Source organism: Nostoc sp. C96, from assembly GCF_059384975.1.
The window spans coordinates 6,279,557-6,335,885 of the sequence record NZ_CM182020.1 but is presented as its reverse complement, the minus strand read 5'-3'; the positions used below and the strand labels follow the sequence as shown (position 1 = coordinate 6,335,885).

Genomic DNA, 56,329 nt, shown 5'->3' with positions numbered 1-56,329 from the left:
TACTTCTAGAATCGCTATGAGCTTTTTCTGGGAATTGCCAAGCCAAAACCTGACGGTTGTAGTTGATGATTGGAGATTGAACACGGTTAAGGTGTTCGAGTTGCTGTACAAGTTCCCGCAGTTGGTCTATTACCTGTGGGCGGTGCATTAAAAATTGGCGTGGGTTTAATTCACCAGTTTCTAAATAATTTTCCTGGTCTAAACCATAAGCAGCCATCGCCAGCGCGTCAGCTGCATCTGATTTATTCGGCAGGTTTTTACCACCACGATAGCGGCGTAATTCGATGTGACCAACCCAGAGAATTTTAACTCCTAAAGTTTCAAGAATCCTTGACCATAACCTAGAGTAATGATTTCCTGTCGGTTCTAAAATGGCAACATCGGGCTGATGAGTCTTGATGTAATTAACAAAATCATACGCTGATTTTTGATTGCTTTTAGGTTTAGGACTAGAGTAAAAACTAGGAAATAAATTGTTAGATTTATTTCTATTTTTCTGCCAATAGTTCTTTAAACCTCCTATGGGGTATTGTGATAAAATATGACAAGTGATGCTTGATTTACTAACATCAACCCCCAAGGTTGTAATCGATTTAATTGTCATGGTTCCGCGAATAAATTGGAGTTTATTTGGCTTCCGTATTGGCACTACGGATAAGTTAAAAGACCCAGATTTGACGCTCGAATCCTCCTAACACCCCACAGATTAGGGGCGCGATTCACTCTTAACGCTGGGTTTATAACCCAGTAGTTATTAGGAAAGGTGCGCTTGAAAATGCCAACACACCCAAAGGTGTGCGATTCATCTTTAACTCCCCACTTCCTAACAACTTGGGGCGGAATTGATTTGGACTCAACCCGCGACGCTGGCAGTGATGCCAGCGTTTCGGCTACTGAGTCAAGTAGCCATCATCAGGCGGTTATTGCTGTCGTAAAAAGTTCAAGCCACCAGTAGTAATTTCTAATCTTTTAATATCGTCTAGCTCATAATCAGTCATGCTAACTATGAGATAAGCTTGTTGCTGAAAAATTATATTGATGTGGCGGATAAACATATCTGGATAACCAAAAGCCCCAGGAATAATTTGTTCACGAACTACTAAAGTTTGTTCTCCAGGTTGAAAACTAGGACTAGAAAAACCGTGTTTATCTTCATGGTTTAAATCGTGATAAACGATAAATTTGATATCACTCATAAACTTCATCGTCCTCGTAATCTTCTTCACCCCAGTCAATAATTGAATAGGTGTTATTAGGGTTAGTGTTGTTGAGAATATCGACCATTGCCCGTCCGGTTAGTACATCAAGAATTGAGTAATTAGAAAGTTGTTGCTCAACTTGGAGGCTCTGAAAAGCTTGTTCTAGTTCAGGTGTTCTTAACCTGGGGTCAATGTCCTCAATGCTGTTGATTGCTGGCGGTTCCTCATCGCCGTAAATCCATCGCTCATACTGGTCATCGGCAAAATCGGCCCAAGCTTTTCGACCTTCGGGCGTTCCGGGTGGTGGTGCGGTTTCGAGAAAATCAGCGAGTTCTTTAGCACGGGCGAAACCTTCCTCCCAGCACTGCATGGATTCAACCCAAACCTCACTCATAGCAAAGCCGTTACGTTCAGCAGCTTCAGCGGCAACTTCATTCACATCAGCATTCCTGGCGCTGGCGATGAGTCGGGCAATGGATTGAATTTGAATACTACTAAGTCTTTCTAAATCCACAATCCACAGGGCAATTTGTTCTTTGTTTGGCCCGGTTGGTCGTTCCATTGGGAACGGGTCACGCATGGGAATCATGCCATCGGGGAACAGTTCTAAGATTGGTTCGTAAGGATTTCCGGGTTTGAGTTTTACCCAGGTGTCATGTTTGGTCATCATGTTGTCCTCTTGCAGCAGCTTCTTGCCAAGCTTGGGCGATTGCGTCTACGTCTTCGGGAAATTGGAAATTTTGAATGTTGCCATTTGACCAAGTGATTCTGGCGATGCCTTCATCAATTTCTAGTTGACGAACTAGGGCTAAATTTAGCCAGCCACCAGACGGTAAGTGACAGCTGTATATTGTTGGCACAGAAATGATCATGGTAAATTTGGTGTGGTACAAATCGCGATCGCAGCGGCTTCATTCTCCTCACTGCGATCGCATCAAAAATGGGCGTTAGAAACCACCAAGGGAAGCATCACTATCCGGCTCTATCCCGGTCAAATTATCTTGTTGATTTTTAAGTTCTCCCAGCTTCTCTTCAAGGTAGGAAATTTCTTGCCTGAGATTACTGGCCTTCGTCTCTAATGTCCTGATTCGGGCAACAAGTCCAATTTCTTGTTCTTCACGGATTTTGCGCTCGACCGTTTCCATAACACGCGAGATGGACTCTTCTACGTCATCCCCCTCTATCACTTCCGCAAACAGTTGCAATTTCTTGTTTTCGTAATTTCCCAGGTTGAGAACTCGCTCGTATGTAATGCTTTTGATTTCCATAGCAATGTGATATTTTTTACTTGTCAAGAAGTGGCAATTTCAATCAAAGGCGATTCGCATTTCCTGAGTGCAATCGCCTTTTGCAATGGCGGCTATCCTTTAACCTCAACAAGTTGATCAAAAACCACCTCAAAATTCCCGCTAGGGGATAGCTGGCGCAGAATAGTCATATAAGCATCGGCATCAGAACGGGTACGAAATCTGGCAACGCAGATATTACCCGATAAGCGACAGTTGAAAATTGCCCACGGTCTAATCTCAGTACGGTAGCTCATATATTTTTCCTAAAAAAGCCAGCACAAACTAAACACAAACGCTTGTGCTGGTGTGAACGGAACGATTTACAAAAGCTGATTATCAAGGAATCGCCAGTGAGGTATAACACTGGCGAACAGTGGAAAACCTATAATTTTCGGTTACTTGTATGTGAGTTTTGCGTCTAAAAATACCTCCAACTAAAGGACATGACTGTATAGGTGCAACTGTGAAGTGTGAAGCACCAAAGAATTTCTGTGTGAATTGTGAGTTTTAGGTTGTTTCCGCTGCGGTGGCAATTCGCCTAGTGCTGCGGTGGTGGCTCCTGATTTTGCCCTCACGGGCATTAAGCAAGGGTGAGGGGGGAGCGATTTGTTTTGTTCATATCTAACTTTTTCAATTTATAATGTATGAATATAACTGTCAAGCCTGTTAGTAGTTTTGTTCACACAAAACCATTTTGTTCATACAATAGAGAGAAATATGTTATGGAAACCAAGCATGGTAAGACCAAACGAACTGAAAAATCCTTACAGAGTGACTTTTTGGGCGGACAAGGAGGAGTGGGACAAACTGGAGCCAATAGCGAAGCAAATGGATACAACTCGTTCCCAGATTATGAGGGATGCGTTGCGTGCCAAAATTGGATTAGCCAGTTCTTCGCAGAAGGACACCCAAACTTTGCTAAAGTCTTAGAGCGTCTTCTGGAGATTGAGCAGCAACACCTGGAATATGTGGACGCACATCAAGGGAGACTGAAGGCGCGGTTAGAAGAATCAATTGAAACTAAGAAAAAATTTGTTGATAACGTAGCTGCTCTTAGGACTGAGATACAAGCAATTATGAGCCAAGAGCAAGAAGATTAAACCGTCTTTGCCTATGAGGTGAGGACGGTTTTTTAATGCGATCGCGTTGGTGCTGTTTTCTGTGTGCGATCGCAGTTGACTAATGACTAACGACTAATGACCAATGACCAAATGTAAACACTTACGCAGACGCGGCAACGCCAAACTCTGTGATAATCCACCCGTTTTCGAGCTAAGGTGTTCAACCTGCCCTTACAATCCTCACCGGGAATTTGGGACAAACGTAGACTACGACGAAGAAGATGGACTGTGCCACCTTGACCACACCTCACCGAAAGACTACGAACCAGAACCAATTTGGTGGACTTGGTAAAACACCCATCAATTTTTAAAAACTAAAAACCACCCCGCGCGGAGTGGCTTGTTTCTACCTAAAAGAATTATGCCAGGAAATACCAAATTACAAAACTCCCAGTGGACGGAGCAACACGACGCATTCTGCCTAGAAAATAAAATTGTCCCCGCGGCCAAACTTCTGTGGCAGTGGCTAGTACGCCAGGGAATCGCTGAAGAAACAGAACCAGACTTAGCCGAATTCAACGAATGGGTAACTAAACACCGGGGCAAAGGTTACACCAGACCAACCCTCAAAAATGCCCTAGCCCAACTTATTGAACTGCGAGTAGTGCAGCTAGTCAAACAATTTACGTGGCGAATTGTCCGAATAGTTACAAGACCTCTGGAATGGCTCAAGCCGAAAAAAAATTATCAAAACCGTCAAGAAAATTTCACTTCACAACCCTCAAACCCGCAATCAGTCGAAGACGAGGTTAACAGCAGCAGCAATTCTTCTACTAGTGCAGCCGCGAAAGGGGAGATACTCGCAGTTTGTTCTGAGGCAGGTATTTTTTATCACCCAGAGAAACCCGCCAAAATCTTTAATTACTCCCTTGATGATGTACTGGCCGCCATTGGCGTTTACAAAATCCGCAGCGCCGCGGAGCAAATATTTAATCCTCCAGGCTGGTTAATCAACTGCTTGGAGTGGCGTTACTGGGAAGCTTGGGGTGAGTTATGAATCAGCTAACTCTGTTCAACCTGGAAGCGTTTACCAACTACGACGAAACTCAAGAACCACCAGACCCAGACGATTACCAAACACTCGAACAATATGAATATGCCTGGAAGCAATGGCAGAACAAATATCCTGAATTGCTCAAGTATGTAAATGCAATGTCTCCGTGTGAAAGTGTTGGGGAGCAAGTAACCAGCATCACTGAAGAAAGTGCGAATACTAATAACTTAGTCAAATTTCATACAAAAAAATCTGCTCCCCAACACGATAACCACTGGGTAGAAAAATACTGGGTTGAGCGTTCTGGTAATAAATATTGGTATTACCGCTATATGTGGATGGAGGGGAGAAAATTACACCGCCGCTACATTGGTTCGGTCAGTTCACCAGCTGCACGCGATCGCAAATTGGCCATCGAGGAGGCCATAGCTGATGGTCAAACCCCTGCGGAGATTGAAAAACTCATTCGCTCCTGGCGCTAAGTCTCCTATATTCCTAGTGTCAAGCATTCTCAATAAGGTAGTTTGGGCGATCGCCATTTTTCAAGAAGCTGCTGTCCATGCTGAAAGTATTGATTTTTCGTTGCTTCATCCATGAAAAGTGTTTAAAAGCAAAAATTTTATTGCTAGTAGATAGCATTAAGTCTCAATGAAAAATGCGTTCGCCCTTGGCGTTGGCGAAGCCATCGCATGAACACGGTAAAGAGCGATCGCAAAAAATGAATATTTCAGCTTGATTGTAGAGGATAAAAAATGCGATCGCCTTGAAGTGGTGCGATCGCACAGTTAGATGTTACTCAGTAGAGTTATTTAGCTGCTATTGTGTCACGGAAGCATTGACTGTGGGTAAAGTTCATCAACTTCATCCCAGGCCATGTTGGCCATCTCCTCTAGTGCTTTGGCTAAATCATGAGGATGCCAGTCTGCGAGAACAGCCCGAACATACAATTCTTCGATTTTTTTGAATAGTTCACGGTTCATAGTGTGGCGATCGCTCCTTTGATTTGGTCAGCGTCAATATCGATGTAACGTTCCAAAGCCTTAAAATCACGGTGTCCCGTAATTTTCTTAATCGTGTAAGGACTTGTACCGTTACGATGCAGCTTGGTGATAAACGTCCGGCGGGTTGAGTGAGTGCTGATACCCTTAGCCGCAAAACCAGCTTTTTCACAGGCACGCTGCAAAATGTCATAGGCATTACGCCAAGTCACACACTTTTGGCCGTCCCGGCTGGGGAACAGCCACAAGCTATCACCCGGCTTGTAACTAGCAAGTGATTCAGCTAAAACCGGATGTACAGGAACTTGGCGAGTTTCTCTACTGCCATCAGGCCGACGCTTGCGAGTTGACGAACGAAAAGTAATAGCTTCTCGTGGTGAACCATCAGCGTTATAAACATCACTCACCCGAAGTTGAACAATTGCCCCCCAACGTTCCCCGGTGTACCATGCCAAATCTAAAAGCAGTTTATATTTCTGAGTTTTTAACTGTCGTCGTAACTTAGAATATTCAGCGTCAGTCAGAATAGATGCTTGCCCACACCTATTATTTTTCATTGTAAAATCTCCTCTTTTCATATTCCGGTTTAGCCAAGGTGATAAGTTAAATCGGAATATTTTGTTTTTTAGCTAATAGCTAAAAGTAAGCCAATACTATCCATAGCAATAGTTTCACGTCCTCAGCGCAACTACCGCTTTTACATAAAACTGGAAGATACGCCCAATTGATAATTGTCATATTGTCAGCCCAGTAAAACCAAAATTACTTTTCTGGGAACAATCAAATATGACCTTAAAAAAACATCATGGCGATATCTACTATCAATGAAGCCAAACCAATTGTTCTGAAGTTAGATGTTAATAGTAATTCCAATGTTTACCCTATTTTTACTGACAATGATTTCAGCGTTGATACCGGAACAGTTATCAGTGAAAATATCTTTGTAAAAAACCTCAAGGCTTATGTCAAAATTAGCAGCCTACCAGAAGCTAATTTACCAGACATCACGCTAGAGGATAGCAATACGCAAGCTTTGTACAAATCACTAAATACAGAGTGGAGTTCAGCCAGAAAGCAATTAGATTTATTAGTATCGGAAGATTCTATTAATTGGTATCCAGTAGGGTCAATCAGCTTATTAAATCCTGCGGGGTATCCTTACAGGGTGTACAACATTATGGACTTGTATACTCAAAATTTAGCCATTGAATTAGGTAAGAACGGCAGATTAGGAGTACAGCTAAAAGATGCAGGATGGGGGCTGCTTCAATCTGGCGACACTGTAACGATTCATGGGAGCTATATTAAAGAAATTTGTATTGACGACAATCCCACACCAATCAATAATTCTGTTCCTTTTAATAAAACTGTAAACAATGAAGTTTGCATCGTGCTTGATGCAAACCCAAACAGAAAAAATGTAATCATTTCTAATGAATCAGACATCAACATTTATTTGGACTTAGGAACATTACCATTTATAGGCAGAGGAATTGTATTAAAACCTTACGGAATTTTTCAATATTCAACCCAAGAAATTAATTACAAAGGTGTAATTACTGCAATTTCAAGTTCAAATTCAGTTGTTTCTGGAATTGAATTATTTTAAATATGAATGATGAAGCTGATTTTAAAATGCCTTATCGCATTGTAGGTAAAACTGATTTAGAAGTAATGCGCGATAAATATCAACGCTTACACAATGACTCTTATGGTTTGATTGTGAGATTTACCAATGGTTCGCCAACAGAAACAACCGCGACAGCGTAGACCCCCAGAGAATGACGGCTGGCAACCGCCACAGGAAGCAGATTCGCCATTACCAGGAGTATTCCCGGTAGGCGGCGGTTTTTACGCTACTCCTGGCGGCGCGGTTAGTCCATTTGATTGCGGTCGCTGGCCGGATAGTCCGTTTTGTGGTGGTAATCCTTTCACAAGAGATTTTGTAGATTTTGGATTATCAAAAGTGCAGGATGAGTGCAATATTGGTATTCAATTTGCACCATCACTAGGTTTTATAAAACTACCAATTTATCAATTTATTTACAGATTTCCTGGTGAATGTCGTTTACCGCCACAGCTACCACCACATAATCCAAATTTAGATAATTACGAGGATCAGTCTATCGTTGAGCCTGGGCTTTATATTACTTATAAATCTTTGCAATATGGTTATAACGATGGCGTTATTAGCAATTTTTCTTTGCCAATTGGATTGGTGGAAGAAGTCTATCAAGTTGATGTTATCAATATTCAATATCCCATTCAAACTGATATTTATTTAGATACAAATGTTATTGCTAATTGTTCCATAACATTTAATTTTCAATATAGCTTTAAAATGAATGTTGCATACGCTCAAGGTGTATGGAGCATCCCTATAATTGAAAACCACATCAACAATCTAGATGGAACACTGCCAAGCGATTATGAAGATAAAACGGCAGAATTTAGCGCTAATGCTTCAGGAAGCTTTAAAGTTTATTACGCGGTTGGTGCTTCCGTTTATCCGCGTATAGAAGTAGAAAGTAGTAGCAATTATTTTGCTGCTATGGCATCTCAATATATTAATCAATACGCCAGAATCATTAATACTGAAGATGATTTAATTTTAGAAAGTAAAAGGAATACGATTAAAACAGAGTATTCTTTTTTTAGTTATGATAGCTCCATATTTCCTGTAGAAGTGCCATCTTATTTTGAAGGTAGGCAAATTTCAATTGATGGCTACTCTGAAGATTTTTCTGGCATTTCTTACTATGGAAGTGGGTATTCTATAGAAGTAGATGAATATCAAACTAGTGCCAAAAAACTAGAAAATTACGACCCACCACCGCCGCCGCCGAAAGATTGTGAATGTATGTGTCAATGCAACAATGATTCTAATAATGACCAACTGCTAAGATTGATATTAAAAAGAATTGGCCCGTTACCCGCTTCTGTGCCAAATAGTTTAGTTAAGAAAAATAGTGGGACACGACAAATAGACAGTCTAGCTCAATATATTGCTTACTCTGTTATTCAAACCAATGCTCAATTTGGGCAATTTCCACAAGAGATAAAAATTAAAGATGCAGACCTTACTCAACAGGGTGATCAACAGCAAACGGTCACGATACCAAATCTAGCTGAAGCAGTTGCTGAAATAGTAGGGTTGTTATTAGTATTGCGAAGCGAATCAGCCGCTAATTTAGTGGCAACTGTAAATGCCATGATTGAAGCGGGAAGTGCTAAACAATCAGCTATTTTGGCTAGGGATTATGGGGCTGCTAATGCAGAATTTCTCGGATACAAAGGTAAACAGATTGAGCGTCAAATACCGTTTACTTTTGTTCCTGGGGAGTCTCAACTAGATAAAATGCTCAAGCCTGGGGAAGTTAAAGTTAAAGGCTGGGATAATGACGACAAGAACGACCTAAATGATTTAATTGCACCAATATTAGAAATGGCTGCTATGTACAGGGCTGCTAATTTTCGGAATATTGGCACAAGTAGCCCATTAACCAAAATCAAAGACATTCTTGAAGGTGCGGTAAAACTTTCAAGTGCGGTTGATACTTTGGCTAAAACTCCGCCACCGCCAAACCCAAACAACCCAGACGCGCCACCGCCACCACCTAAAAAGAGTGACTGGGACGAATTCGTAGAAAGTGCCGAATCAGGGTTTATCGCTAAACCGGGGATAACTGATAATTTGCATCCTTATAGTCGCCCTCTAAATCAAAGACCAAAAATTCGAGAAATTGGTGCAGATACAAGTGAAAGTACTTAATTTACACATCAGCTTTTGTAATTGCATTCTCACCCCAATCTTCACGTAGTAGCCAAAGTCTTTCGTTAAATATTTGTTGGCGCACTTGTACCTCGGTATATCCCAATTCTTGCATCAAGCGTTTGATAAGTCTGTATTGGGGTACGTAGCGATACGGTTGTTTGACACCATAATTCTTTTTTCGCCAACGTCTACGCATAGTGCGCTTGCTCGTCGTACAGAGCAATGGATAAATAATTAATTCCATCGTTGATAATCGCTTTTTGAAGCGTTTTTTTCTTGCTAATTAAAGTGTCGTCTTTTTTTAGACCCCTAGGGGTCTAAATGCCGTTTTTGAAAATTAATTGTTAAATCATAACTGCTAATTAAACTTTCATAGGTTAGTTAAAAGTGCCTATTGTGACTTAGATTTTTCTAGTCTCTGTCTATGTGTTCTTGCTGTTGCTACTAGCAAACAGAGGCGAATAACGTTGATTAAACAAACAGAGATTCAGTTATTTATGTCTTCTTATACTCGTGGTAAAAAACGGTCAAACCTCGTTTTTGTAACCATTAACGACTTGATGTACTTTGGTTTTAAACCAAAAGATTTAGCTTCCCTTCCAGGTGTCACAGCAGCAGATGTAACAGCTTTAGGTCACGTACAGCCAAACGCCGTTGCAGCTGGGAGACTGAAAATAATTGGTGCTAAAGCACCTAATCCCCCTAGAGTTTTGAAAAAAACTGGGGCTGCGGCTGGACAACAGCAATCTGTTAGCACGTTCTGTGGATATAACAATATTGGATTGGCTCAAGCAGCAGGCTGGACTCTATCAAAAAGTCGCACAGGCGTAAGTTTACGCGCTCCAAATTCACCCAGGCAAAGCTTAACGGCAATTGCTGAATTAAGCGATGGTAGTTTGTATTGCTTCCCCATGAATAAAACCGATTTCGAGTCTTACGGTGCTGCGTTGGGTTTGAAGAACTCGACAACTATCACTACTGATGCTGAACGTAACAAGCTTGTAAGTGGTGCTTCAATTCCTTACCCTGGACGTGCTGCAATACTGTTACCTAATGGGTCTACATTCTCCAGTTTCTTTTCTACTGACAGTCAAGGTGACGCATCTGAAGCAGGCTATGACATTCTGTCTGAGGAGAAGATTTTAGCTAGTGCGCCAGCTAACAACGGCTAATGATGCTGCCAATTGAAACTAAATCTGGGTTAATTCTGCCTGGACATCCTTGGTTTTACAACTATCTGCATGGAACCCTCCCGATCGGCTGGCAAGATTTCGCGGATCGTAATCCTGATTTTGCGTTTGTAGCCCGTGCTGGGAGTGGCATTTTAGAAGTTGTGACCGAGGATGAACTAGAAGAATACTGTGAGGGTGGGGAGTACGACCAGTTAATAGAGGAACGCAGCAACGATGACGACTATTTCGGATGATATTGGCGTTTGGAATAACCTTGGCACAGTGGAAGCTATCAAAAAGCAGTGGATTAAATTCCCTGTAACTGCCACTGGCGCAAACGCCACCATCCGAGCATCGTTTATTTGTAACGATTGGACTAAACTTTCTAGCTACGTTCTCATTCGTCCCCGTTACAAGACTGCAAACAGTGACCAAACTGGGAATGCTATAAGGGTCTACCCTTCTCCTACTTCCGTGATTTTTGAAGCACCCATTCCCCAAGACTTCCAAGAGCGTTCAGTTTACTTTCGAGATTTTGAAGTTTACAAAACCAGTCGCCGTCGTGCCCGTTATATCGGCGTGACTCCAGATGCCAATTTGCAAGTCAAATTGGAGGAATTATGGGGTTAGCAGACATTGTTGAATCGGCTTTAGAATCTCGACAAACTCGCTCTTCTATTGGGGAAAGAGTTTTCAAGAACTCATTTGAGGATAAACAGCAAGACGATAACGGCAACATTTTAGGTTGGCTTTGGAATGCTGGCAGTAGATTAGTTGGTTTTTTAATTGCAAATGTTGGCGGTCTAATTAGTTTTACCCTTACGGGCTTGTGGAGCCTGTTTACTAGTACACTCCAGTTCATTTGGACTTTCGACTGGAATATGTCTGACAAGACAATTGACCAGCAAATTCAGCAATCCTGGGATGCTTTGGGCGGAATGCTGGGTGGAACTTTGGGAAATTTAATTGGTTATTTGGGGTGCGGAGTTCTACCAGGAGCTACCATCATGGCATTCAACGAGCCTTTAGGGGCTTACGTTTTAGAAAATGTAGTAGAAGAATTGGCTGAAGAATTTCTGTCTAATTTGGCTAACTTAGTGCGGTACACCTTCATTAGTGGAGTTCAATCACTACTACTTTGGGGTTTTAAAAATCTTCGCAAGTTTGTTAAATCAAACGTTGGTTTAGTTAACCGACTGTTTGGTGACAAAGCGGCTAAAGCAGTTAAGGCTTGGGGTGCAGAGAACAGTAAACCCTGGTCGTTTGCAATCGCAATGGATAATGCTGTTGAATCTATCCCCAATACTTTCTTACGAAATTTTGTAGAGGAATTTTTGGAGGAAGCCTGGGACGGTTGCGTAGAGGCTGGTTATGTTGTCGCCAACTCTGTTGAGTCTTACCTAGCAGCTGAAAAACTCAAGCAACAGCAGCTACCCCCAATGGGTAAAACAAAATACGTTGAGATTCAGCCAGACCGCAGCATTGACGACCAAAGGATTATTCTGGCAGGCCCACAAGAAGCACTCAAGCCGGTGATTGTGCAAACGCTGACCAATTACCAGTTGATGGAGTACAAGGATATTGGAACTTTCGTGGGTTCTCCTGTAGATGAATATCTGCGGGCTAAACCCCGAAGCCTAACGCTGATTGTGCAATTTTTCAGTGTTAAAACTCCACCCTGGACAAAACGAAATGGGCAAGACCGACTCGTTAGCGGAACCTATGTAGTACCTGAAATCGACCCTGCCAAGCTTGATTGGGAACGCATAAAATTAGCCTGTGGCGGTGCTAATGGCTACATGTATGGGCGATATCGAGCGTTTACCGTACTGGACAACGGGCGAGGTATGGCCTGTTTCGGGCAAACCGGAGATGAAGCGGAAGATAGACTACGCGCACTCGCCGCACTGGGCAAAGGAAATATCACCAAAAAACCCACAATTTCTGAAGACAGAACCGAGGATGTTAGCGGGACTTACATCAAGCAGCCAGGGAGAATTTACCCCGCTTATTTCACGATCATGAATCAATACCGTGTTCCTGGTGCATCTGGTTCCGGTATACCTATCAACGGTAAAAGGTACATCCGTAAGGATGAACGGATAGATTTGTGGACTGAAACCAAACCAATTAATTTTGAGGAAATTATTTTAGAACTCCTCAAAAAACCCGGTGCAGACAACTCACCCAATTAATAGAGAAAAATGGAAATTATTTTACCTCAATTCAATATTGAAGAAGCCATCAATTCAGCGTGGCAAGCGAATCAAGCCAAAGCTGAAATTATTAATAGTGACAGACAGAAAGCTGAGGAAACGGCTATTAATGCTTTGACCGGGCAATTTCAAAAAGAACTTGATACTTATTTGGATAGTGGTGTTCAGTCGTCATTGAAAGTCAAAATTGTTCCACCAACAGAAATATCAATTTTTGGAGTTTATGCTACTTTCGATTATTTATCTAGAACAATCAAGCTTAAACGTGATAGCCAAAATTGGGACATTAGTATTGATGAAAAAAGCATGGTTATACCTCCAGACTTATTGAGACAAACTTTGCTTTTAGAACTAGGAAAGCTCAAGAACGAAGTTTGAGTTAACAAAAAATATAGAAGATAGGAGTGTATTTCATAAATGCCTTTATCTAATCCCTCAGTTGTAACGGTAAGCACACCAACTAGTAGTACCTCTACACCAAGTAGCGTTAACTCATCTGCTACTAGTATTACAATCTTGGCTTCTAACAGTAGTAGAAAAGGTGGCACAATTTGGAATAAAAGCACTGCTAATCTTTATATAGAATTTGGTGCGACTGCTTCAACAAGTGCATTTGTAGCGATATTGGCCGCTGGCGGCTATTACGAAATTCCATTTAACTACACTGGCGCAATTTCTGGTATTTGGGATGCTGTCAACGGTAACGCCTTAGTACGAGAACTAACATAATATGCCTTTAACTAACCCCAGCACTACAGCACTACAAAAAGATAATAACCTGAGTGACTTGGCTGATGCTGCTATTGCTTGGGCTAATCTAGGCGCGAGTCAATCATTAGGAGCTAATGCTGGGTGGATAAAATTACCCAATGGGCTAATCTTGCAGTGGCAAACATATACAGCCCCAAGTCAGGCATTCAATAGCGGGACTTCCTACACATTTAATGTTACTTTTCCAATAGCGTTTAATACTGTGTATCACGTTGTTGGATGCTTGCAAGCTGGGTCAAACAATAGCGCTAATGGTGTTCAATTTGAGGGGTTAACTAACACCAAAGTAACAGCGAGAATCTTAATGAATACTACCAATACAACAATTGCTAGTTTTAGAGTTTTTGCTATAGGAATTTGATATGTCTTATTTTGTGAATTTTGATTCCAATAATAAAATTGATGGCTTTTTTAATGATGCCATCAATAGCTTGATTCCTAATACTGCTATTCAAATTAGTGATGAGAAATGGCAGGAGTTAAGCTCAAATCCTGAAAAATATAGATTACAGGATGGGCAGATTATTTTAGTATCTGAAATTCTGCAAGCTGAACCCATTCCCCTAATTAATTGGGCGGAATTTAATAGAAGTATGCAGAGTAATGCTGCTTATAATCAGTTCATTTCTGATGCAGTTGATAAAGACGCTGTACGTAGACTTGAAACTTTAGCGATTACTTTAGGTGTTACTAATCGCCAAGATTTCAATCTTGATGATTTGAAATTGCTGTGGAATGTTGTTTTACAGTCGATTCCTACAGAAAGTTTACCTTTGGCATCTGCTGTTAGCGAATGGAATCAAATGGCTAATCAATCCTTTATGCCTTTTGAATTTATGCCTGATGGCTCCATGACAAGCCGAGTACCACCAGAATAAGTATGAAAATTGATATTAATAATGCTTTGACTGTTTTTTCTCTCTTGTTTATGTTGTTTGGCGCTGTTTATCGGCTTGCTCAGGTTGAGTCTAATATCAACGCCAGGATTACAAGAGTTGAGACAAATGTTTTATCTGCGGTTGACCAGCTTAAGGACAGCGTTAATGGACGGCTGTACACGATTGAGAAAAATCTTGATGTTCACCTAACTGAGTACACTGCCAAAAAGGAACACTACGACTACCGAATACATACTTTCGATACGCAATTAGAACATAAATTTAATCGCCTTAGGGGGCTGATCAAGCAGCTTTCCGGGTTTCTCAGCAGAGAATCTGGCTTTGTTCTTAGGGATGATGAGTACTAATCACTCTCTGGGGATTCACTCTCTGGGGATTCATCTTATGACTACGGATGCGATCGCCCATATTATCCCTAGAGGTATTGTGATGTGACTTATTCTTAAAACCCCTCTCCAAACCTCTCACGCCAGTTGCTACAACAGGGGGAACCCTCCGAAGTTTGCTCAACGGGGGAAACCCCCGCACGCAACTTCTCCCCGCACCGGGAGAGAGGCTTTGAGTATTACTCTCCTTTCCTGGTAGGTATGGGATTGGGGATTAGGTTTGAAAGAAAGTCGCACGCCGCAGGTGAAGTATTTACAGCAGAATTGAGGAGTCAGAATTCAGAATTCACACATAATAATAAACACTCTACTAGGACTTACGCACTGTACAAAATAACTATCTTGTGCATTAACGTAAATACGTTGTTTCAGGCTCTTATCAATCACCTTTAATTGAGTGCGATCGCTAAAATCTCATTGAAAAATCTAGCTATTAGCCTTGAAAACTCCACCCGTTATTTTGGCTTTTCTGTCAATGCGTAAGTCCTATCTACTTAGCTTGAAAACCTAAATTGTGTATTTAAAGACGACACATAGCAGCAAGTTTTCATCAGGTATATGGGATTGCCGACTGTACGCCGATTTTTTCAACTCGTGATACACTGTCGCAAGACTATACGCCCAGCCATTTTTCAGTCTGGCTTCAGTGGGAAAATCTGCCGTGTCCCTGATCAACTTTGTTGCTAAAATCAAATACTTTGTTTGTATATAGGAAAAGTTTTTATGGCTATTTTTGATTCCAAAGGTCGCTTGTTCGGGAAAATCAATATTCTTGATTTAGGCGCTGCACTCGTCATTCTGCTAGTCATAGTGGGAATTTTCATTTTTCCTGGAACCTCTGGTTCTGTCGCCCAAGTTGGGTCAAAAACTGTCCCCATTGAGGTAGATTTAGCTGTGCGGGGTTTGAATGTGCGTGACCCTGAACGCTTATTTGACAATGGATTTAAAAAAGGCGGTAAAACTAACGTCATTATCCGCAATCAGCCTTACGGTCAAATTGGGATTAAATCTGTGCAACTGCTACCAAGAACAGTGACTGCAACTCAACCAGATGGTTCTGTGAAAGAATTACCAGATCCTAGAAGTAACAATTTCAGTACAGATATGCTGTTAACTTTGGAAGGTAAAGCTCAAGTCACGGAAAGTGGCCCAGTTTTAGGTAACAGTAAAGTCAAAATTGGTATGCCTTTTGAGTTAGAAGGCTATAACTACAACTTCAACGCCACTGTGATTGATGTGCGCGTGCAAGAAAAATAGACAACTGAAGTATGAAGTGTGTAGACGCGTAGCGGCTTGCCGCAGGCTAGTATGAAGTGTGAATTATCCATTAATGGACAGAGCCTTTAAGTCTACATACTTTACACTTCATATTGTTCAGTCAATTGACCCTTGACCATTGACTAAAGGCAAAAACTGGCGAATTAATCCAATAGTGACTGCTGGTAGTTCCAACTGGGGTGTTAATCCTACATCGTCTAATTCTTGAAATACGCGAATTGCTTGGGGGTTTATCTGTGCCAAACGACGACCGATGTCGGGGCCAGTAAATTGGGATTTCTGCCCCCAAATAATCGCAGTGGGAGTGGTCAGCTGTTGAATATGCAGCGACAAATCAAAGCATAAGTCACCCCGCACAAAAGATAGTGCTGCATATTCAGCATTAGGCTGCTGGGCAGACTGGAGATAAGCTTCAGCAATTTCTTGATAGACTCGACTAGCTTGAGCAAATTGTCTTTGCTCTAAAAAACTGCGAATCCCTGCTTCTGTAGCAATACCAGTACTGTAGAGTACACGGTCAATAATTGGCACACTGACCAACTGAGCAAAAAAACTGCGGGAGTAGTCTGTGCCAAAATCAGATAGTCCAGCGGGTGTGGTGAGAATTAAAGACTTGAATAATTCAGGATGAGAGATCGCTACGCGAATTGTCAACGCCGCGGTTAAGGAAGAAGCGATTACTGTCACTGGTGCTGTACAAGTTTGCTGCAAAAATTCCCGAATCGTCGTTAAATAATCTTCAATTTGGTAATTCCGCACTGGATGTTCTGATTTACCCCACCCGATTAAATCTGGGGCGAGAATGCGATATTCACTAGCAAAAGCTGGATAAACCTTCGACCACTCATAAGCAGAAGACCCACCGCCAAAACCATGTAGAAATACTAAAGTTTCTGCTTCTGATTTGGCGATCGCTTTATTTTGCCAAAGTGAGCCAGTGGCAGTGTAATATACCATTCTTCCTAGCGATGTGATGATTGAGCTTTGCTCAAATCCCTGTGGCTGAAACATATATATTTGTCGTTAATTTATGAATAAATCACGTTATTGAGTGGAACTAACACTCGCTTTACCCCTAACAACCCGTACTTTAATGAGATTTCTTAGAAATTCTCTATTGCTATTATTAGCAAACCCTCATTTTTCCACCTCTAGCCTCTGCCAGATTAAGCAGATGTAAAATCACTGGCTTACGTGTAAAGATTCAGTGATTTTTTTGTCTCTCATTTGCCGTGTATTTGCCTGGAAACACTTTAGCAAAAGGCTTTAACTAAGTAGCTTGTATTACTTTAGTCATATAAGGGTCATTAGTTTTTTATGGTAATCTATCAGAAAACTCACGTAAAGTTTTGAGCTTCCAGAATAGTTGAAATACCTAAGATTAACAACGATTCTGCGTTCAGCAAAAACAGCTTTAGATATAATTACTTATCTAAATCGTTCTCTAGGTAATGGTAAGGCGGGGTGTTGTGGTAAAGCAGGCTACTCTTCAATCGGATAAAGCACCAGCGTTGGCAGATTTTAAAGATGTACTGGAAAACTGCGATGTGCATATAGCTTCAGCTTGGCGGGGACAGTTAGCAGAAACTCTAGAAACAGCCAAAGTCGGTATCCCTATTTGTGTGTGTTTAAACTTAGAAGATTTAAAATGTTTTGAATCTGTAGAGACTCAGTATGAGCGTTGGGGTGTAACTTTCCGCAATTCGATTGCCATACAACCTTCAAACCCGGCATTTCCCACCCATTCTGGTCAGATAGTATTGATGGGTTCACCAAAAGGCGGATTTCTCGAAGCGAGTTTTGTCAATCCAGTCAACTACGTTAGTGCCTATGTTACTAGTTCGCAACGGCTAGTAATGTCTGCCTATGATGGCGATCGGCAACTTCTCAACCAAACGGTGCTTCCGGGTGCAAATCTCGCCAATTCTGACTCAGCCGTACCCCCGAACACTTTATTGTCTGTCACAGCCAAAAACATTCATTTTGTGACTTTCTGTGCGTTTGACGGTCAATTCACCATCGACGATTTTCGTTTTTGTCTTTAGTCGATTTCCTGTTTCCTACTTGATGTATGAGGTACAGGTAAGCCACTTAACTCAAAACTTGTCATATAGACTTATCAATAATCAGTAATTTTGACTTCATCATGTGCCTAATCCCTGGTAAAAGATATATTAGAAAATCTCGTAAACAAATTAGGTAAATACTGTGGCAAAGGCTTCGTTTTCTTTGCAGCAACTAATTAACCAGATACCCAACTGGTCACTTCCAGCATTTTTGCCAGGAAGTTCCAAGCAGCAAAATTTCAAGCCTTTTTCCAGTTCAGGAGGCATTCTTGGCTTACTGACAATCGTCATTGCCATGCTGTTATGGAACTGGAAACTGCTATTAGCTCTTGTTGTTGGTGTTGGGGTGATGCTAATTACCTACTCAACCCAACAATGGAACTGGCAACTACGTTGGGTAGAAATTCAGAAATTTCTCCAAGGGCCAAATCGTCGGTTAGTCTTAGCTGTCGGTAGTGGTGGCCTGGCGACTATTAGCACTTATATGGCAGCTGCTATTTGGGTTGACTATCACAGCCCGTGGATGGCGACTGGTGCGATTTTGCAAGGCTTGGGAACTTTATTCACGTTAGTTTTACTGCTTTGGCAAATTCTCAGCCGTTATTCCAATCAAGAACCAGACATCTTTGAGCAGTTGTTACTCAACTTAACCGAACAAGACCCATTAAAACGATTAATAGCTGTACGCCGTATTACTAAATTTGTCTCTCGTCAACCAGTTAATGCGGCGCTACAGCAAGAAGTTGTCCAATGTTTGCAACTTCTTTTAACTAAAGAGGAAGAAACGATCATTCGAGAGGTGGCTTTTGAGAGTTTACAAATCTTAGATAAGCTAAAGAATCTACCATCCAGTACAGCTACGCCTTTACAACCAGTCAAGTTAAAAGTCCAAACCCAAAAGTCTCAAGTTTTGAACTATTAGCCAAATTCTGCTGTAATTTTCAGACTTCAGACTTTACACTTCAGACTTCATTTCCGATACAGTCTGCCATTACGAACTTGCACCACAGGATGATTGCACCGACGCACCAGTTGTTCATCGTGGGTGGTCACAATAACTGTAGCCCCAAAAGAATTTAACTTTTGCAGAATTTGGATCACTTGCCAAGAATTGTCTGGGTCGAGGTTTCCTGTGGGTTCATCAGCTAAAAGTAATGGTGGTGTCCCTACTATCGCCCTTGCAACACTCACCCGTTGTTGCTCTCCCCCCGAAAGCTGATCGGGAAAACAGTCAGCTTTAGACAGTAAACCCACCAGCTTTAAAGTCGGTTCTAAACGTCGCTGAATTTCTTTGCGAGTGTAACCTTGTGCTTGCAGTACAAATGTCACATTTTCTGCTACAGTTCTTTGGGGAATGAGTTTGTAATCTTGAAAGACAATGCCAATCCGTCGCCGTAACAGTGATAAGCGATCTCCCCGCAAATCTGTTACATTGCAGTCATTAACAATCACTTCTCCCTGAGTCGGTAACTCTTCACCATATAAAAGTTTCAAAAGTGTTGATTTACCAGAACCGCTTGGCCCTGTAACAAACAAGAATTCTTTCGGTTTAACCTCTAAACTCACATCTAACAATCCATCACAGCCATTGTTATATGTTTTTGTCACAGAGCGTAACTGCACAATGGGAGTATTACTACCGCTTTCCTGTGGAAGCTTACTATCCTTTGCGGGAATATTTTGATCAGTTTTAACTGGAGTTTTTACAACTGTTCTCATTGGAAAATGTATACACCTGATTAGAACTAAACACTCAAAAAATTTCAATTTAAGATTGTCTTAAAAATAATGATTCCCAGGACAGGCCTAGGAATCTCAAGTTCAAGCGCAAAAATTAAATTTTTTGGAAGTTTTCAGTACTAACCGCAAGCCTAATTTGGGATTTGGTAGAAATCAAGCAAAAAGTGAAAAGGTAAAAAACTAAATTTCTTTTGACTTTTACCTTTTGATTTTTGCCTTTTGCCTTCCTACTCCCTATTTTCTAGACTGCACTTTTGGCGGTCAAGCGGTAAACAAACGCTTTGAGTGCAAACTCTGGTAAAGCTAACATCCGTCGCCAACGCCAAGGTTCTTGATATAACCGATACAGCCATTCCAGATTATTATTACCTAACCAAGCGGGAGCGCGGGTTTTGCTTCCTGACCAAATATCCAAGCTACCACCAACACCAATCCAAATTGCTTGAGGGCATAAATGGCGATTTTTGGCAATCCATAATTCTTGACGTGGTACTCCCAAACCAACCAAAATTACTTGAGGCTGTAGTTGGGTGAGAGTTTGGTGTAGTTGAGCTTCTTCTTCTGGAGAATGATATCCAGAATGAGTACCAACTATATTTAAATCTGGGGCTTGTTGCTGCCAAAAATCTGCGGCTTTGGCTGCGACTCCTGGTGCGCCGCCGTAAAAAAATACTTTTGCACCTTTTTGCTTTTGTCCAATTTCTCGCAGTAATGTCTCTGCTAGTTCAATTCCTGGACAACGCTGAACTTTTTGCCAGAAAAGCCACTGCAAATACAAAACAACACCAGCACCATCGGGAATCACTAACTCAGCATCGTGAATTACCTGGGCTAGTGCGCTGTTTCGCTCTGCTTGCATTGTCATTTCTGCATTCAGCGTCACTACATGAGTACCTCTGCTGTGTTGCAGGCATTCTAGCAACCAGCCTGGATAGTTACTCATGACATGAACTGGTATTCCTAATACCGAAAAAACTTTAGGCGGTTTAGACATAGCCTATTGATTAGCCTCACATCACACCAGATTGTCTCGAACGATAGTTTATCAAATATTTTAATCAGTCGCCTAGGCAATTTTGGGCAAATATTAGTGAGAAAGTTACATCAATAAAAGTCCTTCAGTCCTTTCTCCCAGAGGAGAGTACACCAGAAAGTTGTGATGTATACCAGGATTTTTGGCGATAAAAATTTCTAATGTTTAGACCTTCTGGTATTCTATTGATTTGCAATGTTTCATAGCGAACCTTCATTGGCATGTAATTTTTACTAGCGATCGCATTTTAGCTATCACAATGAGTAGTTGAAAAATGTGAATCTGTCGTAAATCAACCAGTATACTCATAAAAAAGGAGGTTGGCTTTTACATAACCTAAGTAAGTTTGCTTACCAGTCAAAATATCCAACAAAATCTAACTAATTGGCAACAGTACTTGTATCTCAGGTATAACCTGACATTTCATATTCAAGAGAAAGGTTCAAGTGGGAATTAATTACCCAATAAGTCAGCAAAACTACTAAATACTAGGCTTATCTAGGCAAAACTTCTATATTTACTTTTTACGAATGTTGTTCAACGACAATCTACTAAGATTTTTGCATTAACTCGGTTTGACAGTTCAGTTAGTTTAACGGGCGGAAGTTGATAATGAGTAAAATTCGGATTGTTTTGATCGAAGATCATGATCCTCACCCGTGTTGGTATTCGCACAGCACTACAGCAAAAAGACGAGATTGAAGTGCTTGGCGAAGCTGGCAATGCTGCGGAAGGCTTAAAATTGTTAAAAATCTTACAACCAGATATTGCGATCGTCGATATTGGTTTACCCGATAAAGATGGTATCGCCCTTACCAGAGAAATTAAAGCTATTGCCACAGGAGAAGATGCCACAAAGGTGTTAATTTTAACACTTCGAGATAACAAAGAAGCCGTACTTGCAGCTTTTGCAGCTGGAGCAGACTCTTATTGTATGAAAGATATCAAATTTGATAATTTGCTAGAAGCAGTACGAGTTACGTACAATGGCAACGCTTGGATTGATCCAGCGATCGCCAGAATTGTGTTACAACAGGCACAACAAAATTCTCCTAAACAGGAAACAGTTCCAACAGACAACAAAAATATCCCCCAAAATCAAGGTCTTGGGGAAAGTGAGGAAATAATTGACCCTTATACCCTGACAGAACGCGAGTTAGAAGTGTTACAGTTAATTGTCGAAGGTTGTAGCAATGCAGTTATAGCTGAACGACTTTATATTACAGTTGGGACTGTAAAAACACATGTCCGTAATATTTTAAATAAGCTATGCGCTGATGACCGTACTCAAGCAGCAGTCAGAGCTTTACGTTCTGGGTTGGTTGGATAAGGTGATTTCAGGATGTAGAAACCCTGAAATATATTGAGGAAGAAGCTAACTTTGAGTGAATTTATCAGTTCAAAGCAGGTGATTTCTCTTGATTAGGGCTAGTTTTTTAATTTTTTTGTAGGTTGTCATCGGGTGGGATAAAAATTGTACTATCTCGCCACACAAGTATCGGAAATTAAAGTCAAATATGACTGAGACAGAGGTAGAAAAACTCAAGCTCATGATTGTTGATGATGAGCTAGATAATTTGGATTTACTCTACCGCACTTTTAGGCGAGATTTTCAAGTATTTAAAGCCAATCATGCCCTAAGTGCGCTGGACATATTGGAGAAAGAAGGTGAGATGGCCGTGATCATCTCAGATCAAAGAATGCCAGAAATGAATGGCACTGAATTTCTCAGTCGCACGGTAGAACGGTTTCCCGATACGATTAGGATTCTTCTGACTGGTTTTACTGATGTTGAAGATTTGGTCGATGCAATTAACTCCGGTCAAGTTTTCAAATACATCACAAAACCTTGGAATCCTGAACGGCTAAAGTTACTAGTTGAACAAGCTACTGAGACATATCGCTTAGTCAAGCAACGCACCCAAGAGTTGCGTCGTTCTCTGCGACGAGAATCTTTATTTAATGAGGTGACGACAGCAATTCGCGAGTCTCTCGACTATGGCAATATGTTGCAAAAAATTGTCGCCACTATTGGACAAACATTTGATGCTACTTGTTGCTTGCTGATACCTGTAGAAGGCGATCGCTTGACTGGAGATAAATTCTCTTATCAAGATGCCAACTCTTCTATATTAAATTTTGCTTTTGACCACAGTCTGTTTGAAAAAGTTGTCGAAACTCGTCACTATCAACTGAATCAAGAAACCTTTGACGGCCACCCTTGTAACTATCTGGTAGTACCTCTTACCTATCAGCAGCAATTATTAGCTGTACTGGCTCTTTATCAGGTGGGAAAAGATGCACTTTGGCCAGATGAAGACATTAAATTAATTACAGGTGTAGCTGACCAAGCAGCCTTAGCCCTTTTCCAAGCAAAACTCTACCAACGCCTGCAAGAAAAACAAGAGCAAATTAGAGCAGAGTTGGAAGTAGCACGCCAAATTCAAAATAATCTCCTGCGCCAAAGTTTACCTGATATTAAAGAGGCAAAGCTACAAGCCTGCTGCTATCCGGCGCGAGAAGTGGGAGGCGATTTTTTTGAAGTATTCGTCCACCCCAAAGGAGATTTATGGTTAGCAGTAGGTGATGTTTCTGGAAAAGGTGTACCTGCGGCTTTATTCATGGCTAGTGCCATTTCTGTATTGCGCCGCGAATTATCTCAAGAAACACCAGCCGAACCCCATGTGATTGTCCAGAATCTTAATCATGCTCTGTGTAATGACTTAATTAGTAATAATTGCTTTATTACTCTTGTGTTAGCTTGTTATACCCCTACCACAGGAGAACTAGTCTACGCCAATGCCGGGCATATTTATCCTCTGCTATGGTCACGCCAAGCTACCTCAACACAAGAACCCAACTATCTGAAAGTCCGCGGCATTCCTCTGGGTATTTTACCTACTTGGCAGGCACAGTCAGGACGATTACATCTCTCTTCTGGAGATACTTTATTGTTAGCTAGTGATGGGATTACTGAAGCAACAGTATCAAATGAGTTACTAAAATGCGAAAAAATAGATGGTAATTTTTCGGCAGGTACTCACTCTATGCTGAATCAAGAAGGCCTTTGGCAACTTCTGCAAACAGAGCCACAACCACTTTCTCTCAACCATTTACTAGCTCGCATCCAAGCAAATAATCAAGTTCAAGAAGACGATCAAACTATACTTTCACTAGAGGTTTTATAAGTAATGAAAAGTGAGCTTCATATACCAAGTGATTTGAATTATTTAAATATCGTCGAAGCCTGGTTGCTGGGATGCTTGAAAGTCAAGCTAGGAGAATCTGTTGATTGGTCTCGGCAATCCAGTCGTTTACGACTGGCTTTGGTAGAAGCCTACTCTAATGTGGTACGTCATGCCCACAAAGAGCAGCCAAATTTACCAGTATTACTGCGTTTGGAACTCAAAGACCGAGACATTTCCCTAGAAATCTGGGACTATGGTGAAGGCTATGATATGTCTACTTACTTAGCACCCAATCCTGTAGACAAACAAGAAGGGGGTTATGGATGGCTAATTATGAATCGTCTAATGGATAAGGTAGAGTACCAATTACAAGTTAACGGCGCTAATTGTTTAAAATTAGAAGCTACTATTCCAGAATTGGTGAAATAGCCCGAAGTAATTATAGGAATTCAGTTTGATGACTGGAACTCCGTGTGGAAGGAGTAGGTAAAAAGCAACGGGGAACAGCAAAAAAGGCAAATGTCTGTTCATCAAAAAAAATGACGAATCATTGGGACTTTGGATTGCAGACGGCTAATTAAGGCAATTGGTGATATGACAAAAAGTTAAGTAAAATACTGACTTTTACTAAAATTATTTGATTTATAGGGGCTAGTTATCAAATCCTGTAAAGGAATAGTTACCAATAGTTATTTTGGTAAAAATTAGCCTTGATTGCTCTTAAATTACAACCAAAGTCGTGATTCCGCCTATGGAAGCTTTATTTTGTTTGTCTTCCCGTTACCGTCTTGATGATGAGTTGCCTTAGCTAGAAGAAATTGATCATAAGGTAGAAACCGAAATCAATAAATGCGCCTGTTTAGCATTTGTTTGATCAAAAAAATTGAGATAGCTTACTTATGACAGTACACCCTGATTGGGTATGATGCAAGATATGGAAGAACTAAAATTTATGTTTTGCCTACTGATTTTATAATGAAAACTCTAGCTATTCCACATCATAAAAGAGACTGTATCTGGCTGAAAATTCTGGTTATTTCTATCGTACTTTTAGGAATTTACTTTCGGTTTGCTAATATTGGTCACAAAGTTTATTGGACAGACGAAGTTTATACGTCATTATGGCTTTCTGGTCATTCTAGTTTAGATATTATCGAAAAATTTTATCATGGTGAAATCGTTAATCTTGGCATATTAAAAGAATATCAACAGATAAATATTGCCCAGGGTATTAGTAGTGCAATTACTCGTCTGGCTTTAGAAGACTCTCAGCATCCACCACTATATTACTGTCTTGCTTGGTTTTGGTCAGCTTGGTTTGGTAATTCTGTAGCTACAATTAGAAGCCTATCTGCCATTATTAGTGTGTTTTCTTTAGCTGGTATATATTATTTATGTCTAGAATTATTTGAATTACCTTTAACCAAGTGGGTTGCTATTTTACTGATAGCTATCTCGCCATTTCATATATTATATGCCCAGGAAGCTAGAGAATATAGTCTGTGGACATTGACGATTATAATTGCTAATTATTCATTTTTATTAGCTTTAAGAAAAAAATCATTTTTCAGTTGGTTAATTTATGCAATCACACTCACTATAAGTTTTTACACATTTTTGTTCTCAATCTTTGTCGCCCTTGGTCATGGAATTTATATATTAGGAATCAAGAGTTACAAAACAACTAAGATATTAATTGCGTATTTATTATCTCTAGTAGCAGCAATTATAACTTTTGCTCCTTGGCTAATAGTTATTTACCAAGGTAAAACATCTGGCAGAATTCAGCGATTAGATTGGTTGATAGAAAAGACTAGTTTACCAGCTTTAATTGGGAAGTGGCTGCTGAATATTACCCGAATTTTTTTAGATTGGATAATTATTAACGAAAATACATCAATTAAAGTAATCGTTTGGTTGATACCATTTACTTTGGGATTTCTCATTTTGATTGGCTATGGATTGTACTATCTTTGTCGTTCAACTCCTAAAACTACATGGCTATTTATACTAACATTGATTTTTACAACAGCGATAGCATTAATAATTCCTGATATTATCTTTGGCAGTAGAAGTTCGGGAGTTATTCGATATCTGATACCTTCATTTTTAGGAATTCAACTGGTAATAGCTTATTTATTAGCTAGTAAATTAGTCTTGATTCAGAGTCTAAAATGGCAAACAATCTGGAGATTAATTACTATTTTTATAATTTCTTGTGGTGTTGTATCTTGTGTAATTATCTCTCCGGCTGGAATTTGGTGGAATAAAGGTGCGGCAAATAATTTAAGGTTGGATCAAGTTGGTGTTGTCATCAATCAAACTTCTGATTCTGTAGTAATAAGTGATGCTAAATTTCCTTATATTTTAGGATTAACTCATATACTTAAGTCCGATGTGAATTTTCAGTTAGCTACTCAGCCTCAAGATTTGGTTATTCCGAAAACGAAAGAGAATTTATTTTTATTTTATCCATCAAGAAAGTTATACAAATATCTGAAAATTAACTATAATTTATCGCCTGTTTACATAGGGAAAAATCCAGTTCTGGGTTTATGGAAATTAGACGCTGTTAATCAGCACAATTGACAATCAGGTGGGTTAAAGCATCGATGAGGCGATCGCTCTCCATTGGCATAATATTCTTACCGTGCATAATCTCTTGTGTCATCACAAAATGTACTAATGAACCAATGAGTATCCTGGCTGTGGCTTCCGGATCAGGGATGTTCAATTCGGAACAAGAGGCTAAATATTTACTGATAGTCTCAATTGCAGGTTTGGCAATACTAGCAATAAATACCTGCGCCAGTTCGGGAAAACGGGCTGACTCTCCCATCAACAGCCTTTCAAATGCTTGATATTCTTGGTCATTCACCATCTGGTCTAATGCTGTTTTGGCTAACCGCCGCAATACAATGTAAGGTTCTCCGTGGAGGGGTTGCGTCCCTAAAATCGAATGAAACCGCTTTCTGGCCAGCTTTTCGATTAATGCCCGGAATAACCCTTCTTTATCTTGAAAATGGCTATATACTGTGGCTTTAGAAACGCTGGCGGCTTCTGCGACTTTATCCATACTCGTAGCCGCGTAGCCGTGGGCAAGAAACTCTTGCATTGCCCCTTGGAGAATCTTTTCTATTTTTTCGGTTGAATTTGAACGGTCAATTTCCCCGACTTTTGGGCGTGCCATTGTTTAATATTCCTTATTTTGTCATCTGTCTTAATTCACATCTTGCACCTAACGACTAAAGTCGCGCGCCAGTTGCTTCTCCTCATCGGAGACGCTACGCGAACAAGTCGGCAAAACCGCCCAACGCACTGGCGTGCGAATTCCATTCGTCGGAGCTAGGCGCAAGATATGTCTTAAGAATTTCTGTAGCTGTAACACTTGAGTCGGAAGCCTTTCTGGCAATGCTCTTAAATAGTAAATACTTTTCGGCGATCGCTTGACTAAACTACTCGGTTTAGTATAATCCTAATTATATAACTATACGGTTTAGTTTTGTATTTCCCGCTTCATTGCTCTCTCATAACCGTTGAGCATCTACATCAGAACTAGTACAACAAGGCAAAAGTAAAAGGTCAAAAGGAAAAAGAAAGAATAGTGCTATCACATGCCTTTTAGCAATTCCAGATGGTCTGTTTATTTATGCTGACCTGTACTAGGTTAAGACATTCACCAGAACTCGATTTCTCCCGAATTTGAATCAACCAATTTGGAATGGTTTCAAAGGTATGCTATCGTGCAGAACTCAAAGCTAGGCAGGCCGATATCTCGTCAGTCAATTTTCCGTCCCCCCTTTTTTATAGCCACTATTGTATCTTTAACCGTAATTGGTAGCAGTATTTTTACTGTATTAAAATTTCGGGAAACGGCTAATCAAAGAGCGCAAATTCCAGTCGTATTGTTACCTGAAATCAAAACAGTCACAGCTTTGGGGCGCATCGAACCGAAGGGAAAACTGATAAAACTTTCCGCTGCGACATCAACAGAAGTTAGTCGAGTCGAACAATTGTTAATTAATGAAGGGGATAAGGTAAAAGCAGGACAAGTAATTGCCATTTTAGATAATCGCGATCGCTTAGAGGCAGCATTTAAAGAAGCACAAGAACAAGTAAAAGTTGCCCAAGCGAATTTAAATCGTATCCAAGCAGGGGCAAAACGTGGCGAAGCTGTTGCCCAAACGGCGAAAATTGCCAGTCTAGCAGCAGAACGCCAAGGCAATATTGCTTCCCAAGCATTAACTGTTTCCCGTTTACAAGCTGAAGTCGAAAACGCTGTAATTGAAAACAATCGTTATCAAATTCTGTTTAAAGAAGGTGCAATTTCGGTTTCCCAACGAGATAGCAAACGCTTAAATTTAGAAACTACTCAAAAAACTCTCCAAGAAGCCCAAACCCAGTTAAAACGCATTCAAGCATCTAGTCAACAACAACTTAAAGAAGCCACAGCCACACTAGACCAAATTACCGATGTGCCAAAAGTTGATGTCGAAGCAGCCCAAGCCGAAATTAATCGGGCGATCGCCACAATGAATCGGGCTAAGGTAAATTTACAACAAGCTTACGTGCGATCGCGCCAAGATGGTCAAGTCATTGAAATTCACGCCCAGCCAGGAGAATTAATTGGCAATGATGGCATTGCGGATATTGGACAAACCAGCCAGATGTATGTTGTCGCGGAAGTTTACGAAAGCGATATTGGTAAAGTCAGCCCAGGACAAAAAGTGCAAATAGTCGGTGATTTTTTGCCAATTGAATTGCAAGGGACAGTAGAACGTAAAGGCTTGCAAGTGCGGCGACAAAATTTAGTTAATACCGACCCTCTGAGTAATATTGATAACCGAGTAGTAGAAGTCCATATCCGACTAGATCAAGCATCCTGCCAAAAAGCAGCCACTCTCAGCAATTTGCAAGTCAAAGTAGTGATTCAACTTTGATTACTGTTTTTCATTGGTCAAAAAAATACTATTTCTTTATGATGATGTGGCTTTTCAAACAAATGCAGCGACGCACACCTTTAGGATGGCTGCAATTGAGTCATGAAAAAAGTCGGCTGTTGGTAGCATTATCAGGCATTGCTTTTGCTGATGTGCTGATGTTTATGCAGCTTGGCTTTGAGACTGCACTATATGACAGTAATACAAGACTGCATCGCAGTTTACAAGCAGATATTGTGTTACTCAGCCCTCAAGCCCGTAACTTACAAAGTATGTCTTCGTTTTCGCGGCGACGCTTGTATCAAGCGATGGATGTACCTGGCGTAAAGTCAGCCGAACCAGTTTATTTTAGTAACAGTATTTGGAAGAATCCCCAAACTCGACGCGAAACAGGGGTGTTAGTAATTGGGTTCAATCCCAATAAGCCAGCCTTTGATTTACCCGATGTCAACCAACAATTACAAACCATTGCTTTACCTGATAACGTACTATTTGACCGTGGTGCGAGAGGTGATTACCAAAAAGCGATCGCCCAAATTGATCAAGGTAAAATCCTCACTACAGAAATGGAACGACGCACTATTAGAATTAGTGGATTATTCCAAGTTGGTGCATCATTTGGGGCAGATGGTAGCTTGATGACTAGCGATCAGAACTTTTTGCGGATATTTCCCCGACGACAGTCTAGTAGTATCAGTTTAGGTTTAATTAAAGTCAAACCTGGCTATGATGCAAAACAGGTGGCAATGGCTTTGAAATCACACCTGAGAGATGATGTCAAGGTGTTAACTCATGCTGAATTTATTGAATTTGAAAATAACTTTTGGCGAACAAATTCACCCATTGGATTTATTTTTAGTCTGGGTGTATCAATGGGGTTTGTTGTGGGAGTAATTATTGTTTACCAAGTTCTTTCGACTGATGTTAATGCCCATATTCGGGAATATGCCACCTTTAAAGCTATTGGTTATCGCAATTACTATTTACTCAGTGTAGTTTTTGAAGAGGCATTAATTTTAGCATTACTAGGTTTTATCCCCGGTGTAGGGGTATCCTTGGGACTTTATCAACTAACTCGCGCGGCGACAAATCTACCAATGTATATGACTTTAATGCGGGGATTACAAGTCATAATTCTCACTTTTATGATGTGTGCAATTTCTGGGGCGATCGCTACTCGTAAACTCCAGTCTGCTGACCCTGCGGATATGTTTTAAAATATTTCTGTCAAATCTAAAACAAAGCCTGGTAAAACATCCTCTCCTGATAAAGTTTGCGGACTTGACAAAATTTCAACTTCTTGATTGGGGCGATAAATTTCTACTTGCTGCTGTTGACGATTAATTAACCATCCTAGTCTTGCACTATTATCCATATATTCCCTCATTTTGGCGCGTGTCTTTTCTAGGGAATCACTCTTAGACATTAATTCAACTACAAAATCAGGACACAACGGCGCAAATCTTTCTTTTTCGGCTTGAGTCAAAGCGTTCCACCGTTCTATTTTCACCCAAGACGCATCAGGAGAACGTTCTGCACCGTTAGGAAGTTTGAAACCAGCAGAAGAGTCAAAAGATTTTCCTAGCTGATTCTGACGACTCCAAGCTCTTAACTGATAAGTTAGATCGGCATTGTAGTAACCAGTTTCACTTCCTGTCGGTGGCATAATAATTAATTCCCCTGTAGCTGTACGCTCGAATCTCAAGTCACGATTATTTTGACAAAGCTGAAAAAATTGTTCGTCAGTTAAGTCAATATTTAATTCGAGTGGAGCAGATAAACTGACGGTATTAGCGTTCATATTCTTTGTACAAAGAGCAGCAATATATTTTTCAATTTTAGTATCGTTTTTGTATAGCAATCCTCAATCATTCGTGATAACTAAGTCACCGATTTTTTGAAGAAGTCGATGATTTGAACCCCACACATTACTTATGACAAACAAACCTATTATTTCTATCCATAATCTCAACCATTATTTTGGTTATGGACAGTTACGTAAGCAAGTCTTGTTTAAAATCAACTTAGAAATTAACGCTGGCGAAATTATTATTTTGACAGGCCCTTCTGGTTCTGGTAAAACTACTTTATTAACTTTAGTCGGTGGGTTGCGCTCTCCACAATTTGGCAGCTTGCAGGTTTTAGGAAAAGAACTTTGCGGCGGTACAGCCGAACAATTAGTGCAGACACGCCGCCATAACGGTTATATTTTTCAAGCACACAACCTGCATGGTAGTTTGACGGCAGTGCAGAATGTCAAAATCGGTTTAGAATTACACCCACATATTAGTCACCAAGAAATCCAAACGCGCTCAATCTTGATGCTAGAACAGGTTGGTTTGGGAAATCACCTGCATTACTATCCTGATAAACTCTCAGGCGGACAAAAACAACGAGTAGCGATCGCCCGCGCTTTGGTGAGTTATCCCAAAATTGTCTTAGCCGATGAACCAACAGCCGCCCTTGATAGCCAATCCGGTCGAGATGTAGTTAACCTGATGCAAAAACTCGCTAAAGAACAAGGCTGTACCATCTTGATGGTGACTCACGACCATCGGATTTTAGACATTGCCGATCGCATTGTACAGATGGAAGATGGCAAGTTAGTGCAAACAGCCACAAGATAAAATTATTCACACCATCGTCGTGTGTTCGCAATATGGTCGTCACAACTGTATGTGATATTAAATGCTGTATTTGGTTACAAAATGCTTTTTTTTGGGTATAAGGTAGGGCTTCCTACCTTTTTTTATTTGTGCGATCGCTCTTTTCATGCAATTAAAGTTCCTACTTTCTCCACTAACATTAGAATGGAAATTAATGTAAAGTTATCCCATAGCCAAAGTGTCAGACTCTCTGCCATTGCGCGATCGCTACCTCGCTTTAATTGACGAAATTGTGCAACTCACCCTCCAGGGCAAAATTAGCTCGGTGGAGATGGTGTACCAAATGTTGCAAAAAAATATAACATCTGGTACAGGGGAAATATTTGAGTTAGCGTTGAGCGATCGCTTGAGTAACATCCAAAGTCAGGTAGACAGCGAAAAGGATGAACTCAGAAAAGCTAAGGCTAACCGCAGTCTTAGAGCCATTAAAACAATTCAAAACCAATGGCAACGTTATTGGGAACAGAATAAAGCCATAGAAGCGATCGCCTTGGCAGTTCGAGAAATTACCACCGCTTCCGCAGATGAACGCCTCGCTACCTTCTTGCGTTTCACTGACCCCAATCAAAAACAACCATTCAATTCATCACAATTACACCAGTTAGCCAAAGGCTTACAACAATTTGCTCAATTAGATACTGATATTGAACAAATCTCACAAGGCATCATACGTGGTTTGGCGGGTTGGCAAAAACTCCAAGACCACTTGATTAGTTGGATGTATGAGCAAAATCGAGAATTAGGATTTGGCGGCGTACCGGGAGAAAATGGCCCTTGGGCAATTTGGGCAAAAAAAGTTAACAGTGAGTTCCCCCAAGCACTGTTTCGCAGTTTAGCTTTGGAACAATCGGCAATTGAATTTGCCCAACAACAACGCCGTCTTACCTTGAGTGACTGGGTAGAAATGGCGTTGATATTACAGTATTTGCAACGTGGGTTAGTGAGTTGGTTTGACCAACAACCATATAATGTGCAAGCAGGCTCAAAATTATCGATTTCGACGTTTTTGACCTTTGCCGTAATTTGGAGTCAGTTAGCGAGTGGTTTTGGTAACACTGCGGCTATCTATGGTGAGGGTGGTTCCCTAGTCATGCTGCAAATTCTGCGGAACTTTGCCCAGCGGGTATATTTTCCCCTGTATGGTGGAATATTCGCTTCTTTTTCGGGTAGTTATTTACGCAACGCCTTAGATTATTTAGATGAACCGTTACGCCAAGTTGAGGGAACCCAAGAAAAAGCCCGAATTTTGACTTTATTGGGTTATTCACAGCGAGCTTTAGGACAATATCAACGCTCAATTAATTTTCATCAGCAAGCATTAGAAATAGCCCGATATGCAGGCGATCGCCCCTGTGAAATTGCCAATCTCAACCACCTTAGCCGCACCTATGTGCAGGAAAAAGATTATGGCGAGGCGATTAATTATAGCCAACGAGCGTTAATCTTGAGTCGGCAAGCAGGCGATCGCACAGGTGAAGCCAACGCTTTGGTCAATCTTGGTTATAGTGAAGTTATGCAGGCGCAACAATTAGAACAAATTGAACCAGAAAGCTATGAGATGCCAATTAATTATTTAGAACAAGGTTTAAAGTTATTAGATAAATTAGGAGATATCCAAAGTAAAGCCTTGTGTTTGAGTAGTTTAGGCATTGCCTATCTTGTGATTGATGAAGCGCCAACTGCGATTAAATATTTAGAAGATGGTTTTAAAACAGCACAAACTTGTGGAGACTTATATCTTCAAGGACGAAATTTAGCATATTTAGCTGAAGCTTATTATCAACTACAAAATGCCGAAAAAGCCATTTATACTGGTGGTTTGGGAATGTATCTTTTAGAGCAGATTGCTTCTAATGAATGGAAACAGCCAGCAGGGTTATTAACAATTTTGCAAGGTCAAATAGGCAAAGAAGCATTTCAAAGTATGTTACAACAACACCGTTCTAAAATCATGGCAATTATTGGTGTTGATGGCTATGATCACATCCCAGCATTATTAACCACATATCAGCAAGATATGTAATTAGCAGGGAAGATCATAACTCCCTTTGCTGAAGTTGATGGATTTGATGGATTGCATTTATCAGTATAAAAGTTGCCTTTTCAATTTCTTCTTTAGTGGTAAATTTTCCAACGCCAATTCTTAACGCTCCCTCAATGATATTTTCTGAAAGGTGCATTGCTTGTAAAACATGAGAAGGTGCGACAACACCTGATGAACAAGCCGCACCTGTGGAAATTGCTAATTGCTGGCGAAGTCGTGCAATGATGGCAGTATTAGAAATATCAGGGATGGAAATATGTAAATTACCTGATAAACGGTTGTTTAAGTCTCCATTCACCACTAAATCGGGAATTGCGGCTTGGAGTTGGTTTTGTAGCTGATCTCGTAAAAGTGCGATCGCCTTTTCATCTGTTTCCATCTCCAACCCTCTCAATCTGCAAGCCTCCCCCAAACCGACGATTCCGGGGACGTTGAGTGTACCTGATCTGAGTCCCTGTTGATGTCCCCCACCGTAAATCATTGGTGGGAGAGGATGATTTTTTCTGACTACTAATACACCCACGCCTTTAGGTGCGTAGAGTTTATGTGCTGAAATCGCCAGATAGGTAATCCCCCAGTCTTGGAAATTGAGGGGAATTTTGCCCACGGCTTGGGATGCGTCGCATAAAAAAGGGATATTGTAGGAGGATGCGATCGCACTAATTTTCTTGATGGGGTAAATTGTCCCGACTTCATTGTTAGCCGCCATCATACAGAGTAAAGCCGCACCATCAGCACAGACTTTTTCCAGATGTTCTAAATCAATCTGTGCTTGTTGATTGACTTTTAACCAAATAATTTCCGCCAGTCCTTTTTTAACTAAGGCTTTGCAGGTATCTATAACAGCTTTGTGTTCCACTGGGGAAACAATGATTTTGGCGGGGGTATTTTGTTGTGCAATTTGTCCTTGAATTACTAAATTAATGCTTTCTGTTGCGCCGGATGTAAAGATAATTTCTTTGGGTGAGGCGTTAATTAAGTCTGCTATTTGTTGACGTGCTTGTTTAACTGCTTTTGCGGCTGCATTACCATAATCATGATCTACACTATTAGCGTTACCAAAGGCGGTAGTCATATAGTACATGACCTTCTCGGCTACTCTGGGGTCAACGGGAGTAGTTGAGTGGTAGTCTAGGTAGATTATGTTGGTCATTTTTTAAGGCAGAGGAACGCAGAGAATTATCATAACAACTCTCTTAACTCTCTGCGCCTCTGCGTCTGGAGCATGAGATTTAATCACCCTAATAAAGCATGGTTTCGATATTATAGGGTTATCGGATTCTAGTTAGCGAGTCAGGTTATGGAAAGCATAAAGATTAGAACACATATCGGTAATGATGGAATTTTGCAAATCCAGCTTCCACCTGAGATTGCTAACCAAGAATTAGATGTAATAATTGTCTTCCAACCTGTGAGTCCAGAACCCTCACAAACTACAACCAAAACACCCGAAGAATTAGGGTATTCTCATAGGTTTTTAGAAAATGTCATAGGTAGTTGGGAAGGTGAACCCCTTGAAATACCAGAACAGCTTCCCTTTGAGAATCGGGAGGAGATTCAATGGCCTACCTCCTAGATACAAATGCGTGTATCCAAATTCTTAATTTAATCTCTTTTACTGAGGAGTTAAATATTCTAAAATTAATAATCTTAAATAATCTAACATTCTTAGGTATGATTTAATATTTCCGTATTCATGAGAGTTACGCAAATACAATTGGGAAATACTCGGAACATCAAACACTCGTTTTTGTTTTAATTGTTCAATTGCTTGTTGCGGATTTTCTATATACCCTCTGGCTTTAATCTGACTGCCATAACCGCGAATATCTGTAGTTAATAGTTCAATTTCTTCTAATAATGTAAATTCTGTTTCTGATACAGGGAATTGATGAGCGATCGCCTGTCTTTCTAATTTAGTATTTTGGTAGTCAATTGTTAACTGAGCTAACAGTTGAATGATATAATTTTTAGTTAGTTCAGGATTTTGATTAGTCAGAGTAGTATTAGTCATCGTTCACTCCATAGGTAACTATTTTCTCAGTTCCAAATTTATCTGGACGCACAATTAGATATTCATTTCCTTTACGATAAACGGCTGAATTATCTTGACGATAACCTGTTTTAGGTACTCTTATTGCTCCTTTTTTGTTAAAATTATGTGCTTTACGAAGTAATTTTAACGGGTCAATTTCTTTTCTGGCAGCATGATCTAAAATGTTATGGGAAACGCTGATATAACTTGCTTTATCCCACTCTGTTAAGTATTTTTCAATTTCTGCGATTTCTGAGGATGTGTATTCTTGACAGAGTTCTGTAAAAAACGGGTCATCTTGTGGTTCATTAGACATTATTTTATCACTTCGCTACTCATTCTCTAAAAACCTCCTAGCAACCCTCCCCCAATCAATGCGGGTATCTTGAGCATTATCTTTAAATTTACCCTCTGGCTGTTCATCTTCATATCTTGCCCATGCCATCAAGAGTAACTTTAACCCATCCAAAGAATTAACTAACCTAGAACGTAAAGTATCTATATCGGCTTTATCGACATCCTCTTCTAAGATTTCAACTAAGTTTTGATAAGCTGGATGATTAGTATTTAATGTCACAATAATTGCTCCACCTCTGGGTTTAACGGAGAAGAAAGCAGGAGTATCAAGCGGTGCTTCAACAAAGGTATATTTCAAGCCATCATTTACTGTTGTGGCGGCTAATAATTCGGCTTTAGTTTCCGTCACTCCTTCTTCTTTGAGAGTTTCTTTAATTACTTGTTTGCGTTCTTCTTTGGGTAATTTTTCATCTGCATCACTTTGACCTTTATAACCTTGTGATTTACGTTCTTGAGTTACAGTAGTTGCTACTTTCTCAGGTTTATAAGGGTCATGGCGTTTTTCAGTGGCGGTACGAGTACCTTTTGTTTGATTTTTAATTAAGCGACGAATTAAACTGAGTTGACTGCTGATTTTATGGGCTAATTCTAATAAAGGCAGTTTTGGATCTTCATCTTGGAGTAATTCTTCTTTTAATTGAGTAACTGTTTTTCCTTCTTCTAATAAAGACTCAATATCTAGTTGTAAAATCTCACCAAAATTTCGGGCTGATTGTTTGTTATTGGTAACGCCAAAAATATCATCAAGTAAAGGATTAAATTCAATTTCAATTCCCCACCATCTTTCTGTCGGGTCGTAATTATTCACTAAATTTTGGTCTAGTTCTAATTCTCTTCCTGCGCGCACAACGGAAACACCAACATTTTTAGCTGCGTGTTGTCCGTGTGGTAAACTACCAGGGTTTTTTCCGGGTTCGGCTTGGCGGGCTTCTTCTTTGGCGTAAGAGAAACGTATTTTTACATCATGTTCTTGGTCTTTAAAATTAATTTTATAAGTAGCTTCATAAGATGTATCGCCTTCCCAAGGACGGAACATAGCTTGATTATCAAATGGGGCGGGACAGGAAGTTTTTTCTATTAAATAACCAGGGTCATTGGGTAGGGCATATTTTTCTAAAATCAGGCTATATAAAGCATCTAAATCAAAGGCTACCATGCGGATTTTGACTGTACCGTCATTCAGAAATTTGCGGTACATTCTACCAATGAAAAATTCAGAATTATCAATAATTGCTTTGCCTGTGCGCCAAATACAACGGTCGATGTTTGACCATACTACTAATGTGCCACTTTCGCCAAATTGTTGACCAATTCTTGTCCAAGTTGTGGGAATTGCTTTAGGTGTAGGTTCTGGTACTTCCGTTAGTCGTTGATTTTTAATTTCATCTAAATCAAGGTAACTATGCAGTGCATTATCTATGCCATTTTGCCATGACCAGACATCGACTCTCTGACACTGGGAAATAGAAGAGGAAGGTAAACCCATGCCAAAACGACCGATTCCGGTGTGTTTGTCTTCATCTAAATATGTACCGTTACCAAATTGCAGGGCGAGACGTAAGACATTCGCATCCATCCCACAACCATTATCTAACACGGCGATTTGTTCAATGCGCGATCGCCTCCTCACTTCCCCCTGTTCTTTCCGTTCCCCACAAAGTAACTCTACTTGCGATGCACCAGCTTGAATGGCATTATCCATTAATTCGGCTAAGGCGTAGGCGGCGTTTTTATAACCGTTGTCGCGCATGGCTTGGACTGCGAGGTGTGTCGGAACGATATCATGGGCGTTATTCATGGGTTTTCCTCCAAACGTCTTCCCAATTGTGAAAAGCTGATGAGACTGAACCAAAACCAGGGAGTTGGCTATCGACAACGGTGACTATTTCGGCGGTAGCATTACCCCCAGCTTTGATTCCTCTGATGGCGCGTCCTACCATTTGGCTGTAGAGGACAAGGGATTTGGTAGGACGGGCGATAACAGCAGCACTGGTTTTGGGTGCGTCGAAACCAGTGGTTAATACGCCGTAGTTACATAAAATCTTGGTTTGGGTTTGTTGGATCTTTAAAGCTGTGAATCAGCCGTTCTCGTTCCGATTTGGGGGTTTCCCCTGTGACAGCATCAGCATGGAAGCCGCGTAAACGCAAGATGGAAGCGATGAGTTTGGCGTGTTCGACGGAGGTATTAAACACGATGATGCGTTGATGATGTGGGGCGAGGGCTTCTAGTTCTAGGATGATGCGGAGGTTGCGTTGTTCGTCTGCGGCTAACCGATTGAGGATATAGGGGGGAATGTCTAATACCAATTCAAAATTCAAAATTCAAAATTCAAAATTAAGACTTTCAGGTATAAACCCAATTAGGGCTAAAACCTTGCAGAGTTGCTAAAGAAATTAAAGGTTGGATAGTTTTTGTATAAACATTCATGAGAATTTCTAAATTTAATAAATCATCTGGTTTATCAACTTTCAACTCCGCCACAAAAGATTCAATATCATTGAACCATTTTGTTTGAGAAACATTTTGCTTATAAATAGTTAAGCCTAAATGCTGTAATGATACAAAATCACGGAAATATGCTTCTGAGGGTAAATTATTAGATTTAGAAGAATTAACAGATTTTGTAGTCGGAATTAAATTCCATAATTGATCATGAGCTACAAAAGACCAAGGTAAATAATGATCTAAAGAAATTTCATCCTTATTTAATTTAATTTTAGAATAAATACATTCAATTTCTCGATGTTCTAAAATGGTTTTCCAATATTTAGTTTGATTACCTAGAGAATCTCTCTCTTGTGGCATAAATAATTTATTAACTACATTAGGGGTGCTGGGGTTTCTCTGCTGCATATAATTCAACCATTCCCAAGAAGCCCAACCCCTAACTATTGTGTAATTTTTCTCTAAATATTGAATCCACTCAGGATGTAAAATAATGGCATTGCAATTTCTTTGGTCTTCAGCGTTAAAGCGATATAAAGGATTTTTAGTATTAAATTGATTATTGGCTAAATTAATAATATTAGGATTAACATCATAATCTTTTAACCCTCTCGTTTCTTGAGAAAAGAAAGGACGAATTAAGCGATAAGAAACATAACGATTAACAGAAATAACGATATCATCAAGATTTTGATTATTAATAGTATTACGTAAAAGCTTTTTGTCGGTATCTCTAAACTTTAAAATCGGTTCTGTAATTTCAATTTTAAGAGCATCTAATTTATTAGCAATTTGGTCTTGTGTTCCAAAAGAGAGTTTAAAATAATTGTGAGCATACCAAGCATTGGCTAACATCTCAACAATAATTTCCCGGAAATAGATTGTTGATAAATTATCAAAATTTTTTCTTTTTAAAATATCTAGTAATGATAAAAAATAAAGGTATTTATAAGAGTTAGTGGTTGAATCAAATAATCCTGCTAATACTGAAATATTTAAACTATCACAAATTGGTAAATCATACATATTTAATTTAAATTGAATGTTAGAACTAGATTTTTCTCTTTAGCCATTAACTTGTCATGCTGAGCAATAATTTCATCCTTGCGTGCTAGAAGCTGCAATAAACTTTCCCCATCAGTCCAAGTATAGGTACGACCATCAGCATGATTAGATTCATACTCAACAGCCTTTTGAAATAAATCAGGATGTTCCTGCGCCAACATTACCCATTCATTCTTGCGTTGGAAGAAACAGAAAAAACACCCAGAACGACTGCGCCAGCGATAATAGTCAGGGAGTCCAATACCACTTTCTTCTAAAAGCCGAATAATATCAGCCTTAACTAAACCCCTTTCCTTAAACGGAAACACAGGTGTAATATTCGGTTTAGTGGAGATATAACCCTCACGGTTTTCATCAGCACGGATACCAATGTAACTAATAGCCTCATCATCCCCCACAAAATCCTCCAACGGCTTAATTTTCATCTTCACCGTACACCACCGCATTTGGGGAGAAGGTAATAAACCATCATGAATCGCTAACCAATGGTCAAAACCGCGTTTATCACTGAGATAATGAATTTTAATCCCCAGACGTGCCTTAATGCGGTCAAGATAATCGTAAGTTTCCGGTAATTCCTTATGGGTATCACAAAAAAAGTATTCCATCTCTGGAATTTCCCTATGCAGTAACACTGCTAAAGCCGTGCTATCCTTTCCCCCAGAAAGCCCCAATATGTGTCTAGTTCTTTTCTCCACCATGCTGGTTTTTTAGTGCGCTTAGGCAACTATATTAATCGTGCTAATATTTTAGCAAATGTGTAAAGATAATGTGTAGCATTTTTAGACGATTTATTAAGATATTTAGTAATATCACTGAGATTACTAGCATTTTAGTAAATATTCAATTATGCTTTTATACTGCAATTCAGTGTGAAAAAACCTAGCTATACCAAGAATTTATTCATACTGATGCACTCCACATACTAACTTATAGAGATTTTAGGCGATGGCGTAACCGCCCAGCGTAGCTGATCGCCTACAGTGGATAGTTAAGCGATCGCATTGTCCAAATTCGGCAAAATAACACGATTACACATCAAAAATATAGAGAGATAAGCTAAAAAAGATTAATTTACGAGTTTTAATATTGATTTACGGCTCGTGTAGTTGATAAATAAATCGTAAATTAAATTCACGAGTCGTAAATTAAATTCGCGAGTCATAAATTAGATTTACGAGTCGTAAATTAGATTTTCGAGTCGTAAATTAGATTCACAAGTCGTAAATTAGATTTTCGAGTTACAAAACTTGATTCACGAGTTGTGAACTTGATTTCCAAGTCATGAACCTTGAAAAGTTTTTCATGGTATAGCAAATACTTTGAGATCCCCGCCTCACTGCGACGAGAAGCTAAAACCAACAAGATATTGTGTTTGGTTTACAACCACCATACAAACGTCCATACACGGGATATGGAGTGGCTTGAAGCATTTCAGGAAGTTATGCAAGGGTAATTTGTTTTATTTATCCTGTTGTGACCAATCCTCAATTTTTAAATCAGGGACTTGAGAAAAATCTCGATAGTTGCGCGTCACTACGACTGCATTATTGCTCAAGACAATTGCTGCAATTCTCATATCCTTTTGCAATCGCTGTTTCTATAAAGTTGGATTTTCTGTTAGCAATTGCTGAAACATTTCACCTGCTTTTTGATCAAAATCTAACACTCTCACCCGTCCGAATAAAGTAACTGTCCGGCTCAACTTACCATATAACCGCACAATATCTTCAACATCTCGCGCCGCATTGATTCGTACTACCCAACCATTAAATAATTCCTGAACTGTCACAATAGAAATCGCTACCTGTGAACCTAATTCAGCCACTCGACGGCTTACCTGTGGATGTCGTTCTAGTAGTAACGAAACATGATCTGTGTCCAATACCCAAAGGCTCATACATTATTACTTATATCTAACTCACGTTCATCACGAAGTTCCTGCGCTAGTTGTGCAAACTCTTCATCTCCCTCAAAAATCCCAATAAAATCTGTCCAGGGATTATTGGTTACTTCTAGCGTCAGCACTTCCATATTTGCCAGTTTAGCCTGAACTTGCTCCTGTACAGATGCGATCGCCATATCACGAGTTTCAGCTTCCACCATACAATCAGGTAACTCTGGAACTGAGGCGATAAAATTTCCTGACTCAGCTTGTTCAACTAGAACATGAAGAGACAGCTTATGTAAACTTGTTAAGGCTAGAAGATTCATAACTACTGTTACTAGGTTCTCTTTCTCATCATAATGCTTCCATTAACCGGCATTTTTCCCCGCTATTTCATCATTTCCCTTATCGCCAATTTGCGCCACCGTCTCAGGTAAATCAGGATTTAAAATGCGTTCACTCAACATTGCTAAAATCGCCTGTCTTAACTGTTGATCATCAGGTAATTTTGCTAAAATTTCGTCAACAATCTTTTCAACTTGCGACTCTCTCTTATGATCTACCCATACCATTCGATTGATATCATTCCCATCAGGACGAGTGATGGTAATGCGTCGCGCTTCAAAACCTTCCCCTTTGGCGGCGACTTCTTTTTGCAAAGCTTCCAAATTCGTGAACCGTCGCACCAAATCTGCTAATTTCATCTCAAAGGCAACTGCATCATCATCACTCCAAGATTCCGCCGGTTTATCTGCTACAATCATCACCAAAGCTTCTAACCATTGAGCATCAGTTTTAGTTTCATCCGATGCAGCCCTAATAAAGCGTTTGAGTAAAGGTTCAATACATTTTTCTGCTAAATAATTTGCCCTCACTCGCAAGTCTTCCCGCAATTTTGTTTCTGGACTTCTCACCCCAAAGGCTTGATAAATCAGTTTTTGACAATCACTCAATAATTGATCGTAAGCTGTATGAATATCTCTCAAAGCATGAACTAATTTAGTCCGTAAAGTTCTCGCCGTTATCCCATCATCCCCAGCTTCCGTTCAAATTGCAGGTAAATTACAAGCTGCGGGTAAAGCTTTAAATAATAATTCGTCGGGTTCGACAGTGGTTTGTAATGCTTTTAAAATGGCTCTTGGTTCTGTTGCAAGATTTTTGGTTTGCTTAGTATATTTAGGCAGTTTCTTGACAAATTGATAAAGTGGAGTCACCACTGTTAATAGGGTGGCGTTACGCACTTTTCCCAAATTTTTTAACTGCGGATTGCGTAAAATTGCTTCTAATTCTTTGAAAACTTCCGCCCTTAATCCCACGACTGCAAAATACTTAACTGCAAACCGTTCGGGATATTTCACTAATAATTCAAAATGTTCTGTTCCCAATACCGGAATAAATGTCCCGTCTTGATACAGCCCCAAATCATCAGCGTGATACAGCAATACAGCCGCTAAAATTACGGGAACTGCACCCTGTTTTACCCCATAAGGCGGTGCTGATAAATGTTGATAGAGTAAATCAAAACTTTGGCTTTTTTCTGTCGCTGCTAGACAAAAATCTTCAACGGCTTCCCACAGAGAATTTAAACCAGAATTTTCCGATGGTGGGTAAAAGTCCCAGTCTTCATCTTCTTGACGATGTATCCCTGTTTCCTCTAACAGAGAATAATACATACTCACTTCCGGGCCATATCCTTCTAAGCCCAATCTTTCTTCATGCTGATGTTCTAACATCGCTTGAATCAATTCCCGTCTAGCCTTCGCCCCTTGGGAGGTTAAATCGCGGCGGTTGATTAATTCATTCCATAAAATGGGACTGTGATGATAAGTGCGATCGCAAATCTCCGATAGCTTACTATTAAAGTCAGTAATGTTGTTAAGTGTTTCGATTTGTCCCTGAATCCAACATTGCTTATTTACCCCAATGCTAAAGGAGTGATTGAGGGTTTCGTTTAAAAATTCTTCAGCTTCTTGTAAGCGATAATTTACCTCTTTTCTTGCTACCCCATCAGTTTGTAACTCTTTTGCAGTTTTTTTGATATTACTTAAAGCTACAAATTCCAGAGTCCGAATTCGCAATATATCTAAGTTAGCTGCACTCAAAATAACTAATGGTTTTCCATCGCTAGTTGTTTCAGGAACAGCACTCGGAACTTCATCATCTACCCAATATCCAACTAAACCATCTGCATCGACACTACTACAATGTAATTGATTTAAATCTTGAGAATTATCTAAATAATGGCGTTCAAAATAACGCAAAGTCCCCGTTTTATAACTGTGACGTTGAGCGACTAAAGGTTTAAGAGGACAATGTATAGATAATAGTTTAACTAAAGGCGATCGCTCTTGTTCTATATATAAACTTAACTCGCTATCAACATTAAAATCAGAACCTTGCCAAATCCGCAATTCATCTAGTTGACGACGATGCGTAATCAGGTTTTGTTTTAACAGTTTATCAATAATTTCTTGCCAATAATTCATTTCTTCTGGCGACGGGCGATCGCACATTGCCAAAGATACTAAAGTTCTAGTCGCCCGCATGGAACTTGTCACCGTAATCAGGTTCAAAATCCCAATAGTTTTGAGTACCCTGAGACTATCTTCTTCTAATCGTTTAGCATCATTAATTAAATCTTGAACCTCTACCCATCTTTGTAAATTAGGACGAGAAGCGAAACCCATTCCCGCAGATTCAATAAAATAGTCGTAAACTTGGTATAGTTTAAGACAAGGTAATTTATGACTTTTAACCGTTGACTCTTCTAAGAAATTACGAAACGATAAAGGTTCATGACTTGTTAAAAATGTATAGCCATAGCCAGAAAGATTAGGACGTAAACTATAAGAGTTAGCATTGCATCTACCTCATCCCAATGGCAAAAGCTTATAGTGATGATTTCCGGCGAAAAGTTATGCAAGCGATTGAATTAGATGGTCTCAAAAAGTGCGAGGCAAGCCTTCTGTTCAATATCAGTCGCAACACAATTAACTTGTGGTTTCAACGCAAAGCCGAAACAGGTGATGTCAAGCCTAAACAGAGGAAAGTATCGCCGCACAATGGCAAAATCGGTGATTGGGAGAAGTTTCGCACCTTTGTTAAAGAGCATGGGGATAAAACTCAGACTGAGATGGCACAGGTATGGGAGGGAGAGATTAGCCAGCGCACGATTTCCAGAGCGTTAGGAAAGATAGGAAATTCGCGTAAAAAAAAACTTACGGATATAGTCAACGAGACGAAGCCAAACGGGCAGCGTTCTTAGCACAACTGGAAAATCCGAAAGCATCGCATCTAGTATATGTTGATGAGTCTGGCATGGATGAACGCGACAACTACGGCTACGGATACTCCCCAATAGGGGAGCGATTCTATGACCTCAAATCAGGTAGACGGCAGGGTCGCATTAATATGATTGCTGGGTATCGACAAGGAAAAGTGATTGCGCCATTTACTGTCGAGGGGGCTTGTAACCGTACCGTGTTTGAGACTTGGTTAGAAAATTGCTTGATTCCGGTGTTATGTTCAGGCCAGTGGGTGATTGTAGATAATGCCACGTTTCATCGGGGCGGTAGGATTGCTCAATTAATTGAAGCCGCAGGCTGTCAGTTAATCTATCTGCCACCCTATTCGCCAGACCTCAATCGTATTGAAAAGTGTTGGGCAACTTTGAAGAGTAAGGTTCGCAAGCTATTACCTCATTCTAATAATTTACGTGATGCAATGGAAACTGTTCTCAAACAAGCAGCGTCCTAACGAAGTTGGCTACAGCTATAAATAAAGAACGGTCATTTTGAGCATATTTTTGACAGAGGTTTGGTAACACCAAAGCCGATAGAGGGTGTAGCGGATAAACTTTGGTAATAACTTCCTGAGTTACTTCTTCATCTACAATTATTGGTGCTAAATACTTATTCCATTCCTCAGCGTAAGCATTAGTAGCACTTTTTATATTATCTGCTGCTGACGAGTCAATTGCTTCACCAATCAAACTCATCATTTGTCCAGCCGACTCAGTAAAAGCAATATCCTCAAATCGCCCGTGAATCTTCTCCCATTCGTTGCGCTGAATAGTTGCTAATCGTTGACCATATTCTGCAAAAGCTTGATGTAAAATACCTAAAATATAAATCCGATGTTTACTATCTTTGGGTAATTCAGCTAATTGCTGTAATAGATATAAATCTTCATTTCCTTGAGCATGACTAGCATACTCTAAATTCTTTCCTAGTTCATCAATCACCAGGAAAATTCCTGTTTGAGATTCCTTGGCTAATTCCAATACTAAATGAGGAATTTCCCTACTATCAACTTTTCCCCCATCATTAATTTCTGCGTCTAAATCCACCAACTGACGCACAACATTAATTTTGTTTCTTTGGCTTGCAGTCCAAAAATCCTCAACACCTTTTAACAAAGCTTTAATAATAGTATGGCTAATTGGCTCTCTTTGTCCTGTAGCCACAGCCCTAATTAATCCTTTCGGGTTAATTTTGTCTTTAATTAATTGATAAATATCACTATCTCTACCTAATTTATTTTCAGCTATTGACATAGCTTTCATGTGCATTTTGTTTTGATAATCAGCACATAAGGAAATTAAATAATGAGCAAAAGCCGATTTACCAGTACCATAAACACTAGTTAATGTCCAAGCTCTTTCTCCTTCATCAGAATTAAAATTATTGAGAACACGTTTTAAGGAATGAATTGCTCTTTTTGTAAGAACATAACCATCTAAAGCTTCCACACTATCCAAATCTCGTTCTAAGTTAATAGAACGGGAATAGCGACGCTGTAGATTGAAATAGTGTGATAGCTTCTTGTTAGTCATAACTTTACTCAGGTTTATAAAGATTTATAATATTTATCTAAAATTACTTCAGCTAATATCTCTGGATCATCCGGCAAAGATAACTGAATCAATCCGGCAGTGTCGGAAAGAACTATCGTATCAAATTCTTTAGCAACCGTCTCAATAGCTGCACATAAAATATTCTCTGTCAGTTTAAATACCATCCCCGGACTACCTTCATCATAAAGCAACTTGCGAATAGTAATTGTATTGCTATCTGTGTTAGCCCAACTAGCATATTCTAAACAAGTTGCAACTATCACCGATGCTGGTAAATTCGCTTTTGCACCAATTTTAAACTGATAATTTTTACCTAAATGACGGATTAAACCAAGTTCAGTAAAAGGACAATCAATAGAATCTTCAATTGGCGCATTATCTTTAAGAAAATCCTGCGCTGCATACATTCTTAAAATACAGTTTACATCTTTAATAAAAGAAGAATCAGCAATTTTTTTGTCAAAACTTCTTATATAACCTTGTAATCCTGCTAGAATATCTTCTTTTGTCAAATCTGGATCTCGAAAAACGTTAAAGATATAATACCAAGCTGCCGCTTCACAAGTCGGCTTTAGCAAATTCCAATGTAATAACCATAATGATGCAGGATTTTCTAAATAAGAGTCCCATCCATTATTTCCTAAAAGTTTTTCTCCAAATGTTGTAGGTAAATTATTTTTATCAAGAATTTTAAACGCACTGCACCAATAACGAATAGCACGTACCATATTTTTACCAACACCCAATCGTACAGGAGCATCATCCTGTAAGAAAACACCTGGATTTTTCTTAGCTGCATCAAATCCTTTTTTTAACCAGCCAAAACGCGGGTGAAAAGTTTCATGGTTAGCAAATACTGGATTTACAGGAGTTTCCTGATATTTTATGTTTGGATCGATTTGAATCATGATATATACGGTGAAATATACAGCGTTTTCAGTTGAATAAAGTACATCGTGATAGAAGGGAAGAAGCGCTTAGACTAGTGACTAGTTTTGTGTACCTCATATAGATAAAAATTGCTGTAATCATAACTCAAGATAAATGATTTTAATTAAAAAAAATATATAAATTTAAATCATATTAATAACATTATTTAAGAGGTACTTGCTTAAATGCAGTCAAGATCTGTATTTAAAGTCTGTATATTATAAGATGATTAGGCAAAAAGTGAAATACAATTAATGTTTTTTAGAGCGTTAAAGCTTTTTGATGTTATTACATTAATTGGTTTCAATATAACGATAAAACTTATTCGCAATGAATCCCATGCTCCTAGGAGTATGGGATTCATTGCTGTTTTAGCTAAAGCAATATCTAGTTTTTCTCAGGTTTAGGGGCGATACTGATTCATTCTTACCCAATCTTGAGTTGAGCCGACATTCGGATTTTCACTATTGTCATTCGTACCATATATTTGTCCTTGACGATTAATCCAATAGTAGTTGTAGTTTGTTGGTAACTCGACTATGGGATAACCGTAAGGATTTGTCCAAGTTGTGACATTGCCTAGGTTTTCACGAAACTGGAAATTTTGCCGATCTATGGATTCGTTGCGTTGACGGGTTACTTCATCCCAAGTATTTTGAGACCATTCGCGGTATTCTCTGTACCTCTGTCCCTCATCTTGTGAGATTTGGAGATTCTGCGCCATAACTCCTTGCATTCCAAAAGCGGCTCCATTGGTGGCGGAAACCTGAGATGCTACTTGGGGCAACCATGAAGCATAATTAGGCCACTGTAACTGATGGGATGCGGCACAAGTCATCACCATTGTACAGATGTTGTAGCTATATGCGACACTGCATTTGGCTATTCCTTGGCAGGAGATACCATTTTGTATATATGTGTAATCAAACTCATAAGCAACTGAACATCCAGCTATTGGTTGAGCTTGGCGAGGCTGACTCATCCGCAGATCATAAGGCTGCATTGCCATGAGTTTCTCGTACACAAATTGCCAAGGATTGTAATTTACAGGCAGTCCAGAATTTCCTACCATAATTGTTAAAGCAGCATTGTCTGAGGAAACTAGGACAACAGCAAACTGACCATCCTCTACTACTCGCCAACCATTTGGGACTAAGTAGTTAAAGTAATTTCCATATCGAATTTCCACTGAACCAGGGGTAGGAAAAGAAGACTGATTGTAGTTATACATTTGGCTTTGTGGCAAACGTTGGCACTCATGCTGGATACATTTTGATTATGGAGTTTTACGCATCGCATTAGATGACAAAAGTGTTATAACTTACGCAAGAAAGTCAAAACTTCAGATTTCCGGTAGGTCTGAACGTGATATAGTGATACGGATTAAGCCTGATGGTGACTATTACTTAGCCAGTGAGGAAGATAAGCGATATCATATTTTGGAAATCAGGCAAAACACTAAGCAGTGCTTAGTTTATTTTTCCAAGTAAGTAATAAAATTCTTTTTAAGAACAATTATAATATTAATTTACACAAAAATTTTTTAAGTATGAAGCGATCGCCTAGTCCAAACATCAAACTATGAATTATCACATTTGCGGCTTGGAAGCGACTCCAGAATGGCTCAAAATAAAATCAATTGATTACATTACCGAATGCTTAGAGGCTTGTGAAACTCTAGAAATGGTAGCTGACTTACGGGAAATATTTCCTAGGTCTGCTTTGCGTTCGGCAAGCATTAAGGTAGAAGAGATGCAACGTCAAAGGCTGGTTAACTGGTTGCAGGTGTTGAACCAACAAGAAAAAGCTGCATAGAATTTTCCAAAGAGGAAAAGCAAGCATTTCTCTCCATTGTCAATTGAAATTACATTTAGCAAATATCAGCACTCTTCTGCCAAGGAAAGGGGACAATAAAAACAAGTATCCCTCAGTCCGCAACGCATGAGCTACTGCCTTAATCCTCGATGTCCCAAACCTGAAAATCCGGCTGATGTTAAGTTCTGTACGACTTGTGGTTCTAAGTTGCTACTTAAAGAACGCTACCGCGCCATTAGGCCGATAGGACAAGGTGGTTTTGGCAGAACTTTTTTGGCTGTAGATGAAGATAAACCATCAAAGCCACGTTGTGTAATTAAGCAATTTTATCCTCAAGCTCAAGGCACAAACACAGTTAAAAAAGCTGTGGAATTATTTATCCAAGAAGCGGTGCAGTTGGATGAATTGGGTAAACATCCACAAATTCCTGAACTTTTGGCATACTTTACTCAAGATGATCGACAGTATTTAGTCCAAGAATTTATCAATGGATTGAATTTAGCACAGGAATTAGCAAAAAATGGAACTTTTAGTGAAACGCGGATTTACCAATTATTGAATGATTTATTATTAGTATTGCAGTTTTGTCATACAAAACAAGTAATCCACCGCGATATTAAACCAGAAAATATTATTTTACGTGAGAGCGATCGCAAACTAGTTTTAGTTGATTTTGGTGCTGCTAAATCTGCAACTGGCGCAGCATTAAATCAAACTGGTACTAGTATTGGTAGTCCTGAATATGTTGCACCAGAACAAATTAGAGGTAGAGCAGTTTTTGCCAGTGATATTTATAGTTTAGGAGCTACCTGCATTAACTTATTAACTGGGCGATCGCCTTTCGATTCTTATGACACTAATAACGATACTTGGGTTTGGCAAAAATACTTAACAACTCCCGTGAGTAATCACTTGAGCCGAATTTTCAATAAAATGCTCGAAAGTATCCCAGCTAGACGTTACCAAACAGTAGATGAAGTTCTGCAAGACTTAAATACACAGTCGCCAGTAGCCAATCAGTCACAGATACCTGTCAAACCTCATGTTCAGTCATCACCTACCTTACCGCCGACGGTTGTGAGCAACACACCTAGCCAAATTGATTTAGAACTAGAAGAATTAAAAACTCAATTTATGGGCGGGAAACCTCAAGCAAATCAAGTCCAGCCAACAAATCCAACATCTCAACCTGCAAGTAAAAGCGAAATAGATCAAGAGTTAGAAGAATTAAAAGCGAAATATTTAGGTAACAATAACTCACAAAATCCATGAATGATGAGGGTGATGCGTAAAATACACCCCTATCCCCTTGATTTTTCGGTTTTATGCTAGTCTGGAACTATTTTTGATGATGTGGATTGAGAAGATAAAAAACTTTTAGTAACACTAGTTTCTGCCCTGGTATAAACATAGGTTGGCAAATCGGGTAATTTTCGAGTTTGGCAGATTTTCTCTGCACGTTCCCAAAAATCTGTATCCTCTCCATAAATCATATTATTAAAACCTTTCAATTCAAAAAATACTTGTCTCTTGCCAAAAAAAGTGGGACCAAGTACGCATTCTCGGAGATTTATTGTTTTACCTGGTTGAAAATAATCTGCTACCCAAATCTCTTCATCTGTAACAAACCCCCCTTCAATTAAATCAATTTCTGGATGTTGCTGCATATATTTAATGCGTGTATCTAGGTGTTCTGGTAAATAGGCATCATCGCTATCTAAAAATGTGATGTATTTACCGAAAGATGCTTGAATACCAGCATTCTTAGCATGACATTGTTTTTTATTTTGATGTTTTAAATAACGGATATTTGGTAAAATATTAATATATTGATCGACAATTTCAAAAGTATTATCGGTACTGCCATCATCCACTATAATCAGTTCCCAATCTTGAAAAGTTTGGGCAATCACGCTATTAATACAATGATTTAAATGTTTTGCCCGATTGTAAGTACAAATAATAATTGATATTTCAGGCAGTACGTCAAAAATTACACTACTCATATTCAATAGCTCAAAAATACTTCATTGCTCATCAATAGTGAGCAGGTATAACGCAATTATTGTACAGGATAGTAGATAGTATGCAAGGGAACATCCCGGCTTTTGCAAAGATAGTAAAAATCAGGCAGGATAATTAATGGTTATTCAATATTTTAGGTTTTATCAATAGGACATCAACAGTGCCATTAAATCAGCCACCCCCCAACAATCAAACCCAACGCTGGACATTTACTCAACTGTTCGGACTAGCAAGTCGCAATCCGTTGATGATTTCTCGATGGGTGCTGCGTTGGGTTATGGTGGGGACAGTGAGTGGTTTATTTGCCGGGTTGTACTGGAATGTTTTAGAACTGTTAACTCACCAGTTGCAAAGGTTTCAAGGTTTAAGTTTGTTAATTGTCATGCCACTAGCTGGTTTAATTGTTGGGCTAGTGATTCATTTTCTCGGAAATCCTGGGGAAATCGCCGTGATTGTGGATAATATTCATTTTCGTGGTGGACGCTTGGATGGGCGAAAAAATCCCTCGATGATTTTGGCTTCCCTAATTAGTATTGCTGCTGGTGGTAGTGCTGGCCCAGAAGCACCATTAGTACAGGTTACAGGTTCCTTTGGGACTTGGGTAGGCGATCGCCTGAAACTCCAAGGAGAAGATTTGCGTTCTATGAGTTTGGCGGCGATGGCGGCTGGTTTTACGGCTTTGTTTGGCGCACCTTTGGGTGGGGCGATGTTTGCCCTAGAAATCTTACACCATCAGCATATTGTGGAGTATTACGAAGCTTTAATGCCAGCTATTGTTTCTAGTTGTGCTAGTTATTTGGTATTTACGGCGATTACTCATTTAGGAATTGCGCCAACTTGGCATTTTCCCCAATATCGCTTGGAAAATATCGATGATTTTGCCTTCGCAATTCTTTTTGGGATCATTGGGGCGATCGCTGGATGGATTTTTATGTGGATTTTTCGCACTTGCGATAGCGCTTTTCACCGGATTCCTGGGCCAATTTATGTCCGCACTACTCTAGCAGGATTAGGAATTGGTAGTTTAGCGGTTTTCTTACCCCTCACCCGCTATTTTGGCCATGAAGAGTTAGAAATTCTTCTAGAAACCAGCTTTTCTGGTGTTGTCTTGTTAACGCTGGCTTTGGGTAAAATGGCAGCCATTAGTATGACAGTTACAGGCGGGTGGCGCGGTGGATTTATTATCCCTTTATTTTTCACTGGTGCTTGTATTGGCAAAGCAGTAGTAGTTTTGATTCCGGGGATCAATCCGGCTTTAGCGATGATTTGTACAATGGCGGCGATTAACGCGGCTGTGACACGTACACCGATTAGTACGACTTTACTGCTATCGAAACTAACTAGCTTTAGTCCGTTTACACCAATTTTATTTGCCAGTTTGGTAGGATTTTTTCTGGCTCCGAAAGTGCCTTTGATTGCTGCTCAACTCAAGTCTCAACAAGAAGCGATTGATTAACTTAAAAAACAGTCAACCCTTTACATCTTCAGATGATTCTGGGATTCTTGTTTAGCGGCCAAATATTTAGCGATCGCTGCGGCATTCAACGGAATCACTTTTGTACTTGGGCGTATTGTCTGTAACAATGCGTTTAGGCTGCCACAAGAATGACTAGCCTTGCGATACACGCAAGCATAACTTACACCAGGCAGACGGAAATAGCTACCTATGGCTAATTGCTGAAATGTCATTAGAGCCTCAGATGAATAACGACAGGGAAAATCACAATTGATTGACGAACTTAACCATGATAAGCCGGATAAACTAAGAACCCAAGATTTTATCCAACTACCTTTAGATTGCTACTTTTTTTGCTTACCGTTTCTATCTCAATCCATAACTAAATGCTATGTCCTACTTATTACTGATGCAGGCTCAGTCATAACTTGTAATTAGGCAAATTAGCTTTAGTTTGGGGGAAATTTACTAAATTAATCTTTTTAGCTCAAACTATCTTCGTTTAATCTTATTTATCGCGTCTAAAAGAGGCGTTTGTCTAGTTACTTTAGGTAAGCTTTTCGGGCAGAAAAAAACAATACGTGCTAGAATTGTATCAAAATATGTCAATTATTCAAGAGTAATTTGGAATAATTTTACGCTTTGCCAACTTTAAAGGCTAAATCCTACGATTTTTGGAGTTATTTAGGTTATGACAACCTCACAGGAGAGGATTATCCCCACAGATCTGCGGAACGAAATGTCCCGGTCTTATCTGGAATACGCCATGAGCGTGATAGTGGGTCGGGCGCTACCAGATGCCAGGGATGGTCTGAAACCTGTGCATCGCCGTATCCTCTACGCCATGCACGAACTAGGTTTACTGCACGATCGCCCCTTTAGAAAGTGCGCTCGTGTGGTTGGGGAAGTTTTGGGTAAATATCACCCCCACGGCGACACAGCAGTATACGATGCCTTGGTGCGGATGGCGCAGGATTTTTCCATGCGATCGCCTTTAATTAACGGGCATGGTAACTTTGGTTCCGTAGATAACGATCCCCCAGCGGCAATGCGATACACAGAATGTCGCCTGCAAGCTTTAACCAGCGCCGCCCTACTCCAAGACATCGAATCAGAAACTGTAGACTTTGCGGATAACTTCGACGGTTCCCAACAAGAACCCACAGTTCTACCCTCGCGGATTCCCCAACTGCTACTCAATGGTTCATCGGGAATTGCTGTGGGGATGGCGACAAACATTCCGCCCCACAACTTAGGCGAACTGATTGATGGATTGGTCGCATTAATTCACAATCCCGAAATCACCGACCTCCAGTTGATGCAGTACGTCCACGGGCCAGACTTTCCCACTGGGGCGCAAATTCTTGGCACATCAGCAATCAAAGAAGCTTACACCACAGGGCGCGGTTCCATTACCATGCGTGGTGTCGCCAACATAGAAACCATCGAACAGCGCGGTCGTCCCGAACGAGAAGCAATTATCATCACCGAATTGCCTTATCAAACCAATAAAGCCGCATTAATTGAGAAAATCGCTGAATTGGTGAACGATAAGCGGATTGAAGGCATTGCAGATATCCGCGATGAAAGCGATCGCGACGGGATGCGAATTGTCATCGAACTCAAGCGCGATGCTTATCCCCGCGTGGTTTTGAACAACCTTTACAAGCAAACCCCACTGCAAGCCAACTTTGGGGCAAATATGCTGGCGTTGGTGAACGGGGAACCGCAAATCCTCACCCTGAAGCAGTTTTTAGAAGTATTCCTCGATTTCCGCATCGTATCCATTACCAGACGCACCCAGTACGAACTGCGAAAAGCCGAAGAACGCGACCATCTGTTGCAAGGGTTATTGATTGCTCTAGCCCATTTAGATACCATTATTAATTTAATTCGCCATGCCCCTGATGCACCCACAGCCAAAGGCGAATTGATTACAAACTACGGACTTTCCGAAGTGCAAGCCGACGCAATTTTGCAAATGCAACTGCGCCGCTTAACTGCCCTCGAAGCAGATAAAATTCGCCTAGAACACGAAGAATTACAAGAGCGCATCGGCGACTTGCGAGATATTCTGGCACGGCGAGAAAGAATTTTAGAAATCATTGAAACCGAAGTTTCCCAAATTAAAACCAGCTTCGCCACGCCCAGACGTACAATCATTACCCACGCCGAAGGGGAAATTGATGAACGTGACCTAATTGCCAACGAAAAAGCAATTATTCTGTTAACACAACAAGGTTACATCAAACGGATGCCCGTCAACACCTTCGAGGCGCAAAGCCGCGCCACCAGAGGTAAAGCCGCCGCCAAGGTGAAAGACGATGACACCGTAGAACATTTCTTAACTTGCTGCGATCACGATAGTGTTTTATTCTTTAGCGATCGCGGCGTAGTTTACTGCCTCAAAGCCTATCAAATTCCCGTGGGTTCCCGCACCAGTCGAGGTACACCCATTGTCCAGATGCTACCCATTCCCAAGGAAGAAAAAATCACCTCCATTGTCCCCGTTGACGAATTCAGCGACGACGAATATTTAGTCATGCTGACCAAAGGTGGCAATATTAAGAAAACTGCCTTAGCAGCCTTTAGTAATATTCGGGCTAACGGTTTAATCGCTATTTCCTTAGAAGAAGGGGATCAACTGCGGTGGGTACGCCGCGCCAGAGTCGAAGACAGCATCATCATTGGTTCCCGTCTGGGGATCGCCATTCACTTTAGATGTACCCACGAACAACTGCGTCCTCTTGGTAGGGCGACGCGGGGTGTGAAATCGATGAAACTCAAAAAGGGTGATGAACTCGTAGGGATGGATATTATTCCCGCCGCTATTTTAGACACACTCGACACGGGAACGGAAGAGTCAGAAATCGAAGAAATCGAAACCGAAGATATCGAAAATGTGGAAGAAACCACAGAAGTAGAAGTCACAGGTCATGTTGGCCCTTGGGTGCTAGTCATTACAATGGGTGGCTACGGCAAACGCGTACCCGTTGCCCAATTCCGCCTGCAAAACCGTGCAGGTCAAGGTTTAATGGCTACCAAATTCAAAAACCGCAAAACCAAAGACAAATTAGCAACCTTGCAAATTGTCAACAGCGACGACGAAATCATGATGGTGACAAATCGCGGTATTATTATCCGTCAGGCTACCAATGCAATTTCCATCCAATCGCGATCAGCTACTGGCGTAAGAGTCCAACGCTTAGACGAAGATGACGCAATTACCGGAGTTGCGATCGTTCCGCCTGATACTGGTGATGAAGAAGAAACAGAATGAAAGCAAAAGTAAAAAGGAAAAAGGAAAAGGCGAGAATTCATTTTTTACTTTTGCCTTTTACCTTTTGCTTTCTCTAATTAGCGGTGTTTTAATGGGGCTAACCGTCGCCCCTGTGGGTGCATGGTTTTTGGCTTGGATAGCCTTAGCCCCGCTTTGGGTATTAGTTGTTCAAAAAAGTAAACATCATTTAGAAGGTAAACAACAAAAACTCTGGCTTTTACCTTTACTTTGGGGTGTTGGTTATCACAGCGTCGCCCTCTTTTGGATTACCGGGATTCACCCAATGGATTGGTTGGGTGTGCCTTGGTGGCCGAGTTTGGCTATTACTATATTTTGCTGGGGCTTTATTAGTTTATGGGGCGGGTTATTTGTCATCCTTTGGGGTGCTGTGATGATGCGCCT

At 40.2% G+C, this 56,329-nt stretch carries 67 protein-coding genes and 1 pseudogene (2 of these 68 cut by a window edge); 35 read left to right on the top strand and 33 right to left on the bottom strand.

The genetic code is table 11. The annotated features are described in order from the left end of the window. From AC504W_RS27080 to AC504W_RS27055, 6 genes are all read right to left on the bottom strand, one after another. Positions 1-604: the beginning of an IS110 family transposase gene (locus AC504W_RS27080; RefSeq protein WP_494875343.1), read on the bottom strand. Its footprint begins 773 nt before the window's first position; the window shows 604 of its 1,377 coding nt (coding positions 1-604); the start codon lies at positions 602-604; the stop codon falls past the left edge of the window. Positions 605-920: 316 nt separating this feature from the next. Beyond that, the gene (locus AC504W_RS27075; RefSeq protein ID WP_494875342.1) at positions 921-1,196 is read right to left on the bottom strand and encodes a hypothetical protein; all 276 of its coding nucleotides are present in this window, start codon (positions 1,194-1,196) and stop codon (positions 921-923) included. After that, complete coding sequence (locus AC504W_RS27070; protein WP_494875340.1) at positions 1,189-1,869, bottom strand: hypothetical protein; 681 nt, start codon at positions 1,867-1,869, stop codon at positions 1,189-1,191. Before AC504W_RS27070 ends, AC504W_RS27075 begins: the two co-directional genes overlap by 8 nt. Then, positions 1,853-2,059 (bottom strand): hypothetical protein, encoded by a 207-nt coding sequence (locus AC504W_RS27065; protein ID WP_494875339.1) that lies wholly within the window; start codon positions 2,057-2,059, stop codon positions 1,853-1,855. The genes AC504W_RS27070 and AC504W_RS27065 overlap by 17 nt, the downstream gene beginning before the upstream one ends. An 87-nt stretch (positions 2,060-2,146) precedes the next feature. Further along, on the bottom strand, positions 2,147-2,467 hold the full coding sequence (locus AC504W_RS27060) for a hypothetical protein (RefSeq protein ID WP_494875337.1): 321 nt from the start codon (positions 2,465-2,467) through the stop codon (positions 2,147-2,149). Positions 2,468-2,559: 92 nt separating this feature from the next. Continuing rightward, entirely contained in the window at positions 2,560-2,742 is a 183-nt protein-coding gene (locus AC504W_RS27055) for a hypothetical protein (RefSeq protein ID WP_096579473.1), read from the bottom strand. A gap of 463 nt (positions 2,743-3,205) precedes the next feature. Between AC504W_RS27055 and AC504W_RS27050 the strand changes: the two genes are divergently transcribed. The 5 genes from AC504W_RS27050 to AC504W_RS27030 all read left to right on the top strand — a co-directional run bounded on the left by AC504W_RS27050 (position 3,206) and on the right by AC504W_RS27030 (position 5,085). After that, a complete protein-coding gene (locus AC504W_RS27050; RefSeq protein WP_494875336.1) occupies positions 3,206-3,418 on the top strand; it encodes a ribbon-helix-helix protein, CopG family in 213 nt (70 codons plus the stop codon). A gap of 38 nt (positions 3,419-3,456) precedes the next feature. Further along, positions 3,457-3,588: a hypothetical protein gene (locus AC504W_RS27045; protein WP_494875335.1), complete on the top strand. Its 132-nt coding sequence runs from the start codon at positions 3,457-3,459 to the stop codon at positions 3,586-3,588. 103 nt (positions 3,589-3,691) lie between these two features. Beyond that, positions 3,692-3,901 (top strand): hypothetical protein, encoded by a 210-nt coding sequence (locus AC504W_RS27040; protein WP_494875334.1) that lies wholly within the window; start codon positions 3,692-3,694, stop codon positions 3,899-3,901. A 69-nt stretch (positions 3,902-3,970) separates the two neighbouring features. Then, positions 3,971-4,606, top strand: coding sequence for a hypothetical protein (locus AC504W_RS27035; RefSeq protein WP_494875332.1), 636 nt, complete (start codon positions 3,971-3,973; stop codon positions 4,604-4,606). After that, entirely contained in the window at positions 4,603-5,085 is a 483-nt protein-coding gene (locus tag AC504W_RS27030) for a hypothetical protein (RefSeq protein WP_494875331.1), read from the top strand. The genes AC504W_RS27035 and AC504W_RS27030 overlap by 4 nt, the downstream gene beginning before the upstream one ends. Positions 5,086-5,248: 163 nt before the next feature. Here the strand turns inward: AC504W_RS27030 and AC504W_RS27025 are convergent, their stop codons facing one another. The 3 genes from AC504W_RS27025 to AC504W_RS27015 are packed head-to-tail and all read right to left on the bottom strand — an operon-like array spanning position 5,249 to position 6,158. Then, positions 5,249-5,386, bottom strand: coding sequence for a hypothetical protein (locus AC504W_RS27025; RefSeq protein ID WP_494875330.1), 138 nt, complete (start codon positions 5,384-5,386; stop codon positions 5,249-5,251). 41 nt (positions 5,387-5,427) lie between these two features. Further along, positions 5,428-5,583, bottom strand: a complete 156-nt coding sequence (locus tag AC504W_RS27020; RefSeq protein ID WP_494875329.1) for a hypothetical protein — start codon at positions 5,581-5,583, stop codon at positions 5,428-5,430. After that, positions 5,580-6,158: a tyrosine-type recombinase/integrase gene (locus AC504W_RS27015; protein ID WP_494875328.1), complete on the bottom strand. Its 579-nt coding sequence runs from the start codon at positions 6,156-6,158 to the stop codon at positions 5,580-5,582. The genes AC504W_RS27020 and AC504W_RS27015 overlap by 4 nt, the downstream gene beginning before the upstream one ends. Before the next feature lie 248 nt (positions 6,159-6,406). Here AC504W_RS27015 and AC504W_RS27010 point away from each other — a divergent pair, with 248 nt between their 5' ends. From AC504W_RS27010 to AC504W_RS27000, 3 genes are read left to right on the top strand one after another with little or no spacing between them, the layout of a single operon-like run. Continuing rightward, positions 6,407-7,210, top strand: a complete 804-nt coding sequence (locus AC504W_RS27010) for a hypothetical protein (RefSeq protein ID WP_494875326.1) — start codon at positions 6,407-6,409, stop codon at positions 7,208-7,210. A gap of 2 nt (positions 7,211-7,212) precedes the next feature. Beyond that, positions 7,213-7,371 (top strand): hypothetical protein, encoded by a 159-nt coding sequence (locus AC504W_RS27005; RefSeq protein ID WP_494875325.1) that lies wholly within the window; start codon positions 7,213-7,215, stop codon positions 7,369-7,371. Next, on the top strand, positions 7,337-9,373 hold the full coding sequence (locus AC504W_RS27000; protein WP_494879491.1) for a hypothetical protein: 2,037 nt from the start codon (positions 7,337-7,339) through the stop codon (positions 9,371-9,373). The genes AC504W_RS27005 and AC504W_RS27000 overlap by 35 nt, the downstream gene beginning before the upstream one ends. 1 nt (position 9,374) lies before the next feature. Here AC504W_RS27000 and AC504W_RS26995 read toward each other — a convergent pair whose 3' ends face one another. After that, a complete protein-coding gene (locus AC504W_RS26995) occupies positions 9,375-9,572 on the bottom strand; it encodes a hypothetical protein (RefSeq protein WP_494875322.1) in 198 nt (65 codons plus the stop codon). A 301-nt stretch (positions 9,573-9,873) separates the two neighbouring features. Here AC504W_RS26995 and AC504W_RS26990 point away from each other — a divergent pair, with 301 nt between their 5' ends. The 10 genes from AC504W_RS26990 (at position 9,874) to AC504W_RS26945 (ending at position 16,077) form a co-directional block, all read left to right on the top strand. Next, the gene (locus AC504W_RS26990) at positions 9,874-10,548 is read left to right on the top strand and encodes a hypothetical protein (RefSeq protein ID WP_494875320.1); all 675 of its coding nucleotides are present in this window, start codon (positions 9,874-9,876) and stop codon (positions 10,546-10,548) included. Continuing rightward, positions 10,548-10,802, top strand: coding sequence for a hypothetical protein (locus tag AC504W_RS26985; RefSeq protein WP_494875318.1), 255 nt, complete (start codon positions 10,548-10,550; stop codon positions 10,800-10,802). Before AC504W_RS26990 ends, AC504W_RS26985 begins: the two co-directional genes overlap by 1 nt. Next, positions 10,783-11,178 (top strand): hypothetical protein, encoded by a 396-nt coding sequence (locus AC504W_RS26980; protein ID WP_494875316.1) that lies wholly within the window; start codon positions 10,783-10,785, stop codon positions 11,176-11,178. Before AC504W_RS26985 ends, AC504W_RS26980 begins: the two co-directional genes overlap by 20 nt. Next, positions 11,169-12,743, top strand: coding sequence for a hypothetical protein (locus AC504W_RS26975; RefSeq protein WP_494875314.1), 1,575 nt, complete (start codon positions 11,169-11,171; stop codon positions 12,741-12,743). Before AC504W_RS26980 ends, AC504W_RS26975 begins: the two co-directional genes overlap by 10 nt. 9 nt (positions 12,744-12,752) lie before the next feature. After that, on the top strand, positions 12,753-13,142 hold the full coding sequence (locus AC504W_RS26970; protein ID WP_494875312.1) for a hypothetical protein: 390 nt from the start codon (positions 12,753-12,755) through the stop codon (positions 13,140-13,142). A 39-nt stretch (positions 13,143-13,181) separates the two neighbouring features. Then, positions 13,182-13,493, top strand: a complete 312-nt coding sequence (locus AC504W_RS26965) for a hypothetical protein (RefSeq protein WP_494875310.1) — start codon at positions 13,182-13,184, stop codon at positions 13,491-13,493. Between the two features lies 1 nt (position 13,494). After that, complete coding sequence (locus AC504W_RS26960; protein ID WP_494875308.1) at positions 13,495-13,896, top strand: gp53-like domain-containing protein; 402 nt, start codon at positions 13,495-13,497, stop codon at positions 13,894-13,896. A 1-nt stretch (position 13,897) separates the two neighbouring features. After that, positions 13,898-14,413 carry a hypothetical protein gene (locus AC504W_RS26955; protein WP_494875306.1) on the top strand — a complete coding sequence of 172 codons (516 nt, stop codon included), beginning with the start codon at positions 13,898-13,900 and terminating at the stop codon, positions 14,411-14,413. 2 nt (positions 14,414-14,415) lie between these two features. Beyond that, positions 14,416-14,781: a hypothetical protein gene (locus AC504W_RS26950; RefSeq protein ID WP_494875304.1), complete on the top strand. Its 366-nt coding sequence runs from the start codon at positions 14,416-14,418 to the stop codon at positions 14,779-14,781. A gap of 762 nt (positions 14,782-15,543) precedes the next feature. Beyond that, on the top strand, positions 15,544-16,077 hold the full coding sequence (locus AC504W_RS26945; protein ID WP_103125247.1) for a DUF4330 domain-containing protein: 534 nt from the start codon (positions 15,544-15,546) through the stop codon (positions 16,075-16,077). 117 nt (positions 16,078-16,194) lie between these two features. Here AC504W_RS26945 and AC504W_RS26940 read toward each other — a convergent pair whose 3' ends face one another. Then, entirely contained in the window at positions 16,195-17,109 is a 915-nt protein-coding gene (locus AC504W_RS26940) for an alpha/beta fold hydrolase (RefSeq protein WP_494875302.1), read from the bottom strand. A 440-nt stretch (positions 17,110-17,549) separates the two neighbouring features. Between AC504W_RS26940 and AC504W_RS26935 the strand changes: the two genes are divergently transcribed. Both AC504W_RS26935 and AC504W_RS26930 read left to right on the top strand, forming a co-directional pair. Continuing rightward, positions 17,550-18,143 (top strand): hypothetical protein, encoded by a 594-nt coding sequence (locus tag AC504W_RS26935; RefSeq protein WP_494875300.1) that lies wholly within the window; start codon positions 17,550-17,552, stop codon positions 18,141-18,143. A gap of 163 nt (positions 18,144-18,306) precedes the next feature. Next, on the top strand, positions 18,307-19,086 hold the full coding sequence (locus AC504W_RS26930; RefSeq protein WP_494875298.1) for a hypothetical protein: 780 nt from the start codon (positions 18,307-18,309) through the stop codon (positions 19,084-19,086). A 47-nt stretch (positions 19,087-19,133) separates the two neighbouring features. Here AC504W_RS26930 and ftsE read toward each other — a convergent pair whose 3' ends face one another. After that, positions 19,134-19,883 (bottom strand): cell division ATP-binding protein FtsE, encoded by a 750-nt coding sequence (gene ftsE / locus AC504W_RS26925; protein ID WP_494875296.1) that lies wholly within the window; start codon positions 19,881-19,883, stop codon positions 19,134-19,136. 262 nt (positions 19,884-20,145) lie between these two features. Next, the gene (locus tag AC504W_RS26920) at positions 20,146-20,898 is read right to left on the bottom strand and encodes a WecB/TagA/CpsF family glycosyltransferase (protein WP_494875295.1); all 753 of its coding nucleotides are present in this window, start codon (positions 20,896-20,898) and stop codon (positions 20,146-20,148) included. A gap of 651 nt (positions 20,899-21,549) precedes the next feature. Between AC504W_RS26920 and AC504W_RS26915 the strand changes: the two are divergent. The 4 genes and pseudogenes from AC504W_RS26915 (at position 21,550) to AC504W_RS26900 (ending at position 26,714) form a co-directional block, all read left to right on the top strand. Continuing rightward, a pseudogene (locus tag AC504W_RS26915) lies at positions 21,550-22,267 on the top strand (response regulator transcription factor). Positions 22,268-22,454: 187 nt separating this feature from the next. After that, positions 22,455-24,125: a SpoIIE family protein phosphatase gene (locus tag AC504W_RS26910; protein WP_494875292.1), complete on the top strand. Its 1,671-nt coding sequence runs from the start codon at positions 22,455-22,457 to the stop codon at positions 24,123-24,125. Positions 24,126-24,128: 3 nt separating this feature from the next. Continuing rightward, positions 24,129-24,554, top strand: coding sequence for an ATP-binding protein (locus AC504W_RS26905; protein ID WP_096581573.1), 426 nt, complete (start codon positions 24,129-24,131; stop codon positions 24,552-24,554). A gap of 546 nt (positions 24,555-25,100) precedes the next feature. Further along, positions 25,101-26,714, top strand: coding sequence for a glycosyltransferase family 39 protein (locus tag AC504W_RS26900; RefSeq protein WP_494875291.1), 1,614 nt, complete (start codon positions 25,101-25,103; stop codon positions 26,712-26,714). Here AC504W_RS26900 and AC504W_RS26895 read toward each other — a convergent pair. Together AC504W_RS26895 and AC504W_RS26890 are read right to left on the bottom strand one after the other, a co-directional pair. Next, positions 26,698-27,315 carry a TetR/AcrR family transcriptional regulator gene (locus tag AC504W_RS26895; RefSeq protein ID WP_494875290.1) on the bottom strand — a complete coding sequence of 206 codons (618 nt, stop codon included), beginning with the start codon at positions 27,313-27,315 and terminating at the stop codon, positions 26,698-26,700. The genes AC504W_RS26900 and AC504W_RS26895 overlap by 17 nt on opposite strands. Positions 27,316-27,363: 48 nt before the next feature. After that, complete coding sequence (locus AC504W_RS26890) at positions 27,364-27,537, bottom strand: hypothetical protein (RefSeq protein WP_494875289.1); 174 nt, start codon at positions 27,535-27,537, stop codon at positions 27,364-27,366. 331 nt (positions 27,538-27,868) lie between these two features. Between AC504W_RS26890 and AC504W_RS26885 the strand changes: the two genes are divergently transcribed. Then, positions 27,869-29,065 carry an ABC exporter membrane fusion protein gene (locus tag AC504W_RS26885; protein ID WP_494875288.1) on the top strand — a complete coding sequence of 399 codons (1,197 nt, stop codon included), beginning with the start codon at positions 27,869-27,871 and terminating at the stop codon, positions 29,063-29,065. 41 nt (positions 29,066-29,106) lie between these two features. Then, positions 29,107-30,282, top strand: a complete 1,176-nt coding sequence (gene devC / locus AC504W_RS26880; RefSeq protein ID WP_494878786.1) for an ABC transporter permease DevC — start codon at positions 29,107-29,109, stop codon at positions 30,280-30,282. Here devC and AC504W_RS26875 read toward each other — a convergent pair. Continuing rightward, positions 30,279-30,866 (bottom strand): Uma2 family endonuclease, encoded by a 588-nt coding sequence (locus tag AC504W_RS26875; protein ID WP_494875287.1) that lies wholly within the window; start codon positions 30,864-30,866, stop codon positions 30,279-30,281. The two genes, devC and AC504W_RS26875, sit on opposite strands and share 4 nt — an antisense overlap. 133 nt (positions 30,867-30,999) lie before the next feature. Here AC504W_RS26875 and AC504W_RS26870 point away from each other — a divergent pair, with 133 nt between their 5' ends. Further along, on the top strand, positions 31,000-31,692 hold the full coding sequence (locus AC504W_RS26870; protein ID WP_494875286.1) for a DevA family ABC transporter ATP-binding protein: 693 nt from the start codon (positions 31,000-31,002) through the stop codon (positions 31,690-31,692). A gap of 217 nt (positions 31,693-31,909) precedes the next feature. Next, positions 31,910-33,754 (top strand): tetratricopeptide repeat protein, encoded by a 1,845-nt coding sequence (locus tag AC504W_RS26865; RefSeq protein ID WP_494875284.1) that lies wholly within the window; start codon positions 31,910-31,912, stop codon positions 33,752-33,754. A gap of 13 nt (positions 33,755-33,767) precedes the next feature. Here the strand turns inward: AC504W_RS26865 and AC504W_RS26860 are convergent, their stop codons facing one another. Then, on the bottom strand, positions 33,768-34,928 hold the full coding sequence (locus AC504W_RS26860; protein ID WP_494875282.1) for a cysteine desulfurase family protein: 1,161 nt from the start codon (positions 34,926-34,928) through the stop codon (positions 33,768-33,770). A 147-nt stretch (positions 34,929-35,075) separates the two neighbouring features. Here AC504W_RS26860 and AC504W_RS26855 point away from each other — a divergent pair, with 147 nt between their 5' ends. Next, complete coding sequence (locus AC504W_RS26855; RefSeq protein ID WP_494879490.1) at positions 35,076-35,351, top strand: hypothetical protein; 276 nt, start codon at positions 35,076-35,078, stop codon at positions 35,349-35,351. Positions 35,352-35,390: 39 nt separating this feature from the next. On the opposite strand, the gene AC504W_RS26850 is transcribed toward AC504W_RS26855, so the two are convergent. The 11 genes from AC504W_RS26850 to AC504W_RS26800 form a co-directional block, all read right to left on the bottom strand. After that, the gene (locus AC504W_RS26850; RefSeq protein WP_494875278.1) at positions 35,391-35,789 is read right to left on the bottom strand and encodes a hypothetical protein; all 399 of its coding nucleotides are present in this window, start codon (positions 35,787-35,789) and stop codon (positions 35,391-35,393) included. After that, complete coding sequence (locus AC504W_RS26845; protein WP_494875276.1) at positions 35,782-36,126, bottom strand: hypothetical protein; 345 nt, start codon at positions 36,124-36,126, stop codon at positions 35,782-35,784. The genes AC504W_RS26850 and AC504W_RS26845 overlap by 8 nt, the downstream gene beginning before the upstream one ends. Positions 36,127-36,141: 15 nt before the next feature. Continuing rightward, complete coding sequence (locus AC504W_RS26840) at positions 36,142-37,965, bottom strand: ATP-binding protein (RefSeq protein WP_494875274.1); 1,824 nt, start codon at positions 37,963-37,965, stop codon at positions 36,142-36,144. After that, complete coding sequence (locus tag AC504W_RS26835; protein ID WP_494879488.1) at positions 37,958-38,107, bottom strand: hypothetical protein; 150 nt, start codon at positions 38,105-38,107, stop codon at positions 37,958-37,960. Before AC504W_RS26835 ends, AC504W_RS26840 begins: the two co-directional genes overlap by 8 nt. Positions 38,108-38,198: 91 nt before the next feature. Beyond that, positions 38,199-38,486 carry a helicase-related protein gene (locus AC504W_RS26830; RefSeq protein ID WP_494879486.1) on the bottom strand — a complete coding sequence of 96 codons (288 nt, stop codon included), beginning with the start codon at positions 38,484-38,486 and terminating at the stop codon, positions 38,199-38,201. Between the two features lie 25 nt (positions 38,487-38,511). Beyond that, entirely contained in the window at positions 38,512-39,639 is a 1,128-nt protein-coding gene (locus AC504W_RS26825) for an HNH endonuclease domain-containing protein (RefSeq protein ID WP_494875270.1), read from the bottom strand. A gap of 2 nt (positions 39,640-39,641) precedes the next feature. After that, positions 39,642-40,379 (bottom strand): phosphoadenosine phosphosulfate reductase family protein, encoded by a 738-nt coding sequence (locus AC504W_RS26820; RefSeq protein WP_494875268.1) that lies wholly within the window; start codon positions 40,377-40,379, stop codon positions 39,642-39,644. A gap of 899 nt (positions 40,380-41,278) precedes the next feature. Continuing rightward, the gene (locus AC504W_RS26815; RefSeq protein WP_494875266.1) at positions 41,279-41,578 is read right to left on the bottom strand and encodes a PIN domain-containing protein; all 300 of its coding nucleotides are present in this window, start codon (positions 41,576-41,578) and stop codon (positions 41,279-41,281) included. Then, positions 41,575-41,892, bottom strand: a complete 318-nt coding sequence (locus tag AC504W_RS26810) for a type II toxin-antitoxin system HicB family antitoxin (RefSeq protein ID WP_494875264.1) — start codon at positions 41,890-41,892, stop codon at positions 41,575-41,577. The genes AC504W_RS26815 and AC504W_RS26810 overlap by 4 nt, the downstream gene beginning before the upstream one ends. A 42-nt stretch (positions 41,893-41,934) precedes the next feature. Continuing rightward, complete coding sequence (locus AC504W_RS26805) at positions 41,935-42,552, bottom strand: hypothetical protein (protein WP_494875262.1); 618 nt, start codon at positions 42,550-42,552, stop codon at positions 41,935-41,937. A gap of 60 nt (positions 42,553-42,612) precedes the next feature. Further along, entirely contained in the window at positions 42,613-44,253 is a 1,641-nt protein-coding gene (locus AC504W_RS26800; protein ID WP_494875260.1) for a hypothetical protein, read from the bottom strand. A gap of 191 nt (positions 44,254-44,444) precedes the next feature. On the opposite strand from AC504W_RS26800, the gene AC504W_RS26795 reads away from it, so the two are divergent. Further along, positions 44,445-45,322 (top strand): IS630 family transposase gene (locus AC504W_RS26795; RefSeq protein WP_494873200.1). Its coding sequence is split into 2 segments (ribosomal slippage): positions 44,445-44,774 and positions 44,777-45,322, totalling 876 coding nucleotides; the frame shifts between segments, so codons are not numbered across the junction. Here AC504W_RS26795 and AC504W_RS26790 read toward each other — a convergent pair. The 3 genes from AC504W_RS26790 to AC504W_RS26780 form a co-directional block, all read right to left on the bottom strand. Beyond that, on the bottom strand, positions 45,303-46,400 hold the full coding sequence (locus AC504W_RS26790) for a hypothetical protein (RefSeq protein WP_494875258.1): 1,098 nt from the start codon (positions 46,398-46,400) through the stop codon (positions 45,303-45,305). The genes AC504W_RS26795 and AC504W_RS26790 overlap by 20 nt on opposite strands. A gap of 14 nt (positions 46,401-46,414) precedes the next feature. After that, positions 46,415-47,329, bottom strand: a complete 915-nt coding sequence (locus tag AC504W_RS26785) for a DUF4007 family protein (RefSeq protein ID WP_494875256.1) — start codon at positions 47,327-47,329, stop codon at positions 46,415-46,417. A gap of 425 nt (positions 47,330-47,754) precedes the next feature. Beyond that, a complete protein-coding gene (locus AC504W_RS26780; RefSeq protein WP_494875254.1) occupies positions 47,755-48,582 on the bottom strand; it encodes a hypothetical protein in 828 nt (275 codons plus the stop codon). A gap of 350 nt (positions 48,583-48,932) precedes the next feature. On the opposite strand from AC504W_RS26780, the gene AC504W_RS26775 reads away from it, so the two are divergent. Together AC504W_RS26775 and AC504W_RS26770 are read left to right on the top strand one after the other, a co-directional pair. Then, on the top strand, positions 48,933-49,166 hold the full coding sequence (locus AC504W_RS26775; protein WP_494875253.1) for a hypothetical protein: 234 nt from the start codon (positions 48,933-48,935) through the stop codon (positions 49,164-49,166). Positions 49,167-49,292: 126 nt separating this feature from the next. Then, the gene (locus tag AC504W_RS26770; RefSeq protein ID WP_494875252.1) at positions 49,293-50,438 is read left to right on the top strand and encodes a protein kinase domain-containing protein; all 1,146 of its coding nucleotides are present in this window, start codon (positions 49,293-49,295) and stop codon (positions 50,436-50,438) included. 56 nt (positions 50,439-50,494) lie between these two features. Here the strand turns inward: AC504W_RS26770 and AC504W_RS26765 are convergent, their stop codons facing one another. Further along, positions 50,495-51,172: a glycosyltransferase family 2 protein gene (locus AC504W_RS26765; protein WP_494875250.1), complete on the bottom strand. Its 678-nt coding sequence runs from the start codon at positions 51,170-51,172 to the stop codon at positions 50,495-50,497. Positions 51,173-51,351: 179 nt separating this feature from the next. Between AC504W_RS26765 and AC504W_RS26760 the strand changes: the two genes are divergently transcribed. Next, positions 51,352-52,647 carry a chloride channel protein gene (locus AC504W_RS26760; protein ID WP_494875249.1) on the top strand — a complete coding sequence of 432 codons (1,296 nt, stop codon included), beginning with the start codon at positions 51,352-51,354 and terminating at the stop codon, positions 52,645-52,647. 20 nt (positions 52,648-52,667) lie between these two features. Here AC504W_RS26760 and AC504W_RS26755 read toward each other — a convergent pair whose 3' ends face one another. Beyond that, positions 52,668-52,880: a hypothetical protein gene (locus AC504W_RS26755; protein ID WP_494875247.1), complete on the bottom strand. Its 213-nt coding sequence runs from the start codon at positions 52,878-52,880 to the stop codon at positions 52,668-52,670. Positions 52,881-53,338: 458 nt separating this feature from the next. Between AC504W_RS26755 and gyrA the strand changes: the two genes are divergently transcribed. Next, entirely contained in the window at positions 53,339-55,927 is a 2,589-nt protein-coding gene (gene gyrA, locus AC504W_RS26750; protein ID WP_494879484.1) for a DNA gyrase subunit A, read from the top strand. Beyond that, positions 55,908-56,329 carry the 5' end (the start) of an apolipoprotein N-acyltransferase gene (gene lnt / locus AC504W_RS26745; RefSeq protein ID WP_494878785.1) on the top strand. 1,168 nt of this gene lie beyond the right edge of the window, so 422 of the gene's 1,590 nt are visible here — the first part of the coding sequence; it begins with the start codon at positions 55,908-55,910; its stop codon lies beyond the right edge, outside the window. The genes gyrA and lnt overlap by 20 nt, the downstream gene beginning before the upstream one ends.

Bases quoted from the DNA above. Each gene is read 5' to 3' on its own strand.
- AC504W_RS26950 (WP_494875304.1), top strand. From the start codon at position 14,416: ATGAAAATTGATATTAATAATGCTTTGACTGTTTTTTCTCTCTTGTTT.
- AC504W_RS26895 (WP_494875290.1), bottom strand. From the start codon at position 27,315: ATGGCACGCCCAAAAGTCGGGGAAATTGACCGTTCAAATTCAACCGAA.
- AC504W_RS26940 (WP_494875302.1), bottom strand. From the start codon at position 17,109: ATGTTTCAGCCACAGGGATTTGAGCAAAGCTCAATCATCACATCGCTA.
- AC504W_RS26970 (WP_494875312.1), top strand. From the start codon at position 12,753: ATGGAAATTATTTTACCTCAATTCAATATTGAAGAAGCCATCAATTCA.
- AC504W_RS26755 (WP_494875247.1), bottom strand. From the start codon at position 52,880: ATGACATTTCAGCAATTAGCCATAGGTAGCTATTTCCGTCTGCCTGGT.
- AC504W_RS26770 (WP_494875252.1), top strand. From the start codon at position 49,293: ATGAGCTACTGCCTTAATCCTCGATGTCCCAAACCTGAAAATCCGGCT.
- AC504W_RS26835 (WP_494879488.1), bottom strand. From the start codon at position 38,107: ATGGTAGGACGCGCCATCAGAGGAATCAAAGCTGGGGGTAATGCTACC.
- AC504W_RS26785 (WP_494875256.1), bottom strand. From the start codon at position 47,329: ATGATTCAAATCGATCCAAACATAAAATATCAGGAAACTCCTGTAAAT.
- AC504W_RS26820 (WP_494875268.1), bottom strand. From the start codon at position 40,379: ATGGTGGAGAAAAGAACTAGACACATATTGGGGCTTTCTGGGGGAAAG.
- AC504W_RS27020 (WP_494875329.1), bottom strand. From the start codon at position 5,583: ATGAACCGTGAACTATTCAAAAAAATCGAAGAATTGTATGTTCGGGCT.
- AC504W_RS26765 (WP_494875250.1), bottom strand. From the start codon at position 51,172: ATGAGTAGTGTAATTTTTGACGTACTGCCTGAAATATCAATTATTATT.
- AC504W_RS27015 (WP_494875328.1), bottom strand. From the start codon at position 6,158: ATGAAAAATAATAGGTGTGGGCAAGCATCTATTCTGACTGACGCTGAA.
- AC504W_RS27005 (WP_494875325.1), top strand. From the start codon at position 7,213: ATGAATGATGAAGCTGATTTTAAAATGCCTTATCGCATTGTAGGTAAA.
- AC504W_RS26815 (WP_494875266.1), bottom strand. From the start codon at position 41,578: ATGAGCCTTTGGGTATTGGACACAGATCATGTTTCGTTACTACTAGAA.
- AC504W_RS26980 (WP_494875316.1), top strand. From the start codon at position 10,783: ATGACGACTATTTCGGATGATATTGGCGTTTGGAATAACCTTGGCACA.
- devC (WP_494878786.1), top strand. From the start codon at position 29,107: ATGATGTGGCTTTTCAAACAAATGCAGCGACGCACACCTTTAGGATGG.
- ftsE (WP_494875296.1), bottom strand. From the start codon at position 19,883: ATGAGAACAGTTGTAAAAACTCCAGTTAAAACTGATCAAAATATTCCC.
- AC504W_RS27000 (WP_494879491.1), top strand. From the start codon at position 7,337: ATGGTTCGCCAACAGAAACAACCGCGACAGCGTAGACCCCCAGAGAAT.
- AC504W_RS26920 (WP_494875295.1), bottom strand. From the start codon at position 20,898: ATGTCTAAACCGCCTAAAGTTTTTTCGGTATTAGGAATACCAGTTCAT.
- gyrA (WP_494879484.1), top strand. From the start codon at position 53,339: ATGACAACCTCACAGGAGAGGATTATCCCCACAGATCTGCGGAACGAA.
- AC504W_RS26910 (WP_494875292.1), top strand. From the start codon at position 22,455: ATGACTGAGACAGAGGTAGAAAAACTCAAGCTCATGATTGTTGATGAT.
- AC504W_RS26845 (WP_494875276.1), bottom strand. From the start codon at position 36,126: ATGTCTAATGAACCACAAGATGACCCGTTTTTTACAGAACTCTGTCAA.
- AC504W_RS26870 (WP_494875286.1), top strand. From the start codon at position 31,000: ATGACAAACAAACCTATTATTTCTATCCATAATCTCAACCATTATTTT.
- AC504W_RS27010 (WP_494875326.1), top strand. From the start codon at position 6,407: ATGGCGATATCTACTATCAATGAAGCCAAACCAATTGTTCTGAAGTTA.
- AC504W_RS26810 (WP_494875264.1), bottom strand. From the start codon at position 41,892: ATGAATCTTCTAGCCTTAACAAGTTTACATAAGCTGTCTCTTCATGTT.
- AC504W_RS27035 (WP_494875332.1), top strand. From the start codon at position 3,971: ATGCCAGGAAATACCAAATTACAAAACTCCCAGTGGACGGAGCAACAC.
- AC504W_RS26995 (WP_494875322.1), bottom strand. From the start codon at position 9,572: ATGCGTAGACGTTGGCGAAAAAAGAATTATGGTGTCAAACAACCGTAT.
- AC504W_RS26905 (WP_096581573.1), top strand. From the start codon at position 24,129: ATGAAAAGTGAGCTTCATATACCAAGTGATTTGAATTATTTAAATATC.
- AC504W_RS26965 (WP_494875310.1), top strand. From the start codon at position 13,182: ATGCCTTTATCTAATCCCTCAGTTGTAACGGTAAGCACACCAACTAGT.
- AC504W_RS26800 (WP_494875260.1), bottom strand. From the start codon at position 44,253: ATGGGTTTCGCTTCTCGTCCTAATTTACAAAGATGGGTAGAGGTTCAA.
- AC504W_RS26975 (WP_494875314.1), top strand. From the start codon at position 11,169: ATGGGGTTAGCAGACATTGTTGAATCGGCTTTAGAATCTCGACAAACT.
- AC504W_RS26990 (WP_494875320.1), top strand. From the start codon at position 9,874: ATGTCTTCTTATACTCGTGGTAAAAAACGGTCAAACCTCGTTTTTGTA.
- AC504W_RS26935 (WP_494875300.1), top strand. From the start codon at position 17,550: ATGGTAAGGCGGGGTGTTGTGGTAAAGCAGGCTACTCTTCAATCGGAT.
- AC504W_RS26960 (WP_494875308.1), top strand. From the start codon at position 13,495: ATGCCTTTAACTAACCCCAGCACTACAGCACTACAAAAAGATAATAAC.
- AC504W_RS27040 (WP_494875334.1), top strand. From the start codon at position 3,692: ATGACCAAATGTAAACACTTACGCAGACGCGGCAACGCCAAACTCTGT.
- AC504W_RS27060 (WP_494875337.1), bottom strand. From the start codon at position 2,467: ATGGAAATCAAAAGCATTACATACGAGCGAGTTCTCAACCTGGGAAAT.
- AC504W_RS26775 (WP_494875253.1), top strand. From the start codon at position 48,933: ATGAATTATCACATTTGCGGCTTGGAAGCGACTCCAGAATGGCTCAAA.
- AC504W_RS26945 (WP_103125247.1), top strand. From the start codon at position 15,544: ATGGCTATTTTTGATTCCAAAGGTCGCTTGTTCGGGAAAATCAATATT.
- AC504W_RS26860 (WP_494875282.1), bottom strand. From the start codon at position 34,928: ATGACCAACATAATCTACCTAGACTACCACTCAACTACTCCCGTTGAC.
- AC504W_RS27075 (WP_494875342.1), bottom strand. From the start codon at position 1,196: ATGAGTGATATCAAATTTATCGTTTATCACGATTTAAACCATGAAGAT.
- AC504W_RS26955 (WP_494875306.1), top strand. From the start codon at position 13,898: ATGTCTTATTTTGTGAATTTTGATTCCAATAATAAAATTGATGGCTTT.
- AC504W_RS26855 (WP_494879490.1), top strand. From the start codon at position 35,076: ATGGAAAGCATAAAGATTAGAACACATATCGGTAATGATGGAATTTTG.
- AC504W_RS26790 (WP_494875258.1), bottom strand. From the start codon at position 46,400: ATGACTAACAAGAAGCTATCACACTATTTCAATCTACAGCGTCGCTAT.
- AC504W_RS27050 (WP_494875336.1), top strand. From the start codon at position 3,206: ATGTTATGGAAACCAAGCATGGTAAGACCAAACGAACTGAAAAATCCT.
- AC504W_RS26840 (WP_494875274.1), bottom strand. From the start codon at position 37,965: ATGAATAACGCCCATGATATCGTTCCGACACACCTCGCAGTCCAAGCC.
- AC504W_RS27055 (WP_096579473.1), bottom strand. From the start codon at position 2,742: ATGAGCTACCGTACTGAGATTAGACCGTGGGCAATTTTCAACTGTCGC.
- AC504W_RS26780 (WP_494875254.1), bottom strand. From the start codon at position 48,582: ATGTATAACTACAATCAGTCTTCTTTTCCTACCCCTGGTTCAGTGGAA.
- AC504W_RS27030 (WP_494875331.1), top strand. From the start codon at position 4,603: ATGAATCAGCTAACTCTGTTCAACCTGGAAGCGTTTACCAACTACGAC.
- AC504W_RS26825 (WP_494875270.1), bottom strand. From the start codon at position 39,639: ATGTATGATTTACCAATTTGTGATAGTTTAAATATTTCAGTATTAGCA.
- AC504W_RS26875 (WP_494875287.1), bottom strand. From the start codon at position 30,866: ATGAACGCTAATACCGTCAGTTTATCTGCTCCACTCGAATTAAATATT.
- AC504W_RS26985 (WP_494875318.1), top strand. From the start codon at position 10,548: ATGATGCTGCCAATTGAAACTAAATCTGGGTTAATTCTGCCTGGACAT.
- AC504W_RS26900 (WP_494875291.1), top strand. From the start codon at position 25,101: ATGAAAACTCTAGCTATTCCACATCATAAAAGAGACTGTATCTGGCTG.
- AC504W_RS27070 (WP_494875340.1), bottom strand. From the start codon at position 1,869: ATGATGACCAAACATGACACCTGGGTAAAACTCAAACCCGGAAATCCT.
- AC504W_RS26850 (WP_494875278.1), bottom strand. From the start codon at position 35,789: ATGACTAATACTACTCTGACTAATCAAAATCCTGAACTAACTAAAAAT.